This window comes from Geodermatophilus africanus (assembly GCF_900107105.1).
In the GTDB taxonomy this organism is placed as follows: domain Bacteria; phylum Actinomycetota; class Actinomycetes; order Mycobacteriales; family Geodermatophilaceae; genus Geodermatophilus; species Geodermatophilus africanus.
On the sequence record NZ_FNOT01000009.1, the window covers coordinates 1 to 57,671 of the forward strand.

Below are 57,671 nucleotides of genomic sequence, written 5' to 3' on the forward strand. Positions count from 1 at the left end.
GATCGCGATGGCCGACGGCGAGATCGCGGGCCACGTCTGCTGTACACGCGCGCGGCTGCTGCCAGGTGAGCAGCCGGTCCTCTGCCTGGGTCCACTCGGCGTGCGGCAGAGTCATCAGCAACGGGGTGTCGGGGCCGCCCTGATGCACGCCATCCTCGGCGCCGCCGACGCGCTCGACGAACCCCTGGTCGTCCTGCTCGGGCACCCGGACTACTACCCCCGCTTCGGCTTCCGGCCGGCGGCCCGAGATCGGCGTGGAGCCCGAGAACCCCGAGTGGGCTCCGTTCTTCCAGGCCCGCACCTTGACCGGCTACCGCCCGGAGCTCAGAGGTCGGTTCCGCTACCCGCAGCCCTTCAACGACCTCTGAGCCAGTCGACGGTCCGGGGCGAGAGCGACATCTCCTTCCGGTGGGCTCGACGATCGGTCCGAAGAGGATCGCGTGCGATGCGAACAGCGGTGGTTGGCGCCACGGCCTGGTTGGACGGCCGACCCTCGGCGCCCTGCAGCAGCGTGGCCACGCCGTGGTCCCGGTGTCCGCTCGACGGGCGTGGAACTCGTCACCGGAGCGGGCTTGGACGAAGCGCTGGACGGCGTCGACGCCGTGGTCGACGTGACGAACACCGTGGCCGCGGACCCGGCGAAGGCTGAGCGGTTCTCCGAATCCGCTACCGGCAACCTCCTGGCGGCCGAGCATCGTGTCGGTGTCCGCCACCACGTGGTGGTGTCGATCTGGGGTTCCCCCGAGACCGCGGAGGCATCAGCTATGAGGGGTAGCGATGCTAGAGATCCGCAAGAAGTACGACCGGGAGTTCCGCGACGGGGCGGTCCAGATCGTCGAGGAGACCCGGGAAGCCGATCGCCCAGGTCGCCCGTGACAGCGGCGTCGCCGGGCTGACGAAGCCTGTGGAGAGCCATCGCGGCGGCCTCAGCCGGTCCGGTTGGCTGAGTGGGGCTGGTCGGGTGTCATCCACCCCCCGGCGGGCGCGCTCCTCATGGCGTAGGGGACCACGCCGCCAAGGCGTCGCGGCGTCCGGCCCCGCTGACCCGGCGCAGCGGCACGCCGTGCGCGCGAGCCGCCGCCTGCGGACGACCCGGTCCCGAATCGGCAACGGTCCACCATCCGACCGTGCCTGCAGCCCGCGTACTAGGAGTCGTCGGGCCCCGCGCCCGCACCGGAGCCGCCGTTGGGGGGGTGCTGGTCCTGCTACTCACCGCCTGCGGCGCCGACGACGGCGGGTCGGCCTCGGGCGGGACGGCTGGCACCAGCACGGCGCCTCCCGCCGAGCTCCCTGAGGCCGAGGACATCAGCGGCCTCCCCGGAGCGATCCCGGGCGAGCCCTTCCCGGACTTCGCCCTCGCCCGCGACGGGGTCGTGTGGATCAGCGGGGTGCAGCCGGGGATCGTCGGCTACGACGGCGCGACCGGCGAGCAGCGGGCCGCCGTCGAGACGTCGGACGTCATGCTCGCCATGGACGCCGGCTTCGGCGCGCTGTGGGCAGTCGAGGCCTCCGACGGCCAGTACCCGGACACCGTCCTGCGTATCGACCCGGCCACCGGCCAGGTGACCGCGCGGATCCCGGCACCCGAGCCCGGGGTGCTGCCGGAGTCCTCCCTCGCCGTCACGGACGACGCGGTCTGGGCCCTGACCGGCCAGTTCGAGGACCCCGAGGACCGCAGCCTGGCCGCCGTGGACCCGACAGCCGGCACGGTCCGCGACGTCTTCCCCGCACCGCCGGGCGCAGCCGCCGTCCGGGGCGGCTTCGGATCCCTGTGGATCTCGGTGGCCGACGGCTCGGTCGTCCGGGTGGACCCCGCCGACGGGAGCACCCAGGCCACCATCGACACCGGCCGCGGCTCCCGGTTCCTGACGGTCACCGACGACGCGGTGTGGGTCCTCAACAACCTCGACGGCACGGTGTCCCGCATCGACCCCGACACCGACGATGTCGTGGCCACGGTGACCGTCTCCGCCGGGAGCGTCCAGGGCGGGGACATCGCCGCCGGCGACGGGAGCGTGTGGGCGCGCACCACCGAGGAGCTTGCGACCGAGGTCGACGCGCAGACCAACGAGGTGCTCCGGGTGCTCGGTCCCCCGGCCGGCAGCGGCAGCGTGGCGGTGGCCGGCGGCATGGTGTGGCTCACCGCGCACGACGTCCGAACCACCTACCGGGTGCCGCTGTCCTGACCGCGGTCAGGCCCGCGTCGCGTCAACCAGTTGCGGGAGGTCGTGGGCAGCGAGGTCGACGTCCTTGTAGCCAATTCCGCCAACTTGGCGCGTTCCTGCAGGTCAGGGTTCGTGGGCGCCTGGCGGGTGGCCATCCGGTGATCGGCATGGCCGTGCGGTGAGGCGCGAAGCTCCCCGGTAGGACCAAGATCAACGTCCTCCGGGAGCTCCGATGCTGATGTTTGCCACCCTCGCTTTCCCGCGGTCGCCTCGCCAGCCCCCGAACCCGGCACCGTTTCGGCAGCGTCGGGGGGAAGGGACTGCCGCTGCGTCTGGGCATGCTGACCAAGCAGATTCCGCCGGCGCTGGTCGATGAGGCGGTGGCCGACGCCGGTGGCCTCCAGCGGCGCTGCCGGCTGCTGCCGGCCCGTGCGGTGATGTACTTCGTGCTCGGCCTGTGCCTAGCGGCGCCGACCGTCGACTTCCTCGTGCCCAACATGGTCGGCATGAACGTGCAGGTCGCACAGAACACCATGCAGGCGAACGGCGTTATGTACTCCATCTCGCACGACCTGCTGGCATGCATAATCAGGTGCTGGACGGCAACTGGCAGGTCTGCACCCAGAACATTACCGCTGGCCAACAGGTTGTTGGGCGACGTCGAAGGCCAGATCGACTTCGGGGGGGGTCCAGCTTTGAGGAGCGGTGCCCGTGACCGCGGATCCCCGAAGCGAGGACAAGAAGGTAGCCAGGGACTCCCGAAGGCCCGTCCTTCCCTCCCGTGCAGGGAAGGGTGGGCAGCGGAGGCTCGCCCTCAACAAGGAGGCATCAGATATCCGCCGCGAGCAAGCGCCCACACGATGACTCGTAGGCCGCTGCGGTAGGCGACACCGGGTGAAGTGACTCCGTCGGCTGAACACCTCCAGACTCGGCCCATGTGGGGTCGTGTGGCTGCGTCGGTGGCGGCGGTGTTCGTGGTGGCGGCGGCGATGACTCCCGCCCCGGACGGGGCCGCCGTGCGGGCCGTGCCGGTGGACGTGCACTGGATCGTGGAGTGCGACCAGGTGGGCACGGCGCACATCGACCCGATCCTGAACCCGGGCGGGTCGTGGCCTCATCTGCACACGTTCGGGGGGAACCCGGCGGTGCACGCGTCGTCGACGGCCGGCCAGTTGTTCGAGGAAGGCTCGGGGTGCAAGGACTCGGCGGACCGGTCGGCGTACTGGCAGCCGACGTTGGTGAATGAGGCCGGTCAGCCGGTGGTGCCCGAGTCGTTCCGCGCCTACTACCGGGCAGGTGAGGTGAACCCACAGCTGATCGAGCCGGCGCCGTTCGGTCTCCGTCTGGTGGTGGGGAATCCGATGGCGACATCGCGGCAACCGCTTGACATCAACTACCTGTGCTTGGGGACGTCGTATGCGCTGGTGAACTCCGTCCACGACACCGCGGTGGACTGTGGGCGGGGGAAGTTCCTGCGGTCGGACGTTGAGTTCCCGCAGTGCTGGGACGGGGTGAACCTGTGGCTGCAGGGGGTGGCGCATATGGCGTATCCGCGGGGCGGTGACTGCCCGGGATCGCACCCGGTGGCGATTCCGCAGCTGTCGCTGGAGTCCTCCTACGCGGAGGGGTCGACGTACGAGGGGATGCGGTTCGAGGGCGGGCTGTCGCCGTACGGGCTGCACGCGGACGCGATCCTGGCGTGGGACCCGGGCAAGATGACGACGTTGGTGGAGGGGTGTCTGAACGCGGGCCGGGTGTGCGGGGACGTGACCGACGAGGTGCGGCCGTTCTCGGGGACGGATCGGCGGGGGACGTTACCGCTGCCGACGGTGCCCGACGTGTCGGCGGCCGAGTCGGCATCGACCGGGCACGAGTAGCACGCGACCACCCCGAGTGGGTCGGCGCCGACGGGTGCGGCTGGGACTGCGGCCCGACGTGCTGCCGCCGAGAAGTCGACGGTGGGGCTCGGGACGCCGTGGTCTGCGGTGGCGACTGGCTGGGGTGGGACTGCGCCATGACAGGTAAGTCGGAGTTGCCGAGGCGGCGGCGTCAGAACGTGCCCGGTGGTCGTTCAACCACATCCCACCAGGTGTACGCGACGAAACGCGTCGTCCTCAAGCGTGGCTTCGAGGCCCGGAAGGACGCCGCAGCGGCTCTGCGCGCGCAGATCCGCAAGATCGAATTGGAAGGGCGAGCCGTCCAAGCAGCGCCTCTACGCCTACCTCGCCGAATGGGTCCAGGGGCAAAGGTTGCGCCCCCGAGCGGGTCAATCAACGGCGGCCCACTGCTACCGGCGTTCATCGCCATTTCCACGACTCCGAGCGCAGGTGCTGGCGACGCCGCTGAGCAGGACCCGCAACGGGTCGTTCGCCGGGCTGTTGGGGACCACCCCGGGCAGCTGGGTCACGGTCGGACCCCTTCCCTCGGCACTGGCGGCGCCGTCCCGCGGTAAGACCGGTGCCGGAACCAGCATTCATCGGCCATGGACGGCCTCCGCTGGCGTGTCCGCCCTCTCGCCTGATACGGGCGGACAGCGGCGCAGGCTCGGGTCGCCGTCACGCGAGATCCCGGCGCCGGATGAGGAGCAGGGTCGCCGCGGTGAACGCGACGAAGTACGTGGCCAGGGCTGCCAGCGCGGTCGTGCCGGGAAGGATGGTCAGCACACCCGGCGCGCCACCGGACTGCCCGCTCGCGCCCAGTGCTCCGACCAGCGAGCCTGCGGCGGTGCCGGGCAAGTGGTCCGTCACCACGGCCAGCCCGCCGAGCAGCCCGGACACGCCGCGGAGAAGGTTCTCCACCACCAGCGCCCACACCAGGCCGAGGCCGACGGCGAGCGCGGGACTCCGCGCCAGGCTGCCGAGCAGCATTCCGGCGGTGGTCCACATGCCCAGCACCAGCAGGCCGACGCTGACCGCTTCGAGCAGCTCGCCGGCCGGTGGTAGGTCGACCGGTCGTGACTCCGCGAGCGCCAGGGCGTTGGACACGCCCAGATCGACGGCGGCGGTGCCGAGCACGACGCCGAGGACCACGGTCGCCAGCGCCATCACGGTCCCGCCGACCGCGGCCGGACGACTCGGACCCTGCGTGAGCACGGTCTTCCAGGTACCCCAGCCGTAGCCGCTCCCGGCGGCGAGCGCTCCGAGGATCATCAGGATGGCCCCGCCGAACATCGGCATGCCCTGCACCAGCACAGCAGGGACAGCATCCGGGAGGACGCCGGCGAGCAGCTCCTCGCCGGGCACTCCGGTGTTCGGCCCGGCGCTGTCGCCGGTGCGGTAGGCGATGTAGTCGAACACGTACCCGAACACGACGTTGAGGGTCAACCAGGTTGCGGCGAGCACCCACAGGGCCGGCCACCGATACAGCCGGAGCAGTTCGCCTCGGGTGCTGCGGATGAGCGCGGTCATCAGGAGACCTCCTGCGCGGTCGGGGCGGACGGCGGCCCGCCAGGGTCGGGGCCGGTCATCTGGAAGAAGACCTCCTCGAGCGAGCGCTCGGCGGCCCGGACTTCGAGCACGTCGACGCCGTCGGCGACCAGCTCGCGGACGAGGCGGGGGACCAGCGAGGCCTCGGCGTCCAGGCGCAGTCCGGCGTCGGCGACCTCGACGGCGTCGTCCCCGGCCAGCTGCATCGCCACGGCGAGAGCCCGGTCCAGCGGATGGGCTCGCAGCAGCAGGGCGTCGGCCCCGCGGAGGTCGGCAACCGTGCCCTCGGCCACCAGCCGGCCCTCGGCGATGACCCCGACCCGGTTGCAGATCTCCTGCACCTCGGCGAGCAGGTGGCTGGACAGCAGAACGGTCTGCCCCCCGGCAGCCACATCGACGAGCAGACGGCGCATGTCGGCCATCCCGGCCGGGTCCAGGCCGTTGGTGGGCTCGTCGAGGACCAACAGGTCCGGGTCGCCGAGCAGGGCGGCAGCCACCCCCAGACGCTGTTTCATGCCCAGGGAGTAGGAGCGGAACCGGTCCCCGCCGCGCGGCCCGAGGCCGACCCGGTCCAGGGCAGCGTCGGCGGCGCGGTCACTCAACCCCCGGTAGCGGGACAGCACTCGCAGGTTGTCACGTCCCGACAGGTAGGGGTAGAAGCCCGGGCCTTCGACCAGCGCGCCGACGCGGGCGAGGACCGCGGGGCTGCCCGGACGTGCCCCGAGCACGCTCGCCCGGCCACCGCTGGGCCGGATGAGGCCCAGCAGCATCCGCAGAGTCGTGGTCTTGCCGGCGCCGTTGGGCCCCAGGAAGCCGAACACCTCGCCAGGCCGGACGGTCAGGCTCACGGAGTCGACCGCGAGCCGGTCCGCGTAGCGCTTGGTCAGCCGCTCGGCGCGTACGACGGTCCCGTCCATGCCCACCAGGCTGCCGCCGGCTGTGGCCCCGCGCGTCGGTCACCGGGCGGTTCTGGGGCTACGCCCTGCGACGTACTGCGCCGGGTTCCCGCCCTCGCCGGTCGCCAAGGTGAGCGCCGCCCGGCAGTGACTACCGGCCCCGGCCGGCTACGATCAGCGCTCCGCGCTTGGTGACGACCAGGGGCGCGCGCAGCCCGTCGGCTGCCGCACGGGCGACCGCGATCGGCACCTGTCGGACCACCAGGTAGTCGCGGATCGCGGTGGCGTCGGGCAGCGTCACGAGTGGTGCGTCCCAGCGGAACACGGTCACCGATTCGAAGACCTGCGCGATCAGTCGGGGCGCGTCCTCGGCGTCGAAGCTCGTGGCCGGCCGGGTCCAGTACGCCGCCAGTTCCGGTGAGTCCGTCCGTGCGACCGTGGCCGCCAGCAGGTGCCCCCCGACGCGAAGCACCCGGCGCGCCTCGCGCACCGCGGGCAACGGATCCGGCAGGTGGTAGAGCACGTTCAACGCGGTGATGGCGTCGACGGCGCGGTCCCGTACGGGCAGCCGGGCGGCGTCGGCCTGCACCGCCGGGGACGGATGGTCGCGCAGCAGCGTGTGGGACGTGTCGAGGCCGACCAGCCACGGGGCAGGAGCGGCGAGCGCCGCCCGCAGCGCGCCGTCCGCGCAGCCGACGTCGAGGACCGTGCCCGCGCCCAGCTCGGCGAGCAGCTGCGCGACCCGGTTGTACAGGTCGACGGTTGTGTGCACCCTCGCGAGCTGCCTCCCCAGCCGGTAGCGGCCCGGGTCGGAGTCGTAGTCGCGCGGCACGCCCGCCGGGGGAGGCGGTCCGTCCGCCGCTGTCACGTCCGGCTCAACGGTCCACCGGCGGTGTGGCTGCCGAGCGACGGATCTTCCCCCATGGCTTGAATACCGACAGGGCCATGGCGATCAGCACCAGGGTGCTCGACACCACGGGCGGGAAGACCAGGTCCCCGACCGCCGGGGGAGCGGTGCCCTCCAGCAGTGCTTCACGGGCCGCCTCGGACACGTCACCGACGCCGGGGCGCAGGAGGAACAGGACGAGGGTGACCAGCGTGACGTTGAGCACCAGCTTGATCGCCACCCACCAGTAGCGCACCAACCCGTACTTGGAGCCGAGGCCGAGCAGGAGGCCGCTGACCAGGCACGTCGATCCGACGACCACCAGCGGCCAGACGGTGAACAGAGCCAGGGACTGCAGGGCCACCGCAGCCCGCTGCCCGTCACCGGTCAGCAGCGCGATGCCGACCATGACGCCGAGGACGACGTCGATACCCAACCAGGCGCCGGCCGCGGCGATGTGGGTGAGGAGCGTGATCTTGCGGGCACGCGGGCTCAGCCGGAACCGCGGTCGGCCCTCCGGCCGGCTCACCGGCCTCGTCGCCACGTCGATCATTCCGGTCACCTCGCCGACTCGTCCACCGCTTGACCGCACCCACGATGGTTGCCGGGCGGGTCGGTGTCGTCGGTCACCGGACGACATCCTCACTACGTCCCCCGGCGTAGATCTGCGCCCCTCCGCTCATGGGCGAGGGGCCGGCGGCGGCGGGCGACCGCCGTCGTGCGCCGCGTCGATGCGGACCTCGGTCAGCCGGCGAGGCCGGACTGGAAGGCGAAGACCACCAGCTGTGCGCGGTCGCGGGCACCGAGCTTGAGCATCGCCCGACTGACGTGGGTTCGTGCGGTGGCAGGACTGACGACCAGGCGCTCGGCGATCTCGGAATTGCTGAGCCCCTCGGCGGCCAGGGACACGACCTCACGCTCTCGGTCGGTGAGCTGGTCGAGGTGAGGGTGTGGCGCGGTGCGCCGTGGGCCCCTCTCGACGAACTCCCGGATCAGCTTCCGCGTCGCCCGGGGGTCGAGCAGTGCACCGCCGTCGGCGACCGTGGTGATGGCGCGGAGGAGCTCCGCCGGCGGGGTGTCCTTCAGCAGGAAGCCGCTGGCGCCCATCCGCAGCGCGTCGAAGACGTACTCGTCGCGTTCGAACGTGGTCAGCACGATGATCCGGATGTCGTCCAGGCCGTCGGTGGAGGTGATCCGCCGGGTCGCCTCCAGCCCGTCGATGCCTGGCATCCGGATGTCCATGAGAATCACGTCCGGATGGAGCTCGCGGGCGAGGTCGACCGCGCCGAGGCCGTCGCCGGCCTCCCCGGCGACGGTGAAGCCGTTCTCGTTCTCCAGCAGCGTCCTGAGCCCCAGCCTGATCAGATCCTGGTCGTCGACCAGCATCACCGAGATCACCGGTCACCCCTCGGCAGCCAGGCGCGCACCACGAACCGGCCGTCCGGTTCGGGGCCGGCCTCGAACCGTCCTCGCTGGGCGAGCACCCGGTCGCGCATCCCGGTCAGCCCCATGCCGGTGCTGCGGGCGGGGATCGGCGTCGGCACGCGATCTGAGTGCGGGCTGGCGATCTCGAGGTGTGCACCGTCGTCCCGGTGATCGACCACGATGACGGCATCCTTCCGATCGGCGTGCTTGAGCACGTTGGTCATCGCCTCCTGCACGACCCGGTAGGCGGCCAGCTCCGCCGACCGTGCCAGGGGTGCAGGAGTGCCGCGGACGTCGACAGACACGCGCAGGCCGGCCTCCCGCATCCGCTGGTAGAGCGCGTCGAGGTCGGCGATGCCGGGGCCGGCCGACGCTTGCGGTGTCCCGCGGACCATGCCGAGCGTCGAACGCAGTTCCTCGAGAGCCTGGGTGCTGGTCCGACTCACGGCCTCCAGGGCAGGTCTGGCCTGCTCGGGCCGCTTGTCCAGCAGGTGGAGCGCGACATCGGCCTGCATCTTGATCGCCGCCAGGCCGTGGCCCACGACGTCGTGCACCTCCTGGGCGACTCGTAGCCGCTCGTCGGCGATGCCACGTTCGACGGCCGCCCGCCGTCCGGCGTCGATCGAGGCGACGGTGCTCCCGATGGCGAAGGGCACGGCGACCCAGGCCGACGCCGGGATCAGGCCGAGCGCTCCCGGAAGGGCCTCGTCGTTGAACAAGAGGTGCAGCAGCAGGACGCCCAGCGCGAGAAGGGCAGCGGGAACGGCGGTGCGCCACGGCATGTGGCGGGCGACGGTGTAGACGGCGATCGCCATCAGCACCAGCATCGGTCCGTAGGGGTAGCCGACCGACAGGTAACCGGTGGTGCAGACCGTGGTCGCGGCCAGTACGGGCAGGGGCGCGGCCCGGCGCCACATCAGGGCCGCCGCGCACGCCGTGACGAGGACGTAGCCGCCGGCATCGAGCTCACGGTCCGCCGGCGAGACTCGGCCCACCGCCCACGTCCAGGCCAGCACGAGGACGCCGATACCGACGGTGAACACCAGGTCGCGCCTCCCGTGCGAACCCACCGGCTCATGATCGCCCATGGACAGCGGCGTGGCGTCAGCCGAGGCGCGACTCGTGGCGTACGTCGGCGGGCGTAGCGGCCACGGCGCGTCCGCCACCTTCGCCGCGCGATCCGCTCCCGGTCTTGTCGAAGACCGCCTTCAGGTGGTCCTCCCCGGTGCAGGCCGTGAGTCGCAGGCGGTCGGCGTTCTTGTCACCGGAGAAGCCCAGAGCATCGCAAGGGCAGACGGAAAGACGCCCGGTCCCTGACGTGATGAGACACCCGAGCGATGTGGTGTCCGAGGGGCGACTCGCTACATACGCACACGCCTTCGGCGGTGATCGGTGAACGTCCGGCGCAACCACGCGTCCACGGTGAGTGGGTCCGCGGTGATGCTTCCCGTCTCCGCGGGGTCGACGTCCAGTCGGGCCGTGCGGGCCCTCGTCGTCCCGGGCGAGCCAAGTCCGGCCGTCGTCGGTAATGAGTCGTCGGTAATGACGAGTGGGCACGAGACGATCTCGGGGTGCTCGGCCGGGCCCGAAATGCATCCGGGACGTGACCCTCGGCACCAGCCGGGGCAACGAACCACAGGCCCCGAAAATCAACGATGTCCCGAGACACCTGTGAAGGGGTGCTCGGGACATCCCAGTGGTGTCCGAGTGGCGACTCGGTACATGGCCCAAGGCGTATACCCCGGCGGAACTGGACGACCGTTCATCGAAGGGCCAGGTCAGGCGCCGGAAGCGTCGGTCGACCAGATGTCGAAGAGGGGACTTGGAGGCCTGGGGGTGGTCGATTGCCCACGCGGCGCACAGGCAGCGGCATGCACCGAAGCGAAGCCGGTGCATCCGCGCCCACCGGCGGAGACGAAGACAGGCCATGAGCGTGATCACCGCAGACGGCGCCCCGGATGTCCTCGTGGAGTTCGAGTTGGTTCGCCTGGACCTGGCGGCGGCCACCGCGGCCCTGCGTCACAAGGACACGCCTGCCGCGCGTGGGGAGGTCGCGAACTGCAGGGCGCGGATCGACAGGATCCTCGACTCATGGAACGCCGGCGTCCGAGTCCCGCTGTGACTCGGCCGTCGTCACCTCGAACTCGGACGGCCTTGCTGAGGGCTTGTGGACGAGCCGTCGGCGCTCACGGCGGTCGCCAGATTAGCGTCCGGGCGTCCGCCCCTCTGACACCGTCACCAGTAGCCGGTATTCGGCTCGGCCACCGTTACAGAGGCGGCGACGGGAGCCTCTCGACGCTGCTGCAGGCGGCGCACGGCGGGGGACCGACGAGCCGGCCAGTGCCTCCGTGGAGGCTGACGTCAGCCCCTCACACACGAGATTCTGAGGAGAACCAGTGTCCGCGGGGGGACACGGCACTTCCTGCACACGCCTCCACTGGCGTGGACGGATCCACGGCTGACATGGGTCCGCTGCCGGCGCCGGACGAGTCGCGCCCACCGCCCACCCGGGTCACCCTGGGCCGGTGAGGATCCTGGTCACCGGCGCGTCGGGGTTCGTGGGCAGCCGGCTGGCCACCGCGCTCGACGGGGAAGGCCACGAGGTCCGGGCGATGACCCGACGCCCGGAGCGCTACGAGGGGGCCGGCAGCCCGGTCGCCGGAGACGTCGGGGAGGAGCGATCGCTGCGGGAGGCACTCGAGGGCTGCGGGGTGGCCTACTACCTGGTGCACTCCCTCGACGACCCGGACTTCGAGCGCAAGGACGCCGACGCGGCGCGCGCCTTCGCCCGAGCCGCGGCCGCGACCGGGATCGACCGGATCGTCTACCTCGGCGGACTGGGCCAGGACAGTGACCAGTTGTCCCGGCACCTGCGCAGCCGCCGCGAGGTCGAGCGGCTCCTGGGCGGCACCGGTGTGCCGGTGACGGTGCTGCGCGCGGGCATCGTGGTCGGACACGGCGGGGTGTCCTGGGAGCTGACCCGCCAGCTCGTGGCGCACCTGCCCGCCATGGTCACTCCCCGGTGGGTCAGCACGCGCACGCAGCCGATCGCGGTCGCCGACGTCGTCCGGTATTTGGTCGGTGTCCTCGACGCACAGGAGGCCGCCGGGCGGGTGTTCGAGGTGGGGGGCCCGGAGGTGCTCACCTACCTGCAGATGATGACCCGGGTCGCCGAGATCCAGAACCGGCACCTGTTCGTCGTCCCCGTCCCGCTGCTCAGCCCGCAGCTGTCCTCGCGCTGGCTGGCCCTGGTCACCGACGTCGACGTGGCCACCGGCCGCTCGCTCATCGATTCCATGACCAACGAGGTGGTCGTCACCGACGACGCCATCCGCTCGGTCGTGCCCTTCGACCCGATGGACTACGACGAGATGGTCATGGCCGCCCTGGTCGAACGGGCACAGCAACGCCGGCGGCAGGTCGGTGAGCGGCGCGGCGGATGGCTGAGCCGCGGAGCGCGGCGGTGACCCGCCTCCGTGCGGTCCGGGTGCTGCGGGCCCGGGTGTGGCGGGCGGCCGCGCCGCTGCTGCGGCGCGTGCCCCGGGACCACTGGGAGAGCGACGAGGCCTTCCGGCGCCGCCGGCGGGTCACCGGCGCCACCGCGGTCACCGGCGCGTCGCTGCTGGGAGTGTCGCTGTCGACGCCGCCGGGCTCACCACGGTTCTACTGGCTGACCCTCGGGGTCGCCGGCACCTGGGCGGTCGGCGGGCTGGCGTCCGGGCCGCTGCACCTGGGACGGATGTTCGGGCCCGGAGAACGGTTGCGCCGGCCGGTGCTCACGCCGGTCGTCTCGGGAGTCGGCGCCTTCGGGGCCTTCTACGCCGCGGCGCTGGTCGCCCGGCGGATCCCTGTCCTGGAACGGGCGATCGGCTCGGTGCTCCGCTACGCCGACCAGGGGACGACCCCGCTCGTGCTCACCACCACGCTGGTCAACGGCGTGGCAGAGGAGGTGTTCTTCCGCGGCTCGGTCTACGCGGCGGCGGGCGCGGCCCGGCCGGTGCTTGCCTCGACCGCGGTCTACGGGCTGGCCACCACGGCCACCCGCAACCCGGCGCTCGTGCTGGCGAGCGTGCCGATGGGTCTGCTCTTCGCGCAACAGCGCAGGATCACCGGAGGGATCCAGGCGCCCATGCTCACGCACGTCGTGTGGTCGACCCTGATGCTCCGCTACCTGCCGCCGCTGTTCGCCCGCCGACTCGCAGAGGAGCGGTCGTCGTCACCGCAGTGAGGGCGGATGCCGGCCAGTGACGGGCCCGACGGGCGCGACCGGTTCGATGACCGGCCGCGCCGGTCAGCGGCGTCGGCGGGCGAGGACGGTCGCCAGCACCACCGCGACTGCGCTCGCGGCGAGCAGCCGGCGGCCGCGGCCGCCGGCGATCACCACCACGGCCGCGCGGGGCCGTACCCGCCGGGTGCCCAGCAGCAGCGCCCCGGCCGGCGAGTCGACGCCGGCACCGGCGACGGCCACCGGACGCGTGGGGGACTCCAGGTGCGCGGTGATCCCGGAGGCGGCCAGTGCCTCGGCCAGCTGGTCCAGGTCGCGCCGGCCCGGTGCGACCCCCGTGCGTGCAGTCGCCGCCTCACGGACCCGCGCCACGAAGGCGCCGACGTCCTCGGCGACGATCCGCACGTCCGCGCCGTCGGCGTGCACCTGCACGCCCGCCCCGTCCACCTCCAGCGACAGCTCACCGGACAGGTGCACGGGGCCGCGCGGGTCCGTCATCCCCGGCTGGCGTTCTCGGCGGTCGTGATGCGCAGGGTGCCGTTGAGCCGCCAGACGGCGCGCGGGGCATCCGGTCCGGTCTCGCGAGGCACCTCGACGACCATGTCGACGAACTCGTAGTTGATCGCGGCGCCCTTGCCGGTCAGGTAGGCCCACATCTCCTTGCCGAGGTCGGCGAAGCTGGTGGTCTCGTGGTTCTTGATGTCCCGGGAGCCGGTTGCGGCGTCGGTGCTGATCACGCTCATGGCTTCGATCTCCTCGCGCGTCGGGACGGCCGCCGACGTCCCCGACGACTCCGGTTGGGCGCTACCCGATTGCTCGTCCGCCGAACCCGTGGCGGCACGTGATGAGGACATCCGGTCGGTCCTCTGCGCCGGCGCGGTGAAGGACAGTGGGCGCGCCGCCGTCGAGACGCTGGCAGTGTGGGCGGCATGGCCGATGCCGCTTCCGTCGTCGCGGTGACCGGCGCGAACGGGTTGGTGGGCACCGCGGTGTGCCGGGCGCTCGTCGAGCGGTCGGTGCAGGTGCGCGCCGTCGTCCGCCGCGCCGGCAGCGTGCCCGCGATGGACGGAGTCACCGAGCACGTCGGCAATTTCGCCGACGAGCGCTTCGCCCGCTCCGTGGTCCAGGGCGCCGCTGCAGTCGTCACGACGGTCCATCCGATGGGCTCGTCCCGAGAGATGCAGCACCGGGTGGGGGTCGAGGGGACGGCGTTCCTCGCTCGGGCTGCTCGGGACGCCGGCGTGGCCCTGCTCGTGCACGTGTCCACGGCCGGGGTCTACGACCGCTCGGCCGGCGTCGGGGACGTCGCCGAGGACGGCGCTCTCCTGCCCGAGGGCAGCGGCGACTACCCCGACACCAAGAACGCCACCGACGGCGCGCTGGCGCAGGTCGGCGGGCTGACGACCGTGCTCGTCCGCCCGCCGGCGATCATGGGCGCTGGCGACACGTCGGTCTGGAACACGCTGCGACCACAGGCGATCAGCGACGGCGAGCGCCGGGCGAACCCGGCGAAGACCTGGGCGTGGGTACACGTCGACGACCTGGCGGCCTTCATCGCGGACGGCGCCACGGGGGCCGTCGCGACAGCCGATGACCCGGAACGAGGCCCCGTGGCCGGTGGCACGACGCCGGTGATCGTCGCGGGGGAGCGTGCGACGTGGCGGGACTACCTCGGCACGGTGACCGACGCACTGGGCGTCGAACCGCAGTGGACCGACGAGCCGGTCTGGACCGGGCAGTTGCTCACCGACCGCGCGCGCCGGTGGGGCTGGGTGCCGCGCGTGAGCCTCGCGCAAGCCATGGACGAGCTGCGGTCGGGCTTGACTACGCGCGCGTGACAGTGTCGACGTCATCGTGAGGCTGCCGCGAGGGGATGCGCTGTCGTCGGTTGAATACGAGCAGGCCGTGGCAGCGAACGCTACCGCCTACCTACCGAGGACGGTCAGTGCAGCTACTCGCGACGGCGGCTTCGAAGGCGCTGCCGAGGTGGTCGAGCCCGAGCAACGCTGGATCTTGCCGCGGGAACCGTGCATGCCGAGCGATGCGCCTCGACTGGTGTCCGAGGGGCGACACGCTACATGCGCACACGCTTCCCTCGGCGCTGAGCCGGGATCGACTCCCGTGGACCTGCTCGCGTCCTTCGGTGGTGACACGATGCAGCCATGGCGTCGCCACGGGTGCCTGCCGAGCGGGGCGGTAGGGCATTCGTCCTCGGTGGTGGGGGAGTGCTCGGTGCGGCCGAGGTGGGGATGCTGCAGGCGTTGTTCGAACACGATGTCCGGCCCGACCTGGTCGTGGGGACGTCGGTGGGCGCGATCAACGGCGCGCTCATCGCCGCCGACCCGACCCCGAGAGCGGTGGATCATCTGCGGGCCGTGTGGGAGGAGCTGGCTTCTCAGCGGATCTTTGCCGGGTCGGTGCTGGCTCGTGTGGGCACGCTGATGCGGACCCGAACTCATCTCCACCCGCGCGAGCCGCTGCGGGACCTGCTCATGGCCCACCTGCCGGTGCAGACCTTCGCCGAGCTGCGTGTCCCCTTCCAGTGCGTCGCAGCGAGCATCGAACGGGCCGCCGAACGCTGGTTCACCGACGGCGCGCTCGTGGACGCAGTGCTCGCCTCGTGCGCCGTCCCTGGGCTGCTGCCGGCGGTCGAGATCGGCGGCGAGCACTACGTGGACGGAGGGTTGGTGCACAGCATCCCGGTCGGCCGGGCGGTCGCACTCGGTGCCGGCACGATCTACGTGCTGCACGTCGGGCGGATCGACCGTCCGCTGCGCCCGCCGACTCGGCCGTGGGAGGTCGCGCTGGTCGCCTTCGAGATCGCACGCCGGCATCGGTTCGCCGCGGACCTGGCCGCGCTGCCGCCGGGAGTCACGGTGCACGTCCTGCCGTCAGGGAACCCGTCCCCGCCGGGGGCGGGCAATCTGCGCTACCGCGACTTCTCCGGCGTCGCCGACCGGATCGACCGGGCCCACGCGGCCGCCGGCGCCTACTTGGACCGGTCCGGAGCCGCCTCGGACGGGGCGACCTGACGTGCTGCCGTCCCGCGGGGTTCGCCGGATCACCGGTCCGATGCTGGTCGCCGCCCTGGCGGCCGGGGTCCTCCTGCTGCCCTTGTTGATCGTCGTCGCGGTGGTCGTCTCGGTGTGGCTGCCGGGTCGCTGGCGCGGGCTGCGGTTGCTGGCCTTTGCGCTGGCGTATCTCGCCGCCCAGGTCGTCGGACTCGCGGTCGCGGGGCTGCTCTGGATGGTCTTCGGCTTCGGCCGCCGGCTCGACGGCCCGGCGTCCCGGGCGGCCCACTACACGGCGCTGCGCCTGTTGCTCGACGCACTGATGCGGGTGACGCAGCGGCTGTTCGCCTTGCGGCTGGTCACCGACGGCGCGTCCTGGTCCCCGCTGGACGACGGGATGCCGGGCTCGACCAACGCCATGCTGGTGCTCTCCCGGCACGCCGGTCCGGGCGACTCGTTCCTGCTGGTGCACACGCTCATGAACCGGGACCACCTGCGCCAGCCGCGGATCGTGCTGAAGGACGTGCTCCAGCTCGATCCGCTGCTCGACGTCTACCTCAACCGGCTGCCCAACCACTTCGTGGCCTCTGACCCGGCGGTGGGACCCAGCTCCGAGGAGGCGATCGCGGAGCTGGCTCGTGACCTGGGCGAGGAGGACGCCCTGCTGATCTTTCCGGAGGGCGCGAACTTCACGCCGAAGCGCCGGTTCCGCGCCATCCAGCGACTGCGGAACCGAGGGCTGGCCTCCGCCGTCCGCCGGGCGGAGGCGATGCGGCACGTGCTGCCGCCGCGTCCAGGAGGGGTCACCGCCGCGCTCGCGGCAGCTCCGCACGCCGACGTCGTCTTCGTCGCGCACACCGGGCTCGAACACCTCAGCACCGTGCGGGACATCTGGCGGAGCCTGCCCATGGATAAGACGCTCCACCTGCGCTGGTGGTTCATCCCGGCAGCGGAGGTGCCCCCCGAGGAGACGCAACAGACCGAATGGCTCTACCAGTGGTGGGAGACGATCGACGCCTGGATCACCACCACCTCGGCTGCAGCACAGCCGCCTCACGGGGTGGCCCGCCGCCGTGTTCACAGTCGACGGCGTCGCTGACGGGAAAGTCCTCGACACGACATGTCACCGGGGCGCGGGGCCCGACGGAGGACCGCCGGGCCGGTGACCGGCAGGGTCCCCGGGTCGAGCGAGTGTCCGAGGAGGCCTCGCCCAGGCACTGGCCGAGCTGCGGGGCGGACTCACCGCCGAGCCATGACCTCCTCGTGCTGGCCGTCGCGCTCGCCATGGTCGTCGTACGAGGGCCCAGATCGAGCCGGTGGTCAGCGGGACCGCGTGGGTGCACGCCGCCCGCATCGACCACATGCTGGCCGAGATCGTCCGGTCAGGACGAGAGCAGCCTGCACCGGGAACTCCCCACCGTCAGGCGGCAATCGGGTCCACGGTCCACGATGCAGGAGCAGGCCGTCCCGCTCGGGACCGGGACCACCCCCGCGAGGGCTCGGGTCCGCCGGCCGGGCACCGAACGGGAGGGGACCCGATGGACCTGGTGGAGTTCGAGCGCCCGCTCGAACTGCTGGTGTGGGGGCGCAACACCTACACGGTGCTGTACCTCGACCACTTCCTGGAGGACGCGGTCCGGGCGGCGGGTACCCGCCGCGTCGAGGGACGCATCGAGGGGGTCGACGTCAACCTGGGCGTCAACCGCGCCGACGTCGTGCCCCGACCGTTCTGCTACGTCGGCGCAGCGCTGCAACGGCGCCTGGAGGCCCAGGCCGGCGATGTCGTCACCTGCCGTCTGCGGCCCGCCGACCCCGACCACGTGCCGCTGGCCGACGACGTCCGGGCTGCTCTCGCGGACGCCGGTCGCCTCGGTGCGTTCCAGAGCCGCCGACCGGCCCAGCGCCGCCGCGATCTTCAACCCATCGACGATGCAGCCCGCGAGACCACCAGGCGGGCGCGCATCGAGTCGCTCGTGCGGTCGCTGCCACCGCCGTGACCGCCACCGGCACCTCTCGCCGGCGAGCTCCGGCTGCGATGGAGGGCCGGGAGCCCGGCTTGCGACGTCCGGGAACACCGGGGTGCAGCTGTGTCCGAGGGGGGAGTTGGACACCCGTTGCTGGGCGATTGCCCGGAGATGGGTGTCGAAGCGGAGTTCCGGGGCACCGGCGGCGTGCTCGTCACTGGAGGCCGTCCTGGGTGGTTGCGGGGTGCGGCGCCAAGAACAGCAACGTCTGCACGGCGGCGGTCGCTCCCGGGGCTGACGGCACCGAACGCCGTACCTGATGCCGCCAGGCCGACCGCTGCAACCCCTCGTGGCGGACGATGCGCAGGGCCGCCGTGTTCTTGATCCCAAGTTCGGCGGCAAGCCCCCGGGCCAGCCGCTGTTGGTTGCGGTTGTCAGTCATTGGTTTCCTCCGGCTTGGGGATGTGGGGCGGGGGTTGGGGTCGGATCGTGTGCGGTGAAGCCGCCGTCTGCACGGCGATTCACGGCTCGGGTCCGGTGACCTCGAGGCGGGGACCGGGCACAGGAGCTGCGTCCGGGGCCCGGGTGCGCCCGGGTTCACGCCCGCAGCTCCGCGAGCAGATCCGGGTGGATGGGCAGGTCTCGTCGCTGACCGGAGGGCACGGACGCCCGCCGGGCCGGTCGGCTAGTCATGCCTGGTCTCCGTCCGTGAACAGCGGCCGGCCGGGCGCCGAGCCGGGTCCGGGCTCGCCGGTGCCCGATAAGGCGGCCGGCTCGTCGCGGCCGAACAAGGGGGCGTCGGCGGAGGTCACGCCCGGGGCGTGCTCGACGCTTCGGGCGCTGGGCCGGCCGGTCGGCTCCACCGAGGCGGCGGGCACCGGCGGCCGCTGTAGCGTCGATCCGGTGGCCGGCATCCCGCCGCTTACCCGCGACCGCGGCGCGATGCCATACGGCGCCGCGAACACTCCGGCGGCGGCGGAGCTCGGCGGCAGCGGTGCGTCCAGCGGTCCGAACAGGTCCTCGGCGACCTCCCGTAGGCGGGCGAAGCCGGGCTTCTTGACGTACCGGTAGGACACCGGCAGGGCCTTCCAGCTGTGCCCGGCCCACACGGTGAGTTCGGCCAGGCCGAACCGGGCCTCCACCTCGTCCTCGGTGAGCCGTCGGATCGCATGCGGGCCGATGCTCAGCGGCGCTGCCCACGCGTGCCGGGCCTTGAGTCGCTTGCTGAGGGTGTCGAACCGGCGGCCGGTGAGCGGTCGTCCGTTGCGATAGCGGAAGGCGGGGTCGGACCCAGCACGTGATCCGCGCACCTGCGCCAGGGTGACGATCTCCTGCAGCAGCTGGCGGTTGACCGGAAGGGGCTGGGTGTAGCCGAACTTGGCCGACGCCCGCAGCTGGCAGGCCGCGGTGTCGATGGCGTCGAGCGTGAGGTTGAGCAGCGCCTCCTGCCGCAGCCCGGTGTGCCGGAGGAGGAGCAGCAGCAGTCGATCCAGCTCAGGGTCGTCACCGGTCGTGCAGGCGACCGCCAACCAGTGGGCGAACTGCCCGACGGTGAGGTGATGGGCGAAGTCCGCACCGCCCTGCTTGCGCTTCAGCCCGTCTGTCGGATCCTCGTGGATCCACTTCCGCACCTCGCTGCGGCGGAAGAGCTTCCGCACGGCGAGCCGGAAGCGCTCCTCCGCGCCGTGGCCATGCGCGTCCGGGTCGTAGGACATCCGCGGGTGTCCGTGCGCCGCGGCGTCGCGCAGGGTTCGGGCGGCCGACTCACGGCCGACCGCGTACAGCAGATCCTGCAGTCGGCTGGCCTCAACCTCGCTGGGCCGCTTATCACCGAAGCCGGGGAAGGCGGGCACCAACCGATCGGCCGCGTCGGCGTAGCTGGGGAGCCCGTCGAGCAGGAGGGTCATCTGGCGCGCGTAGTAGCCGCGGAGCTGATCGTCGTGTCGGAGGGCCTCGGCGACGAGCGTCCGCAGCGCCGGCTCCGGGCGATCCTCCGCGAGCACGTCGGCGGCCGCCCGCACCTGCGCCGGCGACATGTTCATGCTGCGGGCGTAGTTCATCAGTGAGAGCACCGCGGGCGAGGTGCCGCCGCCGGTCATGTCCCGCTACTCCTTCCACGGCGCTGCTCAAGCAGCTCCGCTGCCACGAACGAGGTCTTGACCAGCCACAGCTCCCGGCCGTCGCAAGCGACGAGGACCGGCTGGCGCGCGGTGTCCAGGTGGGCGCACAGGTCGGCGGGCAACTGCAGCCGCGCCTGCGGGGTTAGGACTGCCGGTGCCGTCGGCACCTCGGTCGGGTGACGGTCCGGGCCGAGGACGATGAGGTCGTGGTTCCACCGGAGCGGCCACAGGGCGCGACCTGCGGTGTCGTCGGCCGGCTCGAGGGCCAGTCCCAGCCGGCCGACGCGCAGCCGGCCGTGGGCGTCGGCGCGCGCGACCGTGAGGCGCCAGGTCACCGTCGGCTCCGCGCGGATCCATGGGCAACGGCCTCCGCCGGGGATGAGATCGCGGTTATCCGGAGGGTGACGAGATCCCGCCACAGCGGCGAGGACTGCGGAAGGTAGGGAAGCACCTTGTTGCCGACGTGCAGGCATGCCCAGCGACCTTCGACAGCCCAGGTCAACCCACGTCCTGTCGCGCTGACCGCGCCGCGCTGGCTGCCGACGCCGAAGCCGTCGCGTAGCCGCTGAACCTGATCAGCGCGGAGGTTTCCGACGGTGAGACGGACAACTTCCTGTCCGTTGCCCCGGACGAATGTCCGCAGGGCGCCCAGGCCGTCGAGCAATCCGGCGACGTAGCGAAGCTCGTCCTCGGCCAACGTGACCGGAGGGAGCTCCCGAGAGCGGCGGATCTGCGGCATGGTCCGACCGTACACACTCAGCTGTGAGTGTGTTGTCGATCGAAAGGAGTACATGCGTCATCGCCGGCGGTCGCCCGGGCGCAGGCGGTCTCCGGTGCCGGGAGGGGTGTCGGTGTCAGGCCGGGTTGCGGCGGCGCCCGTCCGCGGGCGGCTTGATGGCGGCGGTGCGGGGGCGGCCCACAGCCCCGAAGGGGTAGACGGTGAGCAGGTCGGTGACCAGGACGTCGTAGTGGTCGGCCAGGGCGAGGAGCGCCGGCAGCGAGGGCAGCTTGGTGCCACGCTCGATGTCCGACAGGTGCGCCACGGTCAGCCCGGCGCTGGCCGAGACGTCCTCGAGTCGTTGCTCGCGCTCTTTGCGGATCTCGCGCAGGCGCACGCCGAGCAGCACCATTCCGTCGGTGAGGCGGGTGGGCCGCTCGGTCGGCATGACCGCAGGCTAGCGACCGCCGACCGGGCCGTCGGGAGGCGCGGGAAGGAGTCGTCCCACGCCGGTCGTCCGCCGGAGTGCTATCCGGCCGCGCCGGCACCGGCGGACACCTCCCGCAGCAGGACGACGGTGCGCCAGGGCTCGGTCAGCACGTCGACCACGACGGCGGGCCGGACATCGCCGGGCGGACCGGCGTCCACGCGCACGCCGGGGCGCAGGCGCTGCGGCTGGTCGCTGTCCGCGGCGAAGGTCCACACTCGACCGGCGGCATCGCGCTGGTCCCAGTCGGCCCAAATCCGCGGCACCTCGGCCGCCGCAAGGTTCTCGCTCACCGCGGGCCGAACACCTGCTCGTAGGCGGCGACCAGGTCGTCGAACTCCACCTGTGTGTAGATCTCGATGGCGCTCCGCCGGCCGGACTTGTGGCCGGCGTAGGCCTGCGCCACCCGCAGTCCGCTGACCGCGGCGATGTCGCTGAGCGTCGTGTGCCGCAGCCAGTGCGCGCCGACGTCGAGTTGCTCGGACCAGTCGCAGTGCCGGTCCAGCCGGTCGAACAACGAGTTGAACCGGCGCCGGGTCAGCGGTTCGCCGTTGCGATAGCGGAGGACGTGGTCCTGTGGACGGTGGCCTCCGCGGTCGCGGGAGAAGTCGTCGAGCCTCCGCAGCATGTCGCCGCTCAACGGCAGCGTGCGGACCGAACCCCGCTTCTCGCTCAGCGTGACCGCTCGCTGGGCGTGGTGGAGATGGGCGCGGCGCAGGTTCAGCGCCCCTTCCCGCCGGGCCGCAGTCATCCGGAGGAAGTCGAGCAGCATGACGTCCAGGTCGGGGTCTTTCCCGGTCCCTGCCGCGATTCGCCGGAGTTCGCTGAGCTCATCTTCGGTCAAAGGGCGTTCCGGTGCGGGTGGGCGTGGCGGCGCCTCGAGATCCGCCGCGGGCGAGCCGTCGAGCAGGCCGTCCTTGACGGCGGCGCGGAAGAAGAACCGCGCCGACCGCACGTAGTTCTCGGCCGCTCCGTGCCCATGGGCGTCGGGGTCGTAGCTGCGCAGTTCGCGCCCGCGTGCTTCGGCGCGGCGCACCTGGGTGGCGCCGACCTCGCGCCGCACGGAGTCGCGGTGCTGCTCGAGGTCGATGAGTCGCACGGAGGCCAGGGGAGCGGGCCCGAACTGCGTGACGAGTCGGTCGAAGCCGGCTGCGTAGGTGGCCAGCGATTTCGGCGGGCACAGCTCCCGCACTCGTGGCGCGTATCCCTCCACTGTCGTCTCGAAGGCCTCCGCCCGCACGGGCAAGCCGGTTCGGTTCCACGTACTCATGGGCGGTTTCTACTACGCTGAGAGCGTAGTAGACAAGATCGCGGTGCGTTCGAAGCGGATCAGCGGGTGCTCGGCCAGGACTGCGAGCTCCGCCGGCAGGACGGCGCGGCTCGATCGATTGCCGCCGTGGTCGCTGCCGAGCTTCGGCATTTGCCCGGCGATCGAGGCGTCGCAGCGGCTCGAGTTGTAGCCGCTACTCACCCCGCCGGATGAGCCGGACCGGTCGCGGGCCCTGGTCGCGGCGGACGGCAGCGACCATAACGACGTGCCCACCTACGGCGCCGAGACCGCCCTGCCCTACCCGCACCGCGAACGCGCGGCCGCGGGACTCCGGGCGCAGCTGCGGTACCTGCTGCCAGCCGGGGTGGCGGCCGACTGGTCGACGTTCACCGTCACCGGCCCGATAGAGGTCCCGACGCCCGGGGCAACACCTGGTTCGAGTACGCGGCCCAGGTGGACACGGGCACCGACTGACACCCTGTGATCGGCCGGGCATGCACATCGAGGTTGGTATCACGGATGTGACTATCACCAGTGATACCAACCAGCCTGACCAGCCTGGTGCGCACCGAGTTCGGGCGGCCCCTTGCCGGCGTGCGGTACCCGTTGGGCGCCCCCCTGCTGCTGCTCACCTCCGCAGGGGACGCGACGGACCGGGCCACGTGACTACCGTGCGCCCGTGCCGTACCCGCCCCGCCCGCAGCTGCGGCCGCTGCCGGAGTTTGCCGGCACCGCAAGCCCTCGACCGGACCCAGCGGTCCAAGCTCGGGTGGAGGCGTTCATCGTCGAGAACTACCTTGCGGGACGCAGCCTGCGGGAACTGTCGGATCTCACCGACAGGTCCTTCTCCGCCGTCCGCAACATCCTCGCCAAGCACCACGTCCACCGCCGAGGTACTGGTGCCGCGGTGCTGGACGAATCCCGTTCGCAGACTCGTCGTCACATTGCGGGCAGGGAGGCGGAACGAAACGGCGGCGAACTGTCGTAGGTGAGGTGTGACGATGACACGAGAAGGCTCTGACGAGGCTCCGAGCGAGGACCGCCCGCCGACGGCGGCGGAGATCGAGGCCTGGCATCGCGAGGACTTGTTCCTGCCCCCCGGCGACGCGGACGAGGCGACGTATCCGTCGCTCTACAACATCTCCGCCGGGATGATCTTCACGGGCGTGATCCGACCGCTGCAGCCGCAGCTGCCGGACTACGTTGCCATCCCCCTCGACCGCCCCACCGACGAGTTGGCGGTCAAAGTGGCCAACTGGAACATGCTGTGGGAGGCCGGGCAGTTCCGACGCCGGTTCTTCGACGCCGACGAGCTGCCCGAGCCGATGGCGAAGGTCGCCGACCTCGGCGACGTGAACGTGATCCTCGTGCCGCGCACCCGGTCGCGGTACTACGAGTACGCGCCGTTGTTCCACCTGCTGCCGAAGGACGTTCTCGACCGGTTCGACCTGCCGTTGATGCGGCGCGGACAGTGGCCGTTCCTGGCCGATTGGCGCAGCGTGGACCGTTTCCTCCCGGCCGACTTCGCGCAGTCGCTGTCGCGCGCGTGGGCGGCGACTGTGTGGCCGCTGTTGAACTCCGGGTCCCGGCTCTCGGCCTTCTCCGCCGACGATCCGATCCGCCTCCTGGCGCACAACCTGGACTTCTGGCTGCCGCCGGTCACCACGGTCATCCAGGAGCTTCTCGGCGAGTTCCCGCTGGTCGACAAGGGCAAGCCGGTCGGCCCGGTGCCACTGGCCGATGGTGGCGTGCTCCCCGACGCGGTGACCGGCAACCCGCGCATGGGCGGCACCGTGTGGGCCGGTGTCCAGGGCGCCGGGGAGGTGGTGGCCGCCACCGTCGAGGCCGCCGACGCGACCGGCCGGCTGCGCGACATTCTGGACGCGGTCCGTGCCCACCGCGTGGCCGACGACTTTTCGCCGAGCTGGTCGTTCGCCAGGGAGGACTTCGAGCGGAAGCTCTACCGCAAGCGCAACAAGGTGGCGGTGCGCTTCGTTGAGCTGACCGACAGCATTCCGGTGCAGAGCCCCGACAGCGATGTCCTGGGCAACCTGGTCACCCGCGACTTCCTGGCCTTGCTGGACGAGAAGAAGCGGCAGATCGTGATCCTGCTGGCCAGCGGGTTCCGGCAGCACGAGATCGCCGAGCAGTTGGGCTACGCCAACCACAGCCCCGTCTCCAAGCGGCTGGAGCAGATCCGACGGCAGGCAGAGGCCTTCTTCGGATTGGACGGGTAGTGAAGCCAGCGGTCCGCCTCGCCGGCGCCGGCGCGCTCGTGCATCGGATGATGCGGGTGCCGTCTCAACGTGCGGGTGAGCCCCAACGCTGGGCGGCGGCCTGCCGGGTGGTGCCGGCGACCGCGGCAATGTCGGTCCACGACCAGCCGTTCACGGTGCGAAGCCGGTGCACGGTGTCGGCTAAGAGTCGCGGGGCCGCCGCTGTCAGCGCGAGCGCGACTACAAGGTCTCGGCGTTCCGACTCCGCATCCGCGACCGGGTCCAGGTGGTCGAGCCGGCCGAGGTAGTCGGCGTAGAAGTGACGCAAGGCGGTGTCCGCGTCGAGAACGTCCTTGGCTTCGTCGTCGTCATCCACAACCCGGTCATCGCGTTGGGTGTGGACAGCTTCCTCGGCGGCACGCCGTGCCACCACGATCACCAACCGCTCCAGCCAGTCGGGCATTTGCCCATCGCGAACTGGGGAATCGTCGGGGACCGAGGTGGGGATCAAGGCTGCCAGAGCACGGCCTAGGCCACTCCGGCGCGGTTCGGTCATGTACCCATCGTCAAGGCCACCTTGACGGTCGTCAACTTCTGCTTACGGGGGCCTCCGCTACCGTCCGCTCGAGCACCGAAACCGTCCTCCGGGACTGCTCGCCGCACAGGCGAACGGCCCCACCTGTTGGCGCAGGCGAGGCCGTTCTCGGTGCCCGCGAAAGCCCATCCCAGAACCATTCGACGAGGAGCACCACCCGTGACAGTAGTTCCTGCCCGCATGCCCGCGGCCGGTCAGCGGCCGCCGACCTCCTCCCGGGCGACCCGCCCTGTCACTGGAGCACGCCGGTGACCGCCGGTGACGTCCGCCGGTTCACCGGCCGGCAGCGGGCCGCGCTCTACCTCGCCGGCGGCGGTGCCTGCACCCGGTGCGGTGCGGCGCTGACGCCCGGCTGGCACGGCGACCATCAGCTGGCCTTCACCGCCGGCGGAGCCACCGACGTGGTCAACGGCCTCGCGCTGTGTCCGGGCTGCAATACCGCTCTCGGCGCGCATGACGTGACCGGCGCGGCCATCACCGGCCTGCGGGACTGGCAGCGCACCGCGCTGGCCGAGTACGAGACCACCCATCCGGTCGACTTCCTCGCCGTCGCCACGCCCGGGGCCGGCAAGACCCGCTTCGCTGCCACCGTCGTTCACCGGCTCCTGGCCGCGGGCGAGATCAGCCGGGTGATCGTCGTGGTGCCCACGCAGCGGCTGAAGACCCAGTGGGCCGACGCGGTCGCCGGCTACGGCATCGCCCTGGAGCCCGAGTGGGCCAACAGCGAGGGTGCGTTGCCGCCCGGCTTCCACGGCGTCGTGGTCACCTACGCCCAGGTCGCCGCCTTGCCCGACCTCTTCCGTCGGCACACCTCCGCCGCACCGGCCATGGTCGTGCTCGACGAAATCCACCACTGCGGTGAGGAACGCAACTGGGGCGACGCCATCCGGCACGCCTTCATCCCAGCCCGCCGTCGGCTGGCGCTGTCGGGCACCCCGTTCCGCACCGACAACAACCAGATCCCGTTCGTCAGCTACGTCGATGGTGTGGGCACCCCCGACCACACCTACGACTACGGGCAGGCGGTCACCGACGGCGTCTGCCGGCCGGTGTTCTTCCCCCGCCGCGGCGGCCGCATGGAATGGGCCACCACCGGCGGGCAAATCATCCGCGCGACGTTCGACGACGTCGTCGACCAGAAGCTGCGCAACCAGCGGCTCAACACCGCCCTGTCGCTGACCGGCGACTGGATCGCCTCCGTGCTCGACGACGCGCACACCGAGCTGACCGAACTGCGCGCCACCGACCCCACCGCTGGCGGCCTGGTGCTGGCCAAGGACGTCGAACACGCCCGCGGCATCGCCGATCTGCTGCGCCGCCGGCACGGCGTGGCGCCCGTTCTGGCGGTCAGCGACGAGCCGGGGTCCAACGCCGCGATCGAGCACTTCGCCGCCGGTGACGCACCGTGGATCGTGTCGGTCCGCATGGTCAGCGAGGGCGTGGACGTCCCACGGCTGCGCATCGCGGTGTTCGCCACCAACACCATCACCGAGCTGTTCTTCCGGCAGGCGGTCGGCCGCGTCGTCCGGGTCCGCGACGGCGGCGAAGACGAGACCGCGAGCTTCTACATCCCCGACGACGCTCGGCTGCGGCAGTTCGCCGAGACCATCCGTCAGCAGCGCGAACACGTCATCGGCGCCGATCCCATCGACGCCGTCGAGCCGCCCGCCGCCCTCGGCAGCCGGGACGGCGCGCCGTCGGCCGGAGCGTTCCAGCCGATCGCCGCCGAAGCCATCGACGCCGGCGTCATCGCCCACGGCACCGTGGTCACGCCGGTCGAGCTCGCGCACGCCGCCGCGCTCAAGGCTCGCACTCCGGAGACCGCGGCGCTGCCCACCGTCGCCGTGGCGCTGCTTCTGCGCGCCCACGACGCCGGGCGCCCGTCTGCCACAGCACCAGCCACCGGTCAGCCGTCGGTGCCGGCGCAGGAGCCGGCCTTCCGCCGGAGAGCTCGGCTGCGGCAGGCCAACAACACCGCAGCCAGGCGGCTGGCCTACCGGCTGGGAATGGAGTTCGCCGAGGTCAACCGACGCCTGAACGCCGCCATCGGGGTCCGCGGGATCAAGGACGCCAGCCTTGAGCAGCTGGAGCGGCGGCTGTCGGCGGCCCAGGCGTGGGGTGAGGCCGGCTCCGCCGACGACGTACCCGGCGCCAGGTGACCAGCGCCAGGCGCCGGTGTCGTCGCCCATGCGGGTGGCAGACGACTGACATGCCAAGCTCCGCCGGGCACTGTCGACCCCGTGTCGCCGGCCGATGCGCAGTACTCGCTGCCCCCGCAAGATCCGAAACTGTCCGACCCCGCCCCTACGCTGCGGGCCGGGCAGTCGCCGCGCGCCGATCGCCCGGCCGGCGACAGCGCACAGGCGGGGACCATGGCTGAGAACGAGGACGGTGGCGGCGCCGGCCTCCCGCCGCTGGTGTCCCCGGCCGCGGACGCCACGGCCCGCGGCCGGTGGCGGGCGCTGGTCCTCACCGACCCGATCCACAAGCTCGTCCGCAACGCCGCTCACGCTGGGGTCGACGACGACGTCTACGACCTGCGGCAGTTGGCGATGGCCGCGGTGGACCTGGCGGTGGCGTCGATGGGCTTCGCCCGGGAAGCACTGCTTGAGGAGGTCGTCGACGCCCTCGCCGTCCTCGCCGCCCGGATGCAGTCGGGCGAGGAGCACGCGCCGCGGTGGCGAGACGTGGCCCAGCTGGTGATCAAGGGGCTGCTCAACGACGCTCACGAGCAGCGCCGGTTCTCCTACACCTTCGCCGACCTCACCGACCCGGGCGCCACCCGCTTCGACACCTACAGCTTTCGGCTGCTGTCGCTGCGCGACACCGAGTACGGCCCGGTGCTGATCGCCAGCGACCAGGCGGTGATGCTGTTCCTCGACGGCCTCGACGTCGACATCGAGGACGCCGAGGCGGCGCTGGCCCACGTCCTGCAACGGCAGCTGGACGACGAGCGCTTCGACGCCGCGGTCCGCACCGCGACCATGGCGGAGCGGACCAGCCTCGGCATGTCCGCGATGCTCACCGACCTGCTAGACGCCACCAGCCGCGATGTGCGCTCCCACGACTGGCTGGTCGACGTGCCCGACCGGCTCGGCCGCGCCCGCAAGCACGTCGCCGGCCGCATCGCCGAGGAGGACAAGACCCTCGAGCACGTGCAGAACGGCCTCGACGGCGACGTCTCGCCCGCGGTCCGCGTTGCGTCGGGGCAGATCGTGGACCTGCTCCGCCGGGCCAAGCGGATCCACCTGGACCTGCACGACCGTCTCGTCGGTGCCCGGGACGTGTTCCTCACCGCTCAGGTCCGGCAGCGGCTGGCCCGCCGCCGCCGACTGCGACTGCTCGCCATCGGCGAGGAGCTGTTCACCCCGATCCTCGCCCTGCCCGCGGAGCCCGCGACCGCGGTGGTGGAGACCTTCGCCGATCGGTCGCTGGGCGTGCGCGTACCGCGGCTGGCCCGCTTCGACGACATTGTGGACCTGCTCTGGGCTCCGCCCCGGCAGCGAGAGGTGGCCGAGCCTGACGTGGAGGACCCCGGCGACGAGGACCCCACCGAGGACATCCAGCGCTACCCGGAGGCGGTGCTGCGCACGGCGCGGGACGTGCTGGCGCTGACCCGGACCGCCCCGCTCCGGCTGTCGGCGCTGCTGGACGCCGCCGCCGCGGTCGACCCGTCCGTGGTCGACGGCGCCGTCGACGACGTCGTCGAACTGGTGCTGCTGTCGGCCCTGTGGGCGTTCGCCCCCGACATCTCCGGCGACGACGAGGAGCAGGCCGGCGAGGTCGACCTGCTGGCCAGCGGCCTGGCCGCCGGCGACGACGGCACCGCACTCAATCACCCGCTCGCCAGCGGCGCCGACCTGCTGGTCACCGCCGACAGCCCCGCTTCGCCCGCCGGGGAACTCGCTGCGGCCCTCTCCTCGGAAGGAGGCCGGCGATGACGCTGGCCGCACTCGACCTCACCGACGCCAGCGCCGCTGGACAGCTGATCGGGTTCGGGCTGACCCGCGGCGCCCGGCCTGTGGAGGGCAGCGACTACCGCAACCTGCTCGACCGCTACCGCACCGACCTGCGGTTCAAGGACACCGTGGACACCTTCGCCGAGGGGCTCGGCCTGGAGGTGCTCGGCACTCCTCGCACCGGGCTGGTGCTGGCACCGGAGCCCACCGGCCCGTTCGCCACCCGACTGGCCGACCTGAAGACGGCGATGGACGCCGAGGAGAAGCTCGTCTTCGGCCTGATACTGGTCGCAGTGGCCGCCTACGCCTACCCGAACGAGGTCGACCTCGACGACCCCGACACCAAGCTCGTCGACGTGGTCAAGCTCGACGACTTCATCCGCGGCGCCATCAGCGGCCTACGCGCCATCGACGCCCCCGACGTTTCCAACGGCGAACGGGCCCGCACCGCCGCCGACGTCTACGCCGACATGCCGTCGCTCATCCCGACCCCGCACGGCCGCCGGAAGCAGGGCTGCACGCTGCGGGCGATCGAGATCGTCTGCGGCTGGCTGGTGGACCAGGGCGCCGCGCGGGAGGCGAAGACCCTCGGCCCGGACACCTTCCAGCTCACAGACCGGTTCCGGCTCCTGGTCGCCGACAGCGCCGGCAGCGAGGCCCTCGAGGTGCTGCGCACCGCGCGGCGGACCGAGGTGACGGCGTGAGCGGCGTGATGTGGCAAATGCGCCGGGTCCGGCTCGACCGGATCGGAGCGCCGGCCGCCCGGTTCCTGAGCGTGACCCTGGACCTCACCGACGCTGACGGGCACCCGCTGGACAGCATCCTGTGGCTACGCAACGGCGGCGGGAAGTCCACCGTCCTGTCCCTGATCTGCGCGCTCATCCGGCCCAACCGCCGAGACTTCCTGGCCACGTCGACCACCGACAAGCACCTGGAGGACTACGTCCTGGGCGCGGACACCGCGCACGTCACCATCGAGTGGTCCGGCCCCGGCGGTAGCCGGCTGGTCACCGGCGCGGTCTACGAGTGGACCGACCGCGTGCAGCCGGCCGACCCGAACCGCGACCACGACAAGCTGATCAGCCGCTGGTACGCCTTCACGCCGGTGCCCGGCCGCGCCGAGATGGACCTGCTGCCGTTCACCGACGCCACCGGCGACCCGACACCGTTGAAGGACTTCGTCGCCGCCGTCCGCGCCTGGAACCCGATCGCCGGCTGCGGCGCGGTCGTGACCGAGGTGCAGGACACCTGGGCCACCACCCTCGACGACCACGGCCTGGACCCCGACCTGTTCACCGCCATTCTGCAGATGAACGCCACCGAGGGCGGCATCGAGAGCCAGTTCCAGTTCCGCAACGCCGACCAGTTCGTCCGCTACCTGCTGGAGCTGATCGTCGACCCCGACACTCCCCGCAAGGTCGCGAAGATCCTCAAGCAGGTCCGCGCCGGGCTCGCGGAACGGCCCGCGCTGATCGCCGACCTCACCTTCGCCGACGAGGCGGTTCCGCTGCTGCATCGGCTCGCCGACGCCCGCAGCGAGCACCTCACCGCCGTCGCGGAGCACGCCGACGCCCGCCGCGCTGCCGCAGCGCTGCGCGCCGCGCTGCTGGCCGCGGCGTCCGCCGCGACCGCCGACGCGGAGCAGGCCAGCAAGCTCGCCGAGGAGGAGACCGAGCGGGCGCTGGCCGAACGGCGCGCCGGGGACGCCGCGTATACCCGCAGCGCCGAGTTCAGCCGCCTCGCCGCCGTCCACGCCCGCAACGCCGCGATCGGCCACCGGAACGAGCTCTCCGAGCAGTGGGCAGCGGCCGAACAGGTCCTGGACGCCTGGCAGGCCGTGCCGCGGCTGGCCGCATTGGCCGCCGTACAGCACCGCGTGCGCACGCTGCAGGCGCAGCTGGACGCCGCGACCACCGACGCGGAGCCGCTACGGCTGGTCCGGGACGCAGCCGCCGCCGAGTTCGCCGCCGCCCTCGACGGGGCCATCACCTCCCTCACCGGCCAGCTGCATGCCGCCAAGGTTCGACGCGACGAGCAGCTGGCCGCCGCCAAGACGGCGAAAAAGCGGCTCGGTGAGCTCGCCGACGAGCGCGGCCGCCGGCGGGCCCGCCTGGAATCGCTCACCGATCTGCTCGCCGCACTCGACCGGGATCTCGTGTCCGCGGCCACCGCCAGCCACCTGGCGGCCGGTGAGGAGCTCAGCGCCGCTGCCGACCGGCACGGCGCCGCCGATGCCACCGCCCGGCAGGAGTTGGAGGAGGTCCTCGTCGGCAAGCGAACCGACCTGCGCGGTCGCCGGAACCGGATGACCGCGCACAGCGGCCAGCTGCGGGAGACCCAGCAGCAGCTGCGTCACGCCCGCGACGCCGCCCGTACCCGGCGCACCGACCTGACCGAGCGCATCGACGAGCTGGCCGCCGACGAACGGCTGCGGCTGCTGGCCGCGACCGATGACGTCGACGTCCTCGCCGAGGGCAGCGACCTGATGACGCAGCTTGCCGAGCAGATCACCCGGGCAGACAGACGGCGCGTCGAACTCGGCGTCGAGGGTGCCGAGGACGACCGCGCCGTCGCCGCGCTAGCGAGCGCCGGGCTGCTGCCGCCGGTGCTGGACGTGGTACATGCCCTCGACGTGCTCGAGGCCGAGCAGATCGCCGCCACCAGCGGCTGGGCCTATCTGGCCGACTCCGTGCCCGGCCCGCTGCGCGGCCGGGTGCTGGCCGCCGCGCCCGCCTTCACCGGCGGTGTGCTCGTGCACAACGCCGACGACCTTGCGGACGCCCAGCGGCTGCTGTCGACGGCCGCGCTGCGGCCCACCTCGGCGGTCACCGTGGCCACCACCGGCGACCTGCACGCAGTGGTGGAAGCCGTCCGGGCCGGCGCCGCGGACACCTCCTTCGTCGTTCCGCCGGCCCCCGCCCTGTTCGACAAGGCCGCCGCCGGGGAGGAGATGCGGGTGCGCGAGCTCGCCCGCGACGACCGAGCCGCGGAAGAGGACAACCTGACCCGGCGCCGGGCCGCAGACGACGAACTGCGCCGCCGCGTCGGCGCCCTGCTCGCCGACTGCCCGCCGGGCACCCTGGACACCCTGAACCGGGAGCTGACCGAGCTCGACGAGCAGCTCGAGGACGTGTCCGAGCAGCTCGCCGCCGTTCCTACGCAGGTCGCCGAACTGGACGCCGAGGAGAAGGGGCTGGAGCAGCAGACCGCCGCCGCCGAGCGGGCCCGCCGGCAGGCGGCCGCCGCTCTGGCGGTCCTGGGAAGTCTGGCCGACCGAATGGCGGCCGCGGAGCCACAGCGGGCCGAGATCGCCGCACTGCCCGCGGAGGTCCAACGGCTGAGCGCAGACCTGAGCGCCGTCGAGGAGGCCGAGCAGCGGGCCCGCACGGCCTTTGACGAGGCACGCGAAGAAATCACCGCGCGGTCGGCCACGCTCACCGCCCGCCGCGCCGAACGCACCCAGCTCGGCGACACCGCCGCCGCGACCGTCTCCGCGCCGCTGGACACTGCCCGGGAACGCTTCGAGACCGCCGAGGCCGCGTACAAGAAGGAGACGTCGGACAGCGTCCTGGCCGCTCAGCTAGCGGAGGCCAAGCTCGCCGTCCGCACGCCCGCCGCCGAGGTCGCCGCGCTGCCGGCAGACCGCCGGCGGCAGGCCGAGGACCTGTTCGCCACCGACGACGGCCGCGACCCGGAGCTGCGGGCCGCCGCAACCCGGCTGGCCGAGGCGGCCGAGGGCCGGCTCCGGGACGAGGTGTCCGGGGCTGAGGTCGCGGTGCAGCTCGCGCAGAGGGAAGTCGACGAGCACACCCCGGCCGACCGGCCACGGCACGTCATCCTCGACGAAGCGGACGTCCCGCTGACCCGGGACGCCGCGCTGGCCGCTGCCCTGACCGCCGAGGCCGAGCAGCAGACCCGACTGCGCGCGGAGAACGACGCCCGCGCCAAGGCCACCGAGGCGAGCACCCGGCGGGCCGAGTCCGCCGCCCGCGCGGAGTCCCTGGCCACCCTGATCCTGCTCGTTGGCGACCGCGACGAGCCCACCGACGGCGCCGCCGCACCCTTCGCCGGCACCGTCGCCGAGGCCCAGCAGGCCGCCGACGAGCTGCGCGCCCGGCTACGCGACACCGGCGAGACCGAGGCCAACCGCGCTCGCGCCCTGCAGGGCATCTCCACGGAACTGGTCGTCTGGGCCAACGACGACCGCTTCCTCAGCGTGAAGCCCGACGTGCGCGGCCGGTTCCGGGTCACCGACGCCGCCGCCGAGCTCGGCCCCGGCGCCGCCATCCTCGCCGAGGACCTGCGCGTCTACGCCACCAACCTCCGTGGCCGCCTCGACGACCTCGAAGAGGACAAGAAGGTGGTCGTCACCGCGATGACGGGCATGGTCCGGCAGGCGCTGAAGGCGCTGAGCCGCGCCCAGTCGATGTCACAGCTGCCCGACACCATCGAGCAGTGGAAGGGGCAGAAGTTCCTCGAGGTCGGGCCGCGGTCCAGCGTCGACACCGCCGAGGCGATCGTCGCCGACCGCTGCTCCCGCCTGGTCGACGTGATCACCTCCCGCGGGGCGGAAGTGCCTGGTGGGCTGGAGCTGCTGTGGCAGGCGACCAGCGCGGTCGTCGGCGAGGGCAACTGGCGAGCCCGCGTGCTCAAGCCGTGCACGACCTTCGCGACCGACCGGGTGTCGGTGGAGAAGATGCGGAAGTGGTCCGGCGGGGAGAAGGTCACCATCTCGCTGCTGCTGTTCTGCATGGTGGTGAAGCTGCGGGCGGCCAACCGCGGCCGGGAACTGCCCGGCTTCGGAACGTTGCCGCTGGACAACCCGCTGGGCAAGGCGAACTACGTCACCTTCCTTGACCTGCAGCGCAAGGTCGCCACGGCCAACGGCGTGCAGCTGCTGTTCCTCACCGGCGTCGGGGACATGAAAGCCGTCGGCCGGTTCCCCAACATCATCCGGCTGCGAAACACCCCCAACCGCGGGCGCGAGTACGTGCGCATCGCCGAGCGCCACCTGGCCGACGACGACCCGGCCGGCGTGGTCGACAGCACCCGCGTCTGGCGCGACGACCCGGTACTGAAGCTGCTGTGACACCCACGCTGTCGCCGCTGGCGGCCGCGCTGGCCCGCACGGTCGCCGCCGCCGATCGGGTGCGTGTGCCCGTGGAGACGCTGCGGCAGTCCGCGCTGGCCGCGGACCTGTCGCTGCACGGCGCACCTGATGCCCGCCGGCGGTTGCTTGCTGCGATCACCGAGCTCGTCGACGCCGGCCACGTCACTCTGCCGGCCGCCGGGAGGACCGGCTGGGAGCCGGCGCCACGGCCTCCGCTGCCGCGCTGGGTCTCTCGGCCGGCGCCGCCCAAGGCCGCCGCGCCCACGGAGCAGCCGGTGAGCTGGCATGCGGGGCTGTCCTGGGTCCCGGCGTTCACCGCCACGGACCGGCCCAGCGCCAAGGAACGGGCGCTGCTCCGCGCGGTGAACGCGTTTCTCGGCGCCGGCGGCTCGAAGCTGGTCGTTCCGCTGCGTGAGCGGTCGCTTCAGCTGACCGGTGACGAGAAGTCCCTCGACGCCCTCAGCCGGGGCCGGCTGTTCTCCTCCGGCCGGCTCACCCTCGAGCTGATCTTGGCGCGGCGCACCAGCCCGCCTGTCGCCCGGCACCGGATCGGCTGCGGGCCGGTCACGCTGCTGGTCGAGAACTGGTCGACCTACGAGTCGCTGACCGCGACGCTGCCGGCCGACGGCGAGATCGGGACGGTGGCCTACAGCGCCGGGAACTCCCTGGGCGCGGTCCTCACCGTGCTGGCCGACGATCCGCCGGCCGCGTTGGCGTACTTCGGCGACCTCGACGTCCGCGGGCTGGAGATCGCCGCGGCCGGCGCCCGGCTCGTCGACGACCTCGGGTTGCCTCCGCTGCTCCCGGCGGCGGGCCTGTACCGGCTGCTCATGGACCACGGCCTTCCGGCCGACACCGACGCCGACGTCACCCCCGCGAAGGTGCGCAAAGCCGTCGTCTGGCTGCCGGCCGAGCTGCGCCCTCCGGCGGAGGCCGTTCTGATGGAGGGCAAGCGGGTCGCTCAGGAGGCGGTCGGCCTGGAGCTGTTGACCGGGACACCAGCCACCGACCTGGCGGCGGTCACCACGCAACGCCGCTGACCGGCAACGCCCGCAGCGGGGTGCACGGCGTGGAGGGAGCCAGCCGACGCCCGGCGGATCAGTGCGTGCTCAGCCGCGGCAAACGTCCCCCGTCCACGTAGCGCCATTCCACCAGCGCCACTGACCGGGAGTCCCGGGATCGGCGTACCAGCCCGCCGGTGGCAGCGTCGCTGCCGGGAGCGACTGCGGCGTCTCGGCGGTGTCCGCATGCTGACGGCCGAACAGCCGGCCGAGCAGACCCGCCGGTCGCGGTGCGTCTGCAGCGGCGGCCGCGCGAGGCCTGTTGGTCTCGGCGCTGTGGCCAGGTTCTGGCGGCGTGGACCGTGCCGCCGGCGGCGCCGGCGCCGGTGCGTGCGAACGCTACTCATGCTGTCGAGATCGGTCCGCGATGCCGACAGAAGCTCGGGACCCTCTCTGGACGCCGCGGTGGTGCCGCCGCGCTTCCGCGCCGTCTGAGGCCTCTGCGGGGCCGCGACACACCTCGTACGGCGCGCACGCCGTGACGTGATCAGCTGGGCTCGGACGCCGCGGCCGCGTCCATGGCGACCAAGAGGCGCGTGACGGCCGGCTGCAGCTCAGCGCTGAGGCGCCTCCGCTCACGCTCGAGCGCCGCCATCGTGGCCGCGGGGTCGAACGGGCCGTTGCGCCACCGCGTGATCCACGAGGCTGAGTCCGCCTTCTCTGCGAGGTCGTTCACCGCCGCGGCCGCGCGCGTGCTCGGCACGGGCGTGAGTACGTCGACCAGCCTCGGCACGTAGGCGTCGAGGAGGCCGAGCTGACCGCCGTAGGTGATGACCATGCCTTCCACGAGGCCGAGGCGGTAGTCGACGGGGAACGCGTCGAGGTCGGACGAGACAGTCGCCGGGTTCAGCCCGACGTCCCAGGCGTTGCCGAACCCGCCGGCTGCCTCGTGGCCGAAGGCGACTCCGATCGCATGCTGGACGTCCTTCGGCTGTTCCGGAAGCAGCACCTCCTCGAAGACCGTCCGCAGGCGCTCACGTTGCGCGCCTCCGGCCAGCTCCGTCAGCAGCCGGGTGGGGTACTTCGCCATTAGATGTCCCAGTCGGCGCAGCGCCCACCGGCTCCAGAGCATCGCCGCGTCGCCGGCGATCTCTGCCATCTCGTCGTCGATGTCCGAGATGCGAGCCCGACCATGACCGGTCCCGACCCGGTTTGCGCATGACGTTGGCCCTGGTGGCGATGTTCTGCGCGGCTCCGGCGATGACCTTGACCTCCGGGGAGGAGCTGATGTTCTTCCCCGCGGCCCGCTCCAGCGCCTTCTGAGCCGCGAAGATCACGCCGTTGAAGTCCTCCTTGTCGCCTACCGGTCGCTCGGTCGCGTCGAGGACACAGCGGGCCACGCACTCGACGAGCTCCTTCGCCGCACCCACGACTGCCGGCCGGTCCTCGGCCAGCACGGCATCGGCAAGCCGCCTGCGGTAATACTCGACCGCGTCCCACGCCTCCGACGTCAGACCGTCCGGCCGCACCAGCTCGAACCTCACGGGCACCCAGCCCGGAGCCCGGCGCTCATGCCGTTGCCGTCACGGCGGTGATCGGACGTACCAGCGGTTGCGCTCTGGGCAGGTCGGCCGGCGTGAACAGCGCCAGATCGGCCGGGTTCTTGCGGTCCCGCACGAGCAGCACGGGCACGACCCCGGCCTCCTGGTTGCCGAGAGCGGCGACGAGCTGATCGACGGCCGCCTGCGTCGACGTGGTCGGCTTCACCTCTGCAGCTGGTGCCGTCGGCCCGAACTCGGCCAGATCGGCGACGGTCGTGCCGGTGAAGGTCACGGGGCCGTCGTCGTGCAACGCCAGCCAGCGCGCGACCTGCTCGGCCGTGAACAGCTGCCAGTCCCCGCTGGCTGCCTTGTAGGGCGCCTGGCTGAAGTCGCGGGCGATGAGGTCCTGCAGCGCGGCGTGGACCGGCATGTCCGCCCTGACCTGATGAGCCGGGACGGCAAGGTCACCGATCCGCGGCGGCTGGTTGCTGAGCCGGCTGGTGACGATGCGCAGCAGCTCGACCAGTGCGCCGGTGGGGACAGCGAGCGGCACGTTGCCCGGCAGCAGGGTGCTGTGGGTCAGAGCGTTGCGGATCTTGCGCGCGCCGTCGAGTTGACTGTGCTCGCCGGGGCCGATCTCGCCGCGGCGGCGCAGTTCGGCGAGGGCGGCGTCGGTGTCCCGGGCGCCGGTGCTCTGGCGGGCGAGGGTCTCGAGGTAGCGCCAGGCGGCGTCGAAGGCGTCGAGGTCGCTGCTGGCCATGCTCGGACTGTAGGTCGACGGCTGCGGCCCCGGTGCCGTCGTGCGGGGCGGACTGTCGGCCCCGGCCGGTAGGTAGAGGAACATGTCCGCTGACGAGCGCCGTCGCGGCCGGAGTCTCCCACTGACCGGCCGGCGCGGCTGGAAGCACGGCACCGTCGCCGATCACCCGCATCTGGCGGCGCAGTTCGACGTCGCGGCCAACGGTGGCCGCACTCCCGATCAGGTCAACGCTGGCACCCCGGAGAAGCTGTCGTGGGCGTGCCCGGCCGCCCCGGATCACCGCTGGCAGGCCTCGGGCGCCAACCGTGTCCGTGGCACCGGCTGCCCGGCCTGCACCGGCCAGCAGGTCTCAGTGACCAACAACCTGGCCCGCCATCGGGAGGTGGCCGCTCAGTTCGACATCGAGGCCAACGACGGCGTCACCCCCGACCAGGTGCTGGCCGGTACGCACAGGAGGTACTGGTGGGTCTGCCCGGCCGCCGACGACCACCGCTGGCAGGCGCCGGTCGCGGAACGGGTCGCCGGCGCCGGGTGTCCGGCCTGCATCGGCCGGCAGGTGACGCTGAGCAACAGCCTGGCGGCCCATCCGGGAGTGGTCGCGCAGTACGACGTGGAGGCGAACGGCGGCCGCCCCACGACCGCGGTGCTGGCCACCACGCAGGTGAAGCTGTGGTGGGCCTGCTCGGTCGCACCCGACCACCGGTGGCAGGCCACCGGCCTCAACCGGGTCCGTGGCGGCACCGGCTGCCCCGCGTGCGCCGGCCTGCAGCCGTCGGTCACCAACAACCTGGCCCGGTTTCCGAAGGTCGCTGCGCAGCTCGACGTCGCGCGGAACGGCGGCCGCACCCCGGAGGAGATCGTCGCCGCCACCGACGAGAAGCTGTGGTGGATGTGCCCGGTCGCCGACGATCACCGGTGGCGGACGAAGGGCTACGACCGCGTGCGGAAGAACAGCGGCTGCCCGGCCTGCGCCGGGCGGCAGGCGTCGATCACCAACAGCCTGGCCGCCCGGTTCCCCGAGCTGGCCGAGCAGTTCGACGTCACCGCCAACGGCACGACTTCCGACCTGGTCGTCGCCACGACGAGCGAGCTGCTGTGGTGGGCCTGCCCCGTCGCGCCCGACCACCGCTGGCGGGCCCGGGGTGCGGCACGGGTCGCCGGGACGGGGTGCCCGGCGTGCTTCGGCCGGCAGGTGTCGATCACCAACAGTCTGGCCAACCACCCTCACCTCGCCGCGCAGTTCGACGTCGTCGCGAACGGAGGCCGCACCCCCGACCGGATCGTGGCCGGTACTCCCGAGAAGCTGTGGTGGATGTGCCCGGTCGCGCCCGACCACCGCTGGGCCGCCTCCGGCGACAGCCGAGTGCGCTCGCGGTCGGGCTGCCCGGCTTGCGCCGGCCTTCAGGCCTCGACCACCAACAGCCTGGCCAACCACCCCGAGCTCGCCGCCCAGTTCGACGTCGTCGCGAACGGCTTCACCCCCGAGCAGGTCGTCGCCGGGACCAACCGCAAGCTGTGGTGGATCTGTCGCGACAACCCCGACCATCGGTGGGCGGCCACCGGCGTCAACCGGGTCAAGGGGCGCGGCTGCCCGTCGTGCGCGGTGGTCGCGGTGTCCATCCGGGAGGTCCGCCTCGCCGCGGAGCTCGCCGCGGTGTTCCTCGGTCTCGACGTCGAGGACCGCCGCGTCGTGCTGCCCGGGCGGCGGGCGGTGGAGGCCGACGTCCTCGACCGGCAGCGCCGGCTGATCGTGGAGTACGACGGCGAGTACTGGCACGCCGGGGAGGCGAAGGAGCAGCGGGACCGCGAGAAGACCACTGTGCTGACCGAGGCGGGGTACACGGTCATCCGGGTCCGGGAGGCCGCGCTGAGCGCACTCACTGCCGCCGACATCGTGATCCGCGAGGACGACCCGATCCACGTCGTCACCGCCGCCGTCCTCGACCGGGTCGCCGAGCTCCGCCCGGACCTGCTGACCGCCGCGCAGGCGGACGCCTACCGGCGCCACGGCCGTCCGCTGGCGAGCGCCGAAGCCGAGGCCCGGTTGGCGGAGCTGCGCTCCCGGTGACCGCTGCGGTCAGGCCGCCGAGCGGGCGGGCCCGCGGAACACCTGGGCCGTGTGCCATCCACGGTGGTGGCCGGCCACCGGAGCCGTTCCCGGCTGGGGCGGTAGCAGCGGCGCCCCAGCCAGCTGGAGGACCTGGGTCCGCGCCGACGTCGTCCGCCCGACGAAGTGCTGCGACACCATGACCGTGCCGTCCTCGCCGAGGCCCAGCACGCCCCGGTCGAGCAGCCGGTGGTGCAGCGCGCACAGCGCGAGCCCATTGTCGACGGTGCTCGGGCCGCCGATGTTCCACCAGCGCACGTGCGCGGCCTCCAGCCCCACGGCCTCCCCACCGAGCCAGCCGTCGAAGCCGCACATGGCACAGCGGTACTCGTAGGCCACCAGCACCGCGCTGCGGAACGCCGGATCGCGGCGTGCACGGCCGTGATCGCGGCCCGCGATCGGGATCGGGGTGTCGGACTCGAGGGCCAAGCCGGTGCGGGCGGCGAGGTCGTCGTGCAGGGACGCGGGGAAGTTGGCGTCCAGCAGGGTGTGCGCGACGGTGACGAGCAGGTCGGGGTCGGCGACCAGCGCGTCCTCGAAGGTCGGCTCCAGCCGGCCCATCGCCCCGGCGGCGCGCAGCTTGGCCACGGAGGTGTCCAGCGGGCGCGCGTCGGCGCCGGTGGCGTCGGTGATGGTCCATAGCCCGTCGCTGGTCAGGTGGTGGAACGGGAACTCCGGGTGGTAGCTGGTCCGCGGTGGGCCGAAGTCCCGCAAGAGCCCCCGGACCGGCACCTCCAGATCGGCGAAGGTCACCGGGCCGGTCCGTCCGGCCTGTACGCGCCCGAGCATCCACAGGAGCAGCAGCGGCTTGTGCGGCGCACGCTGCCCGTCCCGGACCCAGGTGCGGATACCGCGGACCTGCTCGACCCACCGCTCCGTCACCGGTCCATCGTGCCCGCTCACGACCGCCGATTCGTGGAGGCGGCGAGTCCGAAGCCGGGCGCCGAATGTCACCTGTCACCTATCCGGGTCCATGGCGTTCCTATTGCGGCCAGCCGGCAACGGCGTGTGGCGCGCTGCTCACGGCTCACGAGCGCGGCCATCCGCGCCTAGGAGAGGATGATCCGCGTGGGGTTCTTCGAAAGCTTGTTCAGCCGTGGCAGCTCATCACCTAGGCCCGGGTCGGGGCGCGAACCGTGCCCTGCGTGCGGGTCGCCGTTGAACGAAGACGTTGGTCTGGACGGGCGGGGTGAGGGGCGTTTCGAGTGCTCGAACCGCCAGTGCAACGAGGGCGTCTTCTACCGCGTAGACGATGGAACGATCGTCAGTACCTGGGAGATACGAAGCTCTGGCGGGGGGAGCTGCGAGAGCTGCCAGTCGTCCCTCAGCGGGGCGGTCATGACCGATGCCTGGGAAGACGGCGGCAACTCAGACGCCTACGTGACCTGTCCGCGGTGCGGCCACCACAACATCAAGTACGGGTACGGCGGAGACGACTAGGCGGCGCTAGCTCGCCGCACTGCTCAAGCCGGACCGCCTGAGTCCTCGTCGGCCAGCTCCGCATCCGCCATCCCGTCAAGCACCTCTGTACTGGCGTCGTTCGTGACCAAGCCCGGCAGCAGTGCGGTCACCCGTTCGATCTGCCGCGCGATGTGGTCGATGACCGCATCCTCCTCGGCACCCGGCAACAGATCGATGGCGACGTCGACGAACAGCCTGCGCCGGAACACCCGGCTGCGTTCGGCTTGGAGGGGAGCGAGGGCAGCGTGCACCACCGCCGGCGGCGGGCTGCCGTTGTAGCCCACCTGCAGCCACAACGGGGTCGCACGGTCCTCCGCCCAGCGGATCGCGGACATACGCAGCAGGCAGGAGACGTCGGAAAGGCCGAAGAAGCGGCCCCACCACTCGACGCCGGCGCGGGCGCCGCCGCGGCCGAAGCGCGTAGTGCCCGGCGTCGCCGTCCCGGAGGCGATCAGCCGGTCGACGGCCTTGTTGATCAGGCCGGTGTACTGGCGCAGCCGCACGGCGACCGATCCGCTGAGCTCCTCGGGTGCAAGCGGATGGAAAGCCTGACTGTCCATGCGATCACATAGCCCGCGCAGCTGGTCGAGGTTGGCGACCGCGGCGCGATCGCCGGCTGTCACGGCGGCCTCGGCGAGCACCGCCAACAGGGACCGCCAGCTGGTCATCGCCAGAACGTGCCCGTCCGCAGCGGTCACAGCGCGGAACTCACCGGCCGGTGCAGCGGGGTCGGTGAGTTTGGCCCGGCTGAGCACCTCGGTCCAGAGCAGCTCCAGCCGCATGGCCGGGACGACGAACAGGAGTAGCCCCGGCCGGTCGGCCGGCAGCCGCCGGAGGTAGCTGACCGGCTGGTTCGCGGTGAGGCCTGCGTGGAACTTCGCCTCCACCAGCAGCGGAGTGCTGCCGTCTTCGGCGACACCGGCCAGGTCGGGGATCGAGCCATCTTCCCCGGTCGACTGGACGTCGTAGTGAAGGCCGACGGGCAGTTCCGCGGCACGACGTAGGTGAAGCTCTAGCGCCCGGGCGGTCGCCGGCGAGCTGCTCAACACGTAGTGCAGAGCGTCGGTGGCCACGTTCTCCGGGTGCGCGGCCAGCCGGGTCACCAGGTAGCCGAACATGCCGGGAGCGTCGGGCGGCATCGTCACAGGAGTCTCCAGGAGCGGTCGTGCCGCTCTGCGGCGGCGAGAGTCGCAGCAGTCTGCCTGGGTCGGACGGTCGCCACCGGCACCCACGCCGAGGTCAGCGGGGGGCGACTGAGTCCGCGCTGCCACCCAGCCCACCGCGGCGGCGGTATGCCAATCGCTGTTCCCTGGTACCGGCCGGGTGTAGGTCGTGGCCGGGCAGTCGTGTACCGCAGCCTCGCCAAAGACGGCCAGCGCCCCCACCGGCTGGGCGGTGGGGGCGCTGCATCCCCAGGCGGTGTCGTCAGAACGTCGGGTGATTGCTGATCCGCTCCCCACAGAGCGTGACCTCGTCGGAGTAGTACGGGTGCAGGGTGTACTCCTCCTCGGTGCTGACCGGCTGGGAGACCGTCACGCCACCGCGGCTGGCGGAGACCGAGCCGCTGTCCACGCGCTCGAGCACGTAGTCCTCAACGACGGCGCGGTAGGTGCCGCATTCCTCCGGCAGTACTCCGCTGACGCTCACCCAGCCGTCCTGCCGCGAGATCCAACCGCCGGCGACGTCCTCCCATCCGTCGCCGAAGAAGCCGCCGACGTACCGCTCGATCTTGAAGTAGGTGTCACACCGGGCAGTGGGGCAGGAGTCGTCCATGAGGGCCCATGCCTCGACGGTTTGCCCACCCTCGGCGCTTACCGGAGCGTAGGGCCCTCCCTCGGGCTGGCTTGCCTGGGCCGCGGTGGTCCCTGTCGTGACGGCGAAGGCCGCCGGCAGGGCGACAGCACCCGCCAGCCACTTGGTCCGGCGGCGCCCCGGCATCCCGTGCGCACGGTGCTTGGGGGAGTGGGTCAGTGATCGGTCGCTCATGGGTGCGCTCCTGTCGTCAGGCTTGCTGTCCCTGCGACTGCAGCACGTCGTCGACCTTGCCTTCTACGCTAACCAGACGACATCAGACGGAATCAGACGGAACCGACAGGCCCACCGCGCAGACCAACCCGTGACCCCTGCGAGCCGACGTGACGCCACCACCGAGCGAGACGCCTGCGGACTTCAAACGCGCCCTTCAGGCGGCGGTTCACCGGCGCGGACTCAATCAGGCCGACATCAAGCGTCTGACCAAGCTGTCGAACGACACAGTCCACAAGGCCTTCAACGTCGCCTGGAAGCCGCTGCCCTCGAAGAGGACGGTGACCAAGATCGTTGCGGCGTTCGGCGGCGACCCGGCAGCGTGGCTGCGCCGCCTGGATGAGGTGGTCGCCGAGCCGCAGGTGCCCAACCCCGATAAGGCCGCGGAGGTGGCCGCATTCGCTCCTTCAGTGCCGCCACCGGATGTCGAGCGCCCGCCGCAGCGGAAGGCGCTCGACGTCGCCGGCGAAGCTCTCAGCGGCGCGGCAGCGCCGCGGCTGATCCACCCACATGCAGAACCGGCGCCGGATGTCGCACGCCCGTCGGTTGGAGAGCCGCTCATCGCTCCTGACCCGGTGACCGCCAGCGGCGAGATGCCTCCGCTGCGGCCCGACGCCTCGGCCTTGGGAGACCCGACTCCGGGCAGCGGCTCAACGACGGAGTCCCGCCGTCGACCCTGGGTCCTGCCTCTGGCCATCGGGGCCGGTCTAGGCGTCGTCGCTGCTGGTGCGGTCATCCTCGGCAACGGCCCCGACGACGACTTGTTCGAGCAGACGGTGATCTCGTCGAACGCCGCGAGGACTTTCGCCGACCCGCTCAACGGCACCGGGGAGGGCCCGAGCATCGACGCGAACACGACGGTGCTGGTGTCCTGCCGGATGTTCTCGGATGTCTTCGCCTCCGTTCCTGATGGTTGGTACTACCGGATCGAGTCGTCGCCGTGGAACAGCCGCTACTACGCGCCGGCCAACTCTTTTCTCAACGGCGACCCGCCGGACGACCGGTCCCAATGGGTGACCCCGACAGACCTCAACGTCCCGGTCTGCTGAGGGCTCAACGGCGGTGACCGCGAAGGCAGTCACGGCGATGGTTCAGCGCTGCGGGAGCCCGCGTCCACTGCGCATGCAGCTGCCCAAGTGATCCGGGCCGTGGCTCTGGTCGAGGCAAGCAGGCTCCCGACGCAGCGTCTCAGCGCGCGGCCCGCCTTGATGAGCCCGGGGGAGCAGGGCCGCGCTCCGTGGCTCTTGTCGAGTCCATGCAGGCGTTGAGTTGTCACCTCGTTGGCAAGGAGAAGGTGACGACTCAACCGCGGCCCCACAGCTCCATGTGTGTCTCGGGCGCAGACGACCGACTGGTGCGCGCGCCTCGGAGACGTACCGCTACCGTGTCGAGCTGCTCATTCGCCGACGGTGGCGTCACAGGCGGCTGGCAGACTTCCCACTGTGACCAATCCGCCGCTCACCGAGGCGTTTCCGTGGTCACGGTTCTGGTTGCCACGCGACGTCGGCGCCATCCTCGAGGACGATGCGTTCCTCGCCGACCCGCAGGGACCGCTGGGGCCCGTCGCCAACCCCGCGGCCCGTCCGCTCGACGCCGTAGACGCACGGCTGGCCGTGCTGCTCGGCGAGCCCGGAGCGGGCAAAAGCCGAACGGTCCAGGACTACGCCGCGACCACAACCGGGGTCGAGGTGATCGCGCTGCCTGACGCGGTGAGTGCGGAGGAGCTGCGGGAATCCGTCGATGCAGCCCTCACGTCTCATCCCGGGCCGCTGGTCATCGTGTTCGACGGCCTGGACGAAGCGATGATCCGCTTCGGCTCGAGCGCGAAGTGGTTGCCCGCCGCATTGCGCCGGCGCTCCGCGGAGGATCTGGAGCGGCTGCGGGTACGAGTCACCTGCCGACCTGCAGTCTGGCCGGAGACCCTCGCCGACGAGCTCGCGCGGCCGTGGCCGGGCGTGACCGCCGAGATCCTGTCGCTAGGCCCGCTGCGCCGGTCCGACGTTCTCCTAGCGGCAGCGCGCCTGGGGGTCGACGGCGACGAGTTTCTGTCGGAGCTGGTGAGGCACGATCTGTTGCCCTTCGCGGCGCGCCCGCTGACCTTGCGACCGTTGCTGGCGGACGTCGCCGAGGGCAACGTGCCTCACGGCAAGGTTGCGGTCTACCGCTCGCTCTGCGAGCGGCTCTCGCACGAGCTCAATCCCGGGGTGCACGATGCGGTGCTGGTCTCGCCGCCTGCCGGGCCATCGGCCCTGGACGTCGCGGGGCGGCTCGCCGCAATGTCCCTGTTCACCGGGCGCCCGGTGCTGTGGCGAGCCGCGGATCCTCGCGAGCGGGGCCCGCAGGAACTCGACGTCGACGATGCTCTGAGTCAGGCCGGCGGGATCGACCGGTCGGCGTTGCGTCGCGCTCTGAACACCGGCCTGTTCGACAGTGCGGGTCCGCACCGGTTCCGCTTCGCCCACCGGACCTACGGCGAGTTCCTCGCGGCCGCCCACGCCGACCAGCGGGGGGTCACCACCGACGATCTGCTCGGTCTCGTGCTCGACCAGGACGGTCGCCGGGTGCAGCCGCAGCTGGGTGAGGTCGCGGCGTGGCTCGCCGCGCTGCGGCCCGATGTCTTCGATGCCCTGACCGAACGCGACCCCGAGCTCCTGCTCACCAGTGACGTCGCCATCCGGGACGACGAGGACCGCGCCCGGCTGGCCGAAGCTCTGCTAGCCCGGCAGGACCAGGAGCCCGCCCCGCCGCTCGACCGGTCCATGCTGCGACGCCTGGCGTCGTCTGCCGTCGTACCGCGGCTCACCGCGGTCCTCACCGAACCAGGGCACACCTTCGCAGCGCGGTACGCCGCCCTCGACATCGCCACCGCCGTCCCGGGCATGGACTCCACCATCGTCGACCTCGCCGCAGACGCGAGCGCGGACGGTGCGCTGCGTGCGGTCGCCGCCCGGCGTCTGACCCGCCCGCTGACCGCCGCACAACTGGCACGGCTGCGGCTCGTGCTCGACGAACCCGGCCTAGACGACGACCTGCGCGGCACCCTCCTCGGGCTTCTGTGGCCCGCCGAACTAGGTATCGACGAGGTCCTCGCGGCTGCTTCGGCCACGCCGATCTCCGTCGGGGGAGCGTCAGTGAACTCCGCGTACACGCACTTCCTGACCCGCGCGCTGCCACACCGTGTGCCTGGTACGGATCTTCCCCGAGCCCTGGACTGGGCCAGCGGTCACGCCGCCACGTCGCAGACCCATGGGGACGCCGCTGATGCCCTCCTCGCGCGGGCGCTCACCGAGCTCACCGAGACCACCGTGGCGGCCGTCGCGCGCGTCTGGGCGGCCCGGCTCCGCGCCCACGGAGCGCATCGCCGGGATGTGGAGGCGGCCCTCGCCGGCGCAGCCGCCGACAGGGACAGGCGCCGGCTCCTGCTCCGCACGGCCATCGAGCAGGCTGCGGCGCGGGGCGGGTCGGCCAGAACCCATCTTCTTCTCGCCGTTCGCATCGGCCACCCCGAGGATTTCAGTTGGGCGATCGCCGAAGCCGGGAATCCGTCCCTAGGCCCGAGCGAGACGCAGGCTTGGGCGGACGTGGCCGACCGTCTGTTCCGTCCCCTCGAGCACCCGGACCACCTCGACGCCCTGTTCGCCGCCGCGGACGCCGACGTCGTCTCGTCGCGCTTCTCGACGGTGCTCGGCGGGATGCGGGTCGACGGCCCGGAGGCCACCCAGGCCCGCGAACTGTTCGCGGCGGAGCAGGACTGGGCCGCCGAGGAGGCCGGCTGGGAGCAGGCGGATCGACCCGATCGCGACGTCGTCCGCGGCGCACTCGCGCTGGATCGCGACGACGCATGGATGGCGCTGATGGCCGCCCTGGACCCCCACTTGTCGGGCGGCGCGGAGTTCGATGTCGAGGTGCTGACTGCGTGGCAGCAGCTCACGCCCGACCAGCAAGCCACCGCCACCGCGCTGGCCCGCCGGTGGCTGGAGCACAGCGACCCCACGCCGCCGTCATCCAGCGGCTCCTGGCCCGCCTCGGTCATCTACGAGCTGCGAGCCCTGTGGCTATTCGCCGAGGACACCACGGTCCACGACGAAATGACCGACGAGCAGTGGGCCGCGTGGTCGCACGTGCTGCTCGGAATCGCCGCGGCCGGCGAGAACGACAGCCAGCGCCGTGCGGCACTCCTGGCCGTCGCCTACGACCGAACGCCGGACCCAGTGTGCGCGGCCGTGCAGCACGCGCTGGACCGGGAGGCTGCCCGCCGCCAGGCAGAACGCACGAAGACCGCCGAACACGGGGAGCCCGACCCCTTGCAGCCGGTGACCGGCCTGCTCACGCACTTGCTGGTGGAGCATCTCTGGGACGAACGGCTGGGCGATGCGCTCCTGGCATGGCAGCGCGCGCGCACCGACGACCTCGGGCTCGTCGACGTCGTGCCCCGGCTGGTCCGCCACGGCCACCCGGAGGCCGTCTCCCTGGCGCGCGACGCGCTGAGCGACTCCGGCACGGACCTCACCGCCACCCGGCGTCGGATCGCCGGTGCCGTCGCTCTGCTGCGCTGCCCGGACGCGGCGGCGTACTGGCCCGCGATCTGGCAGCGCTGGCAGGCCGATCCGTCCCTCGGGGAGGCGGTCGTCGGGCTCCTGGAGCGATCGGCGGGGTGGGGCCTGCCGGCCGAGCTGGCTGGCCTCGACGAGAACGCCCTCGCAGAGCTGTACGGGTGGCTACACCCGCGGCGACGCCCAGCGCCGAAGTTCAGAATCGATCCCTACGGCTCCATGGCGGATGGCGTCCTGCGGCACCTGGTCGAGAGCGGCACGGCCGAGGCCGTCGCGGCCCTCTCCGGCTTCGGCAGCGTCGGGCCGGAGAAGCAGATCGCCACGCAGCTGGCCGAGGCGCGCGACAGCTACCGCAGGAAGTCCTGGCAGCCCCCTGCCCCGGCGGACATCCGGGCGGTGCTCGACGATCCGGGCCGACGCCTGGTCCGCAGCGAGCAGGACCTCGCGAACGCCGTGATGGCATCGCTGGTGCGAGCCCAGCAGCGCATCAGCGGCGAGACGCCAGCCGTCACGGACCTGTGGGACCACCCGCACGACCCACAACGCCGCGAACCCAAGCTGGAGAACGATCTCAGCGACTGGCTCAAGCGGCACCTGATGGAGGACCTGACCGAGGTGCTGGTCAACCGCGAGGTGCAGATCACGGCGGGCTTCAAAGACGTACGCAAGATGCGGGAAGTCGACCTGCACGTGACGGCGCTGGCGGCGGGCGGCGACACGGCGGCCCCGCCGCGACTACTGCGGGTGATCGTGGAGGACAAGGGCTGCTGGAACGCCCATGTGCTCACCGACATCGAGACCCAGCTCGCCGGCACCTACCTGCCGCAGGTGCAGGGCCACGCCGGGCTGTACGTGGTGTTCCGCTTCGACTGCATCACGTCGGGATCCCAGCGACGCTGCACCACGTGCCGTGATCTCACTCACGAGCAGCTGCTCAGCGACCTTCGGCAGCGCGCCGAACAGCTGAGCAGCGAGGATCGGAGCTTGCAGACGATGGTGCTAGACGCGCGGCTGACCCAGCCTTGATGCAGACGCGGCGCCCCCCGGCGCCCCGCGACGCTGCTTGAGGATCATGGGCGGGACACCGCGCGCAGCTGCCCGAGCGAACCCAGTCCTGCGAGCGGCGCGCACGGTATACAGCCGTAGGCCATCAGAGGCCGGTGGTGAAGTAGGGCACCGACCCGGTCTCGGGGGGTGTGCAGGTGTCCATCACGGAAAACGGGGGTCTTCACCGATGAACGCGCTCGACCCGCTGGTGATGCTCGCGGCCGGCATGCACGCCCAGCCGGGCGTCTACGCCCTGCTGCTCGGCTCGGGCGTCTCCACCGGGGCGGGCATGCCGACAGGCTGGGGCGTCGTCAGCGACCTCGTTCGCCGGGCCGCCGCGGCGGCCGCACCCGACGACCCAGACGCGGCGGCTCGCGCTGCCGCCGACCCCGAGGCCTGGTGGGCCGAGCACGGCGACGGGCAACCGCTGGGCTACTCGAACCTGCTGGCGGCCCTCGCGCCGACGCAGGCCGCACGCCGCGACCTGCTCGCCGGGTTCTTCGAGCCCAGCGAGGACGACGCCGAACAGGGGCTGAAGGTTCCCGGACGAGCTCACCGGGCCATCGCCGAAATGGTCAAGCGCGGCCTGGTCAGGGTCATCCTGACGACGAACTTCGACCGGCTCGTCGAGCGCGCCCTGGAGGACGCCGGTGTGCCTCCGCAGGTGGTGTCCCGGCCGGAGGCCGTCGCCGGTATGACGCCGCTGCCGCATGCCCGCACGACCGTCGTGAAGCTGCACGGCGACTACGCCGACCTGCAGTCCCGCAACACCGTCGAAGAGCTGAGCGAGTATCCGCGGGAGTGGCAGACGTTGTTGGCGCGAGTGGCCGACGAGTACGGCCTCGTCGTCAGCGGGTGGTCCGCGGACTGGGACGTCGCGCTGGTCCGCGCACTCGAGGAGGCCCCGTCACGGCGCTACCCGCTGTACTGGGACTCCCGCAGCAGCAAGGGGGAGGCGGCGCGGCGGCTCGTTGCTCAACACGGGGGCAAGGTGGTCGCCGCCGAGTCCGCCGACGACCTGTTTGGCCGCCTGACCGCCAGCGTCCACGCGCTCGACCGGCTCACCGACCCGCCGTTGACCACCGCGATGGCTGTGACCCGGCTCAAGCGCTATCTGCCGGACCCGGTGCGGCGGATCGACCTGTACGACCTGGTCATGGACCACGTGGGCCGGGTCGCCGAGCGGGCGGCGGCACAGGACCTCAGCATCCCGGGGCTGGGCCATCCGCGGATGCAGGAGATGGTCGAAGACCGGCGGACCGACACCGAACCGCTGATCCGGCTCCTGATCACCGGCGTTGCGCACGACCGGCGCGGTGAACACGCCGACCTCTGGGTGGCCGCGCTACAGCGGCTCATCCAGGCCCGCACTACGCCGACGACGGCGGTCATGAACCACCTGGATGCCGCCCGCCACTACCCGGCGCTCCTCGCGCTGCGGGCCATGGGTGTCATCGCCGTGCACACCGGCAACGACGCGCTGCTGCTGCGGCTGTTCACCGAACCGCAGTACCGGGACCGGTTGGGCAGCAACACCTCCGTGCCCGCGGTTCACGCACTGCACGAGTGGAAGGTCGTGCAGTCTGAGATCATCAACGGCTTCCCGCGGTGGGAGGGAAGGAGGTGGCTCTACCCGATGAGCCACCTCATTCGGGAGGACCTCCGTGAGCCGCTACGCGTCTGGTTCCCGGACGACGACGACTACCAGCGCATCTTCGACGCCTACGAGTACCGCTCGGCACTAGCCATCCAGGTCACCCGGAACGCGCCGGGCGCCGCCAAGGTGCCGGACGGGGAGTACGTGTACGAGGGGCGCTGGACGGACACCGGCCTGATGGCCGAGCGCGACTTCCTCGCGGCGCTCGACCGCGCCGACGACGACTGGCCCTGGTGGCCCCTGCTCGGCGACCGGGACGGCTACCAGCTGGTTCTCGACAACCTCCGCCAAGTACTGCTCCAGCTGCAGCGGTACGGCTGACCCGCGGGGACGGCGGTCGCGCTGGCGAGCCGACTGTGGGGCACCGACGCCCGGTCGCCTGGGCCGGCGGCGAGCGCACGTGACGCGGCAGCAGATCCCGGTGGGGCCGGCGCCCCAGCCGAGGCCTGAAGAGTGTCCCGTCTCCGGCCTAACCGGTCAGCCGGGGATCGGGGGCATGCCTGGCTGCGCTTCGGGGACGCGCCCCCGCGTCGGACGGTGGGTCGTCGACCTCACCGGCGGAGCCGCGGCACGTGGCCCGGCCGGGCACTTCGCCAGCCTCGCACGGCAGCGCGTCCGCCCGGGTTGCGCTGTCCACAGCCTGGGGCGCCTTGTGGTCTGCTTCCAGGGACGGGTCGGCGGTCGGCATTTGGGTGGGCGCGGGCCGCTGCCGACACCGGCCGGCAGCGGCGCTGATCGGCGCCCTGGCCGAGCTGAGATCCACCGGGGCTACCGGAACTCGCGGGCGCCGCTGACCCGGCGGTGCGAGGATGACGACGGTTCCGGAGCAAGGAGGAAGTCAACCGTGCCGCTCGACCTGAAGCGGATCAGCGCTGGTCAGGGCGACAAGCTGATCGACCCGCGGGACATCTTCAACGCCCTCCCCAACAAGCCGTGGCCTCGACTGCGCCTGGAGCAGGGCGAGGTGCTCAAGGCATGGTTCGACCGGCGGCCCGAGCGCGACTTGGTGATCAAGCAGAACACCGGCGGAGGCAAGACCGCAGTCGGTCTCCTCGCCGCACAGTCAAGCCTGAACGAGGGCGTCGGCCCCGCCGCGTACCTGGTGCCCGACACCTATCTGGTGCAGCAGGTGCTCGACGAGGCCGCCCGGCTCGGCCTGGCCACCACCACCGACCCCCGGAGCGCCGAGTACCGGTCCGGCGCCGCGATCCTGGTCGCGACGTTCCACAAGGTGGTCAACGGCCGCAGCAGCTTCGGGCTGGTCGGTCAGGCGCGGTCCATCCCGCTGAACACCGTCGTCGTCGACGACGCGCACGCGGCGCTCGCGGCCGCGACGCACCAGTTCACCGCGACCATCCCGGCCGGGCACGTGGCCTACACGCGGCTGCTCGCGCTGTTCCGGGACGACCTGACCGCCCAGAACTACCGGAACGCCATGGCGCTGCTTGAGGGCGACCGGTCTACGCCGATGCGGATCCCGTTCTGGGCCTGGTCGATGAGGCACCAGGAGGTCACCGACATCCTGCGGCAGTACGGCGACGACGACAGCCTGCTCTCGCTGTTCTTCCCCTGGCCCCTCATCGCCGACCACGTGCGTCTGGCCATGGCCACCATCTCGCACCGGAACATCGAGATCCGGACGCCGTGCCCGCCGATCGACATGATCCCCGCCTTCGCGCAGGCCCGGCGCAGGATCTACCTGACCGCCACCCTCGCCGACGACGGCATCCTCGTGACCGAGCTCGGTGCCGACCCCGCGTCGGTGCGCCGGCCCATCACCCCGGGCCGGGCGGCCGACCTCGGCGACCGGCTCATCCTCGCCCCGCTCGCGCTCAACCCGAGCTTGCACGAGGACGCCGTGCGCGAACTCGCGCGGTCCTTTGCGGACGGTGACCCTGACGGCGACGGACGCGCCGAGGCGGAGCCCGTCAACGTGGTGGTGCTCGTCCCCAGCGATCGCGCCGCCGGGGCCTGGTCCTCCTACGCCGACCACACCCTGCACGTGACCGACATGAAGCCGGTCATCGACAGGCTCGTCGCGGGCGAGCACGTCGGCGTCGTCGTCCTGGTGAACAAGTACGACGGCGTCGACCTGCCCAAGTCGGCGTGCGAGCTGCTCGTCATCGACGGCGTCCCCACCCCGCTGGACACCTATGAGCAGCGGGAGGCCGGCGCGCTCGCTGGCAGCAGGACCTACCGGGCGCGGACGGTCCAACGGCTGGAGCAGGGCATGGGGCGCGGCATCCGCGACGCCGAGGACCACTGCGCCGTCCTCCTGCTCGGCCACGACCTTGCGCTCTCACTCGTCGATCCGGCCGACCGCGACCTGTTCTCGCCGGCGACCCGGGCGCAGATCGACCTCAGCCAGGAGATCGCCGAGCAGATCACGGGCGAGGGTCTCGACGCGGTGCGCCAGGCGCTTCAGGTGTTTCTCGGCCGGGACGCCGAGTGGAAGGCGCTGAGCTCACGTGCCACGGCAAGCGTGGAGTACGACCGCGACGGGCACGTCTCGGCGGTAGCGGTCGCTCGCCGCAAGGCGTGGGACCTGGCGGCGGCCGGGGATCCCGCCGGCGCGTTCACCTTGTTGCGCAACGCGGTGGACGGCGTCGATGCAGTGGAACGGGGGTGGCGCCTCGAGGAGGTGGCGGCCTACCAGCACGAGATCTCGCCGGACGGGGCGCAGGCGACGCTGCGCGCCGCGCGGGGGATGAACCGCAGCGTCCTGATGCCCGCCGCGCCCCTGCAGCCCAAGGCGGTCAAGGGGCCCGCCGCGCAGGGCGAGATGGCCTCCGCCTTCCTCACCGAGCAGTTCGAGAACGCCACCGCGCTGCAGCTGTCCGTCGGCGCCACCCTGAACGACATCGCCTGGGACCCGGACCGGACCGAGGCGGCCGAGGAGGGGTTCCGTCGGCTCGGCGAGCTGCTCGGGTTCGTGTCCACCCGGCCGGAGAAGGAGTTCGGCACCGGCCCGGACAACCACTGGGCGATGTCGCCCACCACCCATGCCGTCATCGAGCTGAAGACCGGCGTCACCAGGCCCGACCCCGAACTGATCAAGGACGAGGTCAATCAGCTGTCCGGCTCGCTGAACTGGGACATCGAGCACAACCCGGATGCCACCGTGCGGGTGCCTGTGCTCGTCCATCCCGGTGTCCACGAGCACCGTGAGGCCTCCCCTCCGCCCAACACCCGCGTGATCACGCCGGAGGATCTGGACCGCTTGAAGGGGTCCGTCCGCGCCTTTGCGCAGGAGATCTCGTTGGAGCAGGGGTGGGCGCGCCCGGCGACGGTCACGGCCGCCCTGACCAAGCACAACCTCATCGGGAGCACGATCATCCAGCGGCACAGTCGGCCACCGGAGCCGCCGCTCCTCAAGGACTCGATACGGGAGCTGACGCCCGGGACCGAATCGGGTCAGCAGGCGTCCCAGCTCATCGAGGCCGCGAACTCGTCGGGCTCCTCCCGCCCCAGTGCGGTGCGCGGCCGAGCCGACCCCACCACGACCGCGTGGCCGCCGAGCGGCTCTCATCCGTCCTCGTCCGGTGGCGCCGACGGCTGATCGATGAAGCGATCGAAGCTGGTGTCTCAGATGCCACCGGCCCGGTCGGTGCGGCAGTCGTGGCCCGCAGTCTGCCGACGTCCGTCAGGCCCTCGCTGGCGTTGGGCGGCCCAGGTCGCAGTTCTGACAAGTCTCCGCCGTCACATCGTTGCGTTCACCGCACCACGTGCACGACCAGTACGTCGGCGGAGGTTGCCCGGGCTCGTGCAGGGAGGCGGCTCCGGCGGCGATCCGCACGGCGACGTCCTCATCGGCCAAGGCTCGCTCCCGCCCGTCCTCCGCCCACCCCTCCTCGCCGGCATCACGGAACAACCTTGCCGCCGCCCGCCGCAGAGCCGGATCCGGGTCATCGAGCAGCCGTGCCGCCGACGCGGCCGGATCCGGGCTGAGGACGCAGGACAGCATCGCCACCTGCACCCGGCGTCCCACCGACAGCTCTTGATCCAGGATGGCGGCCACCTGCTCGTTCAGCCTGGGCACGCCGGTGGCTTCCCAAAGCAGTCCGACGGCCGAATCGGCGATCCAGTCAGACTCCGCGCCTAGCAGGCTCACGGCGATGGCGAGCTCCTCCTCGTCGGCCCCTTGCAGGGTGGCGGCTCGCCGGTCAGCCGCGGGCCACACCCAAGCGAGGCTGAAGGGTACGGGTGGCCGGTCATCGCCGGCGGCCGCATCCTCCGAAATCGCAGCACGGGCCTCGGCGGCCAGCCCGGCAAGGTCGATGCCGGAGCCGAGAGCCATAAGGCGCAGCCACTGCTGCCGCTCTGGATCAGGATCCAGGCGTACGTCGCGGAGGTCCGACACGCTCACCTTGTCGACGCTGAGGGACACGAGGAGGCTGGTCAGCAGAGGCAGTCGCCATCGCTGGGCCGCGGTCAGCTCAACATCTTGGGCGGACAACGCGGCTACCGTGGTAAGCAGCTTCCGGGAGGCCTCCCGGAAGTCTTCGCCGATCTGGGCGAAGAACCTCCAGGTATCAGCGGCGACCCCCATCACGTCGATGTGGTGGCCGTGCACTTCCATCGCGGCAGCGATCTGGCCCGCGGTCCGGTACCACGCCCGTGGCGCGATGGTGGCGATCGGCTCGATCGCGTCTTCGCCCAACTCCGGTAGTCGCACCGCGGCGCGGGCGGTCCCCTCATCGAGTCCGGCGAGCAGCCCGGGGGAGGTGCCGAACACCATGTGATTGCGGGCCACCCGGCGAACCTCCTCCTTCGGCGGTAGCGGGACGGTGAGCATGCTGAGCACGTCCGTGCGCTCTCTGGGCGTGAGGGCGCGGCTGGCGGCATCGGCCGCCGCCAGCGCGGCGATCCCGCGGCCGACGCGGTGCTGATCCTCGGTCAGTGGAAGCCCGGCAAGCACTTCGAGGCGGCGGCGGTTCAGCGGTGAGGGCACGGGGAGCCGGGCGATCTCCAGAGCCCACGGCCACACCGGACCATCGCGTCGCAGGCGCTGCTCCGTCACCGCATCGCCGAGGCCACGGTCGGTCTGCCGGCCGCCGGACGAGGTCCCGGAAGGGGCAGGGGTGCCAGGCTCAGTTGCGGCGGCCCGTGCGGCTGCCGCGGTCAGGAGGTTCAGCAGTCGGCCGGCGCGATCGATGTCGCGCCCGGCGCGTCCGCGCATGCCAGTAGCGGCCAGCCGGCTCCGGACGTCGGCGTGGTCGCCGGGCCGGAGGAGTTCGTCGACGACCCGGCTGTCGAGCTGGGCGGCCAGCAGCAAGGCATTGTGCCGATCGGGATCGTCCACGGCCGCCGCCACCCACCTGCTGAGGTCCTCGGCAGGCAGGCGCTCCGAGTGCATCGCTGCGCCGATCTCGGCGAACACGCGGCTGCGCGCGACGACGCGGTTGTCGCGGCCGGCGACGAAGACACCGACGTGGTCGTCCCAGAAGCGCCGGATAGCCTCGGAAGCCTCGGCGGCCGGCCCGGCTGCTTGCCCCCACCGTGCGGTCAACATGGCGGCCACGGCCGCGTCGACGTCGGTGACCGTGGGCGCTGCTCGTTCGCTCAGCAGGTGACCGATCGCCGCGAACCCCTCCAGCAGCTGACCTTCGGTGGGGCCCGGACGGGCGCCGGGCAGCTGGGCGCGGTGCTGTTCCCAGCGACTGGCTGTCAGTTGCACCGCACGGTGCAGGACGGCTGCGGTGTCCTCGGGAGCCGGGGGATTGCTGCCGTCGGCGATGACCAGCGTGGTGAGGACCGCAAGCAGCGGTACGGAGCCCATGTCCTCGTGCGCGCGGGTGATCTCGCGGACTCGGTGCCCCCGATCGGTGACCCACGAAGTGCGGTCGGCGGCCGGCACGCGCACGTCGGCGATGTGGCGCAGCAGCTGCTCAAGCACGACCTCGAGGCCGGTCGGTGTCGTCAGAGCCACCTCGTCGAGGGCGAGGCGACCGGCGGCGGTCACGCCGCTGGGGCGGGTGGTGAGCACAACGCCGGTGTCGGCGGGGAGGGTGGCCACCGCCTGCGCGAGACCCTGGGCGATGACCGCGCGGCGGTCGAGGCATTCGTCGAGCCCGTCGAGCAGCAGCACCGCCTCACCTCGCAGCACGTGCTCGAGCAGCCCGTCGACCAGGGCGTGTCGATGCCGGGCCGGCACCGAGGCCGCGGCGGTCTCACACAAGCGGTCCACGGTCACGTCCGAGGCGGCGGTGCAGGTGGGAAGCAGGTCCCGCAGCCGGACTAGCACCGGCAGCGGTGCGATCGGCTGACCTGCCCAGCGGGCCGCGAGCTGCGTCATCGCGGCACTCTTTCCCGCGCCGGGCAGGCCGTTGATCATCAGCCGCGTGCGTCGGCGGGCGACGGTCAGCAGGGGCACCGAGTCCTTGTCCTTGCCTCTGCCCTTCACGGTGACCTGCAGCTGGTCGGCGAGATCATCGACGATGAGCGGCTCAACGTCGTCAGCAAGCATGGTGAGGTCCACCCGACCGGCATCAGCAGTCAGGATGCCCCGGTACTGCTCGACGGCAACGGCGCGTGCGCGCGCCGCAGCCGCGGCGGGACCGGCGAGGTCGGCGTACACCGTGACACCTCGGTCGACGAGCTCACGCACCCACTGATCGACGTCGCCGCTGTAGGCAGTACCGGCCTGGGTGTGGAATGCCCGCTCAAGGTGAGACAGAGCCGTGACCCCATCGCCGGCGGGCACCACCGGCCCCTCGAGCAGCGCGGAGGCGACATCGTGGTGCGGATCGCCGGGCTCGACGGCGTCGATAACCAGAATGACGGCAGCGTCGAGGATTCGGTCCCGCTTACACGGCGTCAGCTGCTGGCTCAGTTCCCGCAGGGCCGCCTCCTCCAGGACCGAAGGGACGCTGGTAGGGGCCTTGCGCCGCCGGCGGAGCGCGGCCCCGAGGTGGCGGACGATGCTCTTGGGCTCGGCCGTCGCGAGCACCAGCCGGTCGCCGGGCTGTAGATGGTCGACCTGCTGCTCCCACTGAGCGATGGTGTCGCGGAGCTCGGCGTCGTTGCCGCAGGTGCGCTTGGCGGAGA

At 72.1% G+C, this 57,671-nt stretch carries 47 protein-coding genes and 1 pseudogene (1 of these 48 running past the window's edge); 24 read left to right on the top strand and 24 right to left on the bottom strand.

All coding sequences use genetic code 11. From position 1 onward, the window contains the following. Positions 1-7 precede the first annotated feature (7 nt). The 4 genes and pseudogenes from BLW63_RS29195 to BLW63_RS16235 all read left to right on the top strand — a co-directional run. Positions 8-115, top strand: a pseudogene (locus BLW63_RS29195) (hypothetical protein); the annotation flags it as partial. Between the two features lie 1,012 nt (positions 116-1,127). After that, positions 1,128-2,186, top strand: coding sequence for a Vgb family protein (locus BLW63_RS16225; RefSeq protein ID WP_139263587.1), 1,059 nt, complete (start codon positions 1,128-1,130; stop codon positions 2,184-2,186). 317 nt (positions 2,187-2,503) lie between these two features. Beyond that, positions 2,504-3,049: a transposase domain-containing protein gene (locus tag BLW63_RS28970; protein ID WP_091158447.1), complete on the top strand. Its 546-nt coding sequence runs from the start codon at positions 2,504-2,506 to the stop codon at positions 3,047-3,049. 75 nt (positions 3,050-3,124) lie between these two features. Beyond that, positions 3,125-4,042 (top strand): DUF1996 domain-containing protein, encoded by a 918-nt coding sequence (locus tag BLW63_RS16235; protein ID WP_170856809.1) that lies wholly within the window; start codon positions 3,125-3,127, stop codon positions 4,040-4,042. A gap of 678 nt (positions 4,043-4,720) precedes the next feature. On the opposite strand, the gene BLW63_RS16240 is transcribed toward BLW63_RS16235, so the two are convergent. From BLW63_RS16240 to BLW63_RS16265, 6 genes are all read right to left on the bottom strand, one after another. Next, positions 4,721-5,572: an ABC transporter permease gene (locus BLW63_RS16240; protein WP_091158452.1), complete on the bottom strand. Its 852-nt coding sequence runs from the start codon at positions 5,570-5,572 to the stop codon at positions 4,721-4,723. Further along, positions 5,572-6,507 carry an ABC transporter ATP-binding protein gene (locus BLW63_RS16245; RefSeq protein ID WP_091158454.1) on the bottom strand — a complete coding sequence of 312 codons (936 nt, stop codon included), beginning with the start codon at positions 6,505-6,507 and terminating at the stop codon, positions 5,572-5,574. The genes BLW63_RS16240 and BLW63_RS16245 overlap by 1 nt, the downstream gene beginning before the upstream one ends. A gap of 130 nt (positions 6,508-6,637) precedes the next feature. Continuing rightward, positions 6,638-7,318 (bottom strand): class I SAM-dependent methyltransferase, encoded by a 681-nt coding sequence (locus tag BLW63_RS16250; protein ID WP_170856810.1) that lies wholly within the window; start codon positions 7,316-7,318, stop codon positions 6,638-6,640. Positions 7,319-7,361: 43 nt separating this feature from the next. Next, positions 7,362-7,925: a hypothetical protein gene (locus tag BLW63_RS16255; RefSeq protein ID WP_091158458.1), complete on the bottom strand. Its 564-nt coding sequence runs from the start codon at positions 7,923-7,925 to the stop codon at positions 7,362-7,364. 191 nt (positions 7,926-8,116) lie between these two features. Continuing rightward, a complete protein-coding gene (locus BLW63_RS16260) occupies positions 8,117-8,770 on the bottom strand; it encodes a response regulator (protein ID WP_091158461.1) in 654 nt (217 codons plus the stop codon). Then, the gene (locus tag BLW63_RS16265) at positions 8,767-9,867 is read right to left on the bottom strand and encodes a sensor histidine kinase (RefSeq protein ID WP_170856811.1); all 1,101 of its coding nucleotides are present in this window, start codon (positions 9,865-9,867) and stop codon (positions 8,767-8,769) included. The genes BLW63_RS16260 and BLW63_RS16265 overlap by 4 nt, the downstream gene beginning before the upstream one ends. An 857-nt stretch (positions 9,868-10,724) precedes the next feature. On the opposite strand from BLW63_RS16265, the gene BLW63_RS16270 reads away from it, so the two are divergent. The 3 genes from BLW63_RS16270 to BLW63_RS16280 all read left to right on the top strand — a co-directional run bounded on the left by BLW63_RS16270 (position 10,725) and on the right by BLW63_RS16280 (position 13,025). Then, on the top strand, positions 10,725-10,919 hold the full coding sequence (locus BLW63_RS16270) for a hypothetical protein (protein WP_091158467.1): 195 nt from the start codon (positions 10,725-10,727) through the stop codon (positions 10,917-10,919). Positions 10,920-11,322: 403 nt separating this feature from the next. Then, positions 11,323-12,264, top strand: coding sequence for an NAD(P)H-binding protein (locus BLW63_RS16275; RefSeq protein WP_091158469.1), 942 nt, complete (start codon positions 11,323-11,325; stop codon positions 12,262-12,264). Continuing rightward, a complete protein-coding gene (locus BLW63_RS16280) occupies positions 12,261-13,025 on the top strand; it encodes a CPBP family intramembrane glutamic endopeptidase (protein WP_244522624.1) in 765 nt (254 codons plus the stop codon). The genes BLW63_RS16275 and BLW63_RS16280 overlap by 4 nt, the downstream gene beginning before the upstream one ends. Before the next feature lie 63 nt (positions 13,026-13,088). Here BLW63_RS16280 and BLW63_RS16285 read toward each other — a convergent pair whose 3' ends face one another. Then, positions 13,089-13,520, bottom strand: coding sequence for a hypothetical protein (locus BLW63_RS16285; RefSeq protein ID WP_091158474.1), 432 nt, complete (start codon positions 13,518-13,520; stop codon positions 13,089-13,091). Further along, positions 13,517-13,765, bottom strand: coding sequence for a hypothetical protein (locus BLW63_RS16290; RefSeq protein ID WP_091158476.1), 249 nt, complete (start codon positions 13,763-13,765; stop codon positions 13,517-13,519). Before BLW63_RS16290 ends, BLW63_RS16285 begins: the two co-directional genes overlap by 4 nt. Between BLW63_RS16290 and BLW63_RS26175 the strand changes: the two genes are divergently transcribed. The 5 genes from BLW63_RS26175 (at position 13,749) to BLW63_RS16310 (ending at position 18,030) form a co-directional block, all read left to right on the top strand. Then, on the top strand, positions 13,749-13,982 hold the full coding sequence (locus BLW63_RS26175) for a hypothetical protein (RefSeq protein ID WP_139263591.1): 234 nt from the start codon (positions 13,749-13,751) through the stop codon (positions 13,980-13,982). The genes BLW63_RS16290 and BLW63_RS26175 overlap by 17 nt on opposite strands. Continuing rightward, the gene (locus BLW63_RS16295; RefSeq protein ID WP_091158826.1) at positions 13,952-14,860 is read left to right on the top strand and encodes an NAD-dependent epimerase/dehydratase family protein; all 909 of its coding nucleotides are present in this window, start codon (positions 13,952-13,954) and stop codon (positions 14,858-14,860) included. Before BLW63_RS26175 ends, BLW63_RS16295 begins: the two co-directional genes overlap by 31 nt. Before the next feature lie 324 nt (positions 14,861-15,184). Then, a complete protein-coding gene (locus BLW63_RS16300) occupies positions 15,185-16,054 on the top strand; it encodes a patatin-like phospholipase family protein (RefSeq protein ID WP_091158478.1) in 870 nt (289 codons plus the stop codon). 40 nt (positions 16,055-16,094) lie between these two features. Further along, positions 16,095-17,132 carry a lysophospholipid acyltransferase family protein gene (locus BLW63_RS16305; RefSeq protein WP_244522625.1) on the top strand — a complete coding sequence of 346 codons (1,038 nt, stop codon included), beginning with the start codon at positions 16,095-16,097 and terminating at the stop codon, positions 17,130-17,132. Between the two features lie 439 nt (positions 17,133-17,571). After that, a complete protein-coding gene (locus BLW63_RS16310; RefSeq protein ID WP_091158483.1) occupies positions 17,572-18,030 on the top strand; it encodes a YdeI/OmpD-associated family protein in 459 nt (152 codons plus the stop codon). Between the two features lie 181 nt (positions 18,031-18,211). On the opposite strand, the gene BLW63_RS16315 is transcribed toward BLW63_RS16310, so the two are convergent. The 8 genes from BLW63_RS16315 to BLW63_RS16350 all read right to left on the bottom strand — a co-directional run bounded on the left by BLW63_RS16315 (position 18,212) and on the right by BLW63_RS16350 (position 22,793). Beyond that, positions 18,212-18,439: a hypothetical protein gene (locus BLW63_RS16315; protein WP_091158485.1), complete on the bottom strand. Its 228-nt coding sequence runs from the start codon at positions 18,437-18,439 to the stop codon at positions 18,212-18,214. A gap of 247 nt (positions 18,440-18,686) precedes the next feature. Then, positions 18,687-20,096, bottom strand: coding sequence for a tyrosine-type recombinase/integrase (locus BLW63_RS16320; protein WP_091158487.1), 1,410 nt, complete (start codon positions 20,094-20,096; stop codon positions 18,687-18,689). Beyond that, on the bottom strand, positions 20,093-20,452 hold the full coding sequence (locus tag BLW63_RS16325; protein ID WP_091158489.1) for a hypothetical protein: 360 nt from the start codon (positions 20,450-20,452) through the stop codon (positions 20,093-20,095). The genes BLW63_RS16320 and BLW63_RS16325 overlap by 4 nt, the downstream gene beginning before the upstream one ends. Then, positions 20,449-20,856, bottom strand: a complete 408-nt coding sequence (locus BLW63_RS16330) for a hypothetical protein (RefSeq protein ID WP_139263593.1) — start codon at positions 20,854-20,856, stop codon at positions 20,449-20,451. Before BLW63_RS16330 ends, BLW63_RS16325 begins: the two co-directional genes overlap by 4 nt. 115 nt (positions 20,857-20,971) lie before the next feature. Continuing rightward, the gene (locus BLW63_RS16335) at positions 20,972-21,283 is read right to left on the bottom strand and encodes a helix-turn-helix domain-containing protein (protein WP_091158493.1); all 312 of its coding nucleotides are present in this window, start codon (positions 21,281-21,283) and stop codon (positions 20,972-20,974) included. Positions 21,284-21,363: 80 nt separating this feature from the next. Next, positions 21,364-21,615, bottom strand: a complete 252-nt coding sequence (locus BLW63_RS16340; protein ID WP_091158495.1) for a hypothetical protein — start codon at positions 21,613-21,615, stop codon at positions 21,364-21,366. After that, positions 21,612-22,421 (bottom strand): tyrosine-type recombinase/integrase, encoded by an 810-nt coding sequence (locus BLW63_RS16345; RefSeq protein WP_170856813.1) that lies wholly within the window; start codon positions 22,419-22,421, stop codon positions 21,612-21,614. The genes BLW63_RS16340 and BLW63_RS16345 overlap by 4 nt, the downstream gene beginning before the upstream one ends. Before the next feature lie 183 nt (positions 22,422-22,604). Next, entirely contained in the window at positions 22,605-22,793 is a 189-nt protein-coding gene (locus tag BLW63_RS16350; RefSeq protein ID WP_139263597.1) for a hypothetical protein, read from the bottom strand. Positions 22,794-23,271: 478 nt separating this feature from the next. Here BLW63_RS16350 and BLW63_RS16355 point away from each other — a divergent pair, with 478 nt between their 5' ends. Together BLW63_RS16355 and BLW63_RS16360 are read left to right on the top strand one after the other, a co-directional pair. Continuing rightward, entirely contained in the window at positions 23,272-23,580 is a 309-nt protein-coding gene (locus BLW63_RS16355; protein ID WP_244522626.1) for a helix-turn-helix domain-containing protein, read from the top strand. Between the two features lie 13 nt (positions 23,581-23,593). Continuing rightward, positions 23,594-24,829: a hypothetical protein gene (locus BLW63_RS16360; protein ID WP_091158504.1), complete on the top strand. Its 1,236-nt coding sequence runs from the start codon at positions 23,594-23,596 to the stop codon at positions 24,827-24,829. 64 nt (positions 24,830-24,893) lie between these two features. Here the strand turns inward: BLW63_RS16360 and BLW63_RS26910 are convergent, their stop codons facing one another. Next, complete coding sequence (locus tag BLW63_RS26910) at positions 24,894-25,271, bottom strand: hypothetical protein (protein ID WP_170856814.1); 378 nt, start codon at positions 25,269-25,271, stop codon at positions 24,894-24,896. Between the two features lie 380 nt (positions 25,272-25,651). Between BLW63_RS26910 and BLW63_RS16365 the strand changes: the two genes are divergently transcribed. The 5 genes from BLW63_RS16365 (at position 25,652) to BLW63_RS16385 (ending at position 35,512) form a co-directional block, all read left to right on the top strand. Continuing rightward, a complete protein-coding gene (locus BLW63_RS16365) occupies positions 25,652-27,562 on the top strand; it encodes a DEAD/DEAH box helicase family protein (protein WP_170856815.1) in 1,911 nt (636 codons plus the stop codon). Positions 27,563-27,775: 213 nt separating this feature from the next. Next, positions 27,776-29,344: a hypothetical protein gene (locus tag BLW63_RS16370; protein WP_091158509.1), complete on the top strand. Its 1,569-nt coding sequence runs from the start codon at positions 27,776-27,778 to the stop codon at positions 29,342-29,344. Next, positions 29,341-30,066 carry a hypothetical protein gene (locus BLW63_RS16375; RefSeq protein WP_091158512.1) on the top strand — a complete coding sequence of 242 codons (726 nt, stop codon included), beginning with the start codon at positions 29,341-29,343 and terminating at the stop codon, positions 30,064-30,066. Before BLW63_RS16370 ends, BLW63_RS16375 begins: the two co-directional genes overlap by 4 nt. After that, entirely contained in the window at positions 30,063-34,451 is a 4,389-nt protein-coding gene (locus tag BLW63_RS16380) for a hypothetical protein (protein ID WP_139263599.1), read from the top strand. Before BLW63_RS16375 ends, BLW63_RS16380 begins: the two co-directional genes overlap by 4 nt. Next, on the top strand, positions 34,448-35,512 hold the full coding sequence (locus BLW63_RS16385; RefSeq protein WP_091158518.1) for a hypothetical protein: 1,065 nt from the start codon (positions 34,448-34,450) through the stop codon (positions 35,510-35,512). The genes BLW63_RS16380 and BLW63_RS16385 overlap by 4 nt, the downstream gene beginning before the upstream one ends. A gap of 69 nt (positions 35,513-35,581) precedes the next feature. Here BLW63_RS16385 and BLW63_RS28975 read toward each other — a convergent pair whose 3' ends face one another. From BLW63_RS28975 to BLW63_RS16400, 3 genes are all read right to left on the bottom strand, one after another. Beyond that, positions 35,582-35,749, bottom strand: coding sequence for a DUF2510 domain-containing protein (locus BLW63_RS28975; protein ID WP_211517146.1), 168 nt, complete (start codon positions 35,747-35,749; stop codon positions 35,582-35,584). A 271-nt stretch (positions 35,750-36,020) separates the two neighbouring features. Further along, positions 36,021-36,632 carry a hypothetical protein gene (locus BLW63_RS16395; RefSeq protein ID WP_091158521.1) on the bottom strand — a complete coding sequence of 204 codons (612 nt, stop codon included), beginning with the start codon at positions 36,630-36,632 and terminating at the stop codon, positions 36,021-36,023. A 410-nt stretch (positions 36,633-37,042) separates the two neighbouring features. Then, positions 37,043-37,774, bottom strand: coding sequence for a hypothetical protein (locus BLW63_RS16400; protein WP_139263601.1), 732 nt, complete (start codon positions 37,772-37,774; stop codon positions 37,043-37,045). 82 nt (positions 37,775-37,856) lie between these two features. Between BLW63_RS16400 and BLW63_RS16405 the strand changes: the two genes are divergently transcribed. After that, positions 37,857-39,842, top strand: coding sequence for a zinc-ribbon domain-containing protein (locus BLW63_RS16405; protein WP_091158527.1), 1,986 nt, complete (start codon positions 37,857-37,859; stop codon positions 39,840-39,842). 9 nt (positions 39,843-39,851) lie between these two features. Here BLW63_RS16405 and BLW63_RS16410 read toward each other — a convergent pair whose 3' ends face one another. The 3 genes from BLW63_RS16410 to BLW63_RS16420 all read right to left on the bottom strand — a co-directional run bounded on the left by BLW63_RS16410 (position 39,852) and on the right by BLW63_RS16420 (position 43,328). After that, positions 39,852-40,763, bottom strand: a complete 912-nt coding sequence (locus BLW63_RS16410) for a phosphorothioated DNA-binding restriction endonuclease (protein WP_091158530.1) — start codon at positions 40,761-40,763, stop codon at positions 39,852-39,854. 581 nt (positions 40,764-41,344) lie between these two features. Further along, the gene (locus BLW63_RS16415) at positions 41,345-42,460 is read right to left on the bottom strand and encodes a hypothetical protein (protein ID WP_139263603.1); all 1,116 of its coding nucleotides are present in this window, start codon (positions 42,458-42,460) and stop codon (positions 41,345-41,347) included. A 307-nt stretch (positions 42,461-42,767) separates the two neighbouring features. Continuing rightward, complete coding sequence (locus BLW63_RS16420) at positions 42,768-43,328, bottom strand: hypothetical protein (RefSeq protein ID WP_091158536.1); 561 nt, start codon at positions 43,326-43,328, stop codon at positions 42,768-42,770. A gap of 149 nt (positions 43,329-43,477) precedes the next feature. Here BLW63_RS16420 and BLW63_RS26180 point away from each other — a divergent pair, with 149 nt between their 5' ends. The 4 genes from BLW63_RS26180 (at position 43,478) to BLW63_RS16445 (ending at position 54,183) form a co-directional block, all read left to right on the top strand. Continuing rightward, positions 43,478-44,416 carry a hypothetical protein gene (locus BLW63_RS26180; RefSeq protein ID WP_139263605.1) on the top strand — a complete coding sequence of 313 codons (939 nt, stop codon included), beginning with the start codon at positions 43,478-43,480 and terminating at the stop codon, positions 44,414-44,416. A 393-nt stretch (positions 44,417-44,809) separates the two neighbouring features. Further along, a complete protein-coding gene (locus BLW63_RS16435) occupies positions 44,810-48,946 on the top strand; it encodes a P-loop NTPase family protein (RefSeq protein ID WP_091158543.1) in 4,137 nt (1,378 codons plus the stop codon). Positions 48,947-49,154: 208 nt separating this feature from the next. Continuing rightward, on the top strand, positions 49,155-50,945 hold the full coding sequence (locus BLW63_RS16440; RefSeq protein WP_139263607.1) for an SIR2 family protein: 1,791 nt from the start codon (positions 49,155-49,157) through the stop codon (positions 50,943-50,945). 523 nt (positions 50,946-51,468) lie between these two features. After that, a complete protein-coding gene (locus BLW63_RS16445; protein ID WP_139263609.1) occupies positions 51,469-54,183 on the top strand; it encodes a DEAD/DEAH box helicase in 2,715 nt (904 codons plus the stop codon). 84 nt (positions 54,184-54,267) lie between these two features. Here the strand turns inward: BLW63_RS16445 and BLW63_RS16450 are convergent, their stop codons facing one another. Continuing rightward, positions 54,268-57,671: the 3' portion of an NACHT domain-containing protein gene (locus BLW63_RS16450; RefSeq protein WP_139263611.1), read on the bottom strand. It continues 211 nt past the right edge of the window; the window shows 3,404 of its 3,615 coding nt (coding positions 212-3,615); the start codon falls outside the window, past its right edge; it ends in the stop codon at positions 54,268-54,270.

What these genes read in the sequence shown, in the direction of transcription:
- BLW63_RS16370 (WP_091158509.1), top strand. Translation starts at nt 27,776, where the DNA reads ATGGCTGAGAACGAGGACGGTGGCGGCGCCGGCCTCCCGCCGCTGGTG.
- BLW63_RS16395 (WP_091158521.1), bottom strand. Translation starts at nt 36,632, where the DNA reads ATGGCAGAGATCGCCGGCGACGCGGCGATGCTCTGGAGCCGGTGGGCG.
- BLW63_RS16415 (WP_139263603.1), bottom strand. Translation starts at nt 42,460, where the DNA reads ATGTTCGGCTACCTGGTGACCCGGCTGGCCGCGCACCCGGAGAACGTG.
- BLW63_RS16420 (WP_091158536.1), bottom strand. Translation starts at nt 43,328, where the DNA reads ATGAGCGACCGATCACTGACCCACTCCCCCAAGCACCGTGCGCACGGG.
- BLW63_RS16360 (WP_091158504.1), top strand. Translation starts at nt 23,594, where the DNA reads ATGACACGAGAAGGCTCTGACGAGGCTCCGAGCGAGGACCGCCCGCCG.
- BLW63_RS16320 (WP_091158487.1), bottom strand. Translation starts at nt 20,096, where the DNA reads ATGACCGGCGGCGGCACCTCGCCCGCGGTGCTCTCACTGATGAACTAC.
- BLW63_RS16405 (WP_091158527.1), top strand. Translation starts at nt 37,857, where the DNA reads ATGTCCGCTGACGAGCGCCGTCGCGGCCGGAGTCTCCCACTGACCGGC.
- BLW63_RS16290 (WP_091158476.1), bottom strand. Translation starts at nt 13,765, where the DNA reads ATGAGCGTGATCAGCACCGACGCCGCAACCGGCTCCCGGGACATCAAG.
- BLW63_RS16255 (WP_091158458.1), bottom strand. Translation starts at nt 7,925, where the DNA reads ATGATCGACGTGGCGACGAGGCCGGTGAGCCGGCCGGAGGGCCGACCG.
- BLW63_RS16375 (WP_091158512.1), top strand. Translation starts at nt 29,341, where the DNA reads ATGACGCTGGCCGCACTCGACCTCACCGACGCCAGCGCCGCTGGACAG.
- BLW63_RS26910 (WP_170856814.1), bottom strand. Translation starts at nt 25,271, where the DNA reads ATGCCCGACTGGCTGGAGCGGTTGGTGATCGTGGTGGCACGGCGTGCC.
- BLW63_RS16300 (WP_091158478.1), top strand. Translation starts at nt 15,185, where the DNA reads ATGGCGTCGCCACGGGTGCCTGCCGAGCGGGGCGGTAGGGCATTCGTC.
- BLW63_RS16335 (WP_091158493.1), bottom strand. Translation starts at nt 21,283, where the DNA reads ATGCCGACCGAGCGGCCCACCCGCCTCACCGACGGAATGGTGCTGCTC.
- BLW63_RS16240 (WP_091158452.1), bottom strand. Translation starts at nt 5,572, where the DNA reads ATGACCGCGCTCATCCGCAGCACCCGAGGCGAACTGCTCCGGCTGTAT.
- BLW63_RS16305 (WP_244522625.1), top strand. Translation starts at nt 16,095, where the DNA reads ATGCTGGTCGCCGCCCTGGCGGCCGGGGTCCTCCTGCTGCCCTTGTTG.
- BLW63_RS16295 (WP_091158826.1), top strand. Translation starts at nt 13,952, where the DNA reads ATGGCCGATGCCGCTTCCGTCGTCGCGGTGACCGGCGCGAACGGGTTG.
- BLW63_RS28970 (WP_091158447.1), top strand. Translation starts at nt 2,504, where the DNA reads ATGCTGACCAAGCAGATTCCGCCGGCGCTGGTCGATGAGGCGGTGGCC.
- BLW63_RS16315 (WP_091158485.1), bottom strand. Translation starts at nt 18,439, where the DNA reads ATGACTGACAACCGCAACCAACAGCGGCTGGCCCGGGGGCTTGCCGCC.
- BLW63_RS16285 (WP_091158474.1), bottom strand. Translation starts at nt 13,520, where the DNA reads ATGACGGACCCGCGCGGCCCCGTGCACCTGTCCGGTGAGCTGTCGCTG.
- BLW63_RS16440 (WP_139263607.1), top strand. Translation starts at nt 49,155, where the DNA reads ATGAACGCGCTCGACCCGCTGGTGATGCTCGCGGCCGGCATGCACGCC.
- BLW63_RS16330 (WP_139263593.1), bottom strand. Translation starts at nt 20,856, where the DNA reads ATGCCGCAGATCCGCCGCTCTCGGGAGCTCCCTCCGGTCACGTTGGCC.
- BLW63_RS16400 (WP_139263601.1), bottom strand. Translation starts at nt 37,774, where the DNA reads ATGGCCAGCAGCGACCTCGACGCCTTCGACGCCGCCTGGCGCTACCTC.
- BLW63_RS16310 (WP_091158483.1), top strand. Translation starts at nt 17,572, where the DNA reads ATGGACCTGGTGGAGTTCGAGCGCCCGCTCGAACTGCTGGTGTGGGGG.
- BLW63_RS16270 (WP_091158467.1), top strand. Translation starts at nt 10,725, where the DNA reads ATGAGCGTGATCACCGCAGACGGCGCCCCGGATGTCCTCGTGGAGTTC.
- BLW63_RS16245 (WP_091158454.1), bottom strand. Translation starts at nt 6,507, where the DNA reads ATGGACGGGACCGTCGTACGCGCCGAGCGGCTGACCAAGCGCTACGCG.